The sequence below is a fragment of the Actinospineispora eucalypti genome, from assembly GCF_039543365.1.
In the GTDB taxonomy this organism is placed as follows: Bacteria; Actinomycetota; Actinomycetes; order Mycobacteriales; family Pseudonocardiaceae; genus Pseudonocardia; species Pseudonocardia eucalypti.
Genome location: NZ_BAABJP010000005.1, coordinates 1 through 57094 on the forward strand (window position 1 = coordinate 1; position 57094 = coordinate 57094).

The window sequence follows — 57094 nt, forward strand, 5'->3', positions numbered from 1 at the left end:
CAACGAAACTACTCCCGAGAGGGTGACGGGCATGTGGCGCCCATCATGGCTCGAATCCTCGTTCGCCGCCTGGCCATCGGCAGAAACACCAAGGTTATCCAACTTTGCTGTGACGCGTGGTACTGATGCGGCCTGTTTGGAGGATGTGTTTTCTGGTCGAAATGAATTATTCGCCCACAGATGCCGCTCGTCCGACCCACGCGCGTCTCACACCGTCCAGCACGACACGTTCGACGCCCTCGAGGGACGCATGCACGGGTCAGCAAGAAACCCGCCCGTTGAGTGAACCGCCTGCTCGGCGCCACCAATCCCGAGTCCGGCGAGCAGGCCACCGCCTAGGGCTACGCCGTCTACCTGCTGGATTTCCTCACCGACATCAACGAAGACCTCGCGCTCGGCGCGCCTCTATCTCCCGCCCGCTGGGCGAGCTGGACCAGCACTAGGTCACCCGAACAGACCTGGCCCGAGCCGCCAACAACGGCGGATGCCCGAGCCGATCCGAGGTCGACGGCTGGTCCGCGTCCTCACCCCTTCAGCGGGGCGGTGGCAGGGTGTCCGTGCTCAAGGGGGAAGCTCAGGACGGGTGCGGGAGGTGCCGACCGGTCCCGCATGCCGGCCGAGTTGTGGTGGCCGTCCGCTCCGCGCCGTGGGTCTTGCGTCGCGGGCACTGTGGCCTTGGAACCTGACTTTTGTCAAGTTGTTGATCGTGAATTGTGGTGGTGGGTTTGACCTGCGAGTTCGCGGTCGGGGTCGGTGGAATGTATGCGACTAAGTCGATCTTTTAGCCTTGTCTCGGGCTGGTGTGGATCGCCGCGACGAGCCCATTGGGCGGGTCGAGGTGGTCGGCTGGCGGGCTGATGGGAGGTCGACCTGGTGCGTGGCCTACTGATACTTCGTGCGGCGAGGTGCCTGGGGGTCGGTTACCAGTTGCCTGGGTGTGTGGGCTGGTCGAAGCTGTGCTGCACGGCTGCACGGCTGCACGGCTGCACGGCTGCACGGCTGCACGGCTGCACGGCTGCACGGCTGAGGGGGGAACGTGAAGCGGCGTGGTTGGTTGCTGGCTCTGCTGGTGGTTGGGGTGGTGGCGCTCGGCTGGTGGCTGTGGGTGTTGTATCGGGCGCCGAACCGGGCGGATTTGGCCGGGTACTGGCAGCTGGTAGTGGCGATCCCGTCGTTGGCGGTCGCTGTGGGCGCGCTGGTCCGGGACCGGGCGGGGCGCGGCAGCGGTGATCGGGAGCGCGACGCCGCGGCGGAGTTGCGCTGGCTGGCCGATCGGCTGGCCGAGGCGCTCGAGCAGCAGTGGACTCAGGCGGCGGTGGCTCGTCGGCTGGTGGTGCCGGAGCCGATCGCGGTGCGCTGGGCGCGGCCGGCCCGCGCGGTGGCCGGGTCGGCGGCGGCGGCGACCTTGGCCGGCCGGTTCGCTCCGCTGCCTGGGCTGTCGGCCATCCGGGTGGAGCGGTTCGGGGGCGGTGGGGTCCGGGAGCTGCACGGCATTTACGGAGGGCTGGGTTCGGGCCGGCTGGTGATCGTCGGGGCACCTGGGGCGGGCAAGAGCGGCGCCGCGATCCTGCTGGTGCTCGACGCGCTGCGACATCGTGGCCAGGTGGCCGAAGCGGAGCGCGACCGGGTACCGGTGCCGGTACTGGTCACGCTGCAGCAGTGGAGCCCGCGCACCCAGTCGCTGCGGGCATGGCTGGCCGGTCAGCTGTGCGGCGCCTATCCGGGGCTGCTGTCCGGTCGTGGCGGCGAGCGGGACGCGGCGGCGTTGATCGAGTCCGGCCGGATCGCGGTAATCGCCGACGGTCTGGACGAGATCGCCGAGCAGCTGCGGCCGCTGGTGCTGCGCGCGCTCAGTTCGCAGGCCACGTTCCGGCTGGTCCTGCTGGCCAGGAGCGAGGAGATGCTGGGGGCGGCCGAGCAGGCCGTGCTGGACGGGGCGGTCGCGGTCGAGTTGCGGGACGTCGGCCCGGCGGAGGCCGTTGACTACCTGGCCCGCGTCCAGCGCGACCCGCCGCCGCCGAGGTGGCGGGAGCTGCTGGAACGGGTCAGCTCGGAGCCAGACGGTGCGCTGGCCCGCGCGCTGAGCACCCCGCTGATCCTCAGCCTGGTCCGCGACACCTGCCGTGACGACGCGGCCGTGGGTGCGTTGCTGGACTTGCGCGCCGCCCGAGGTGCGGCCCTGACCCGCGTAGATGTTGAGAATCACTTGCTGGGGCTGGTGCTGCCAGAGGCGTATGCCGAACGGCCCGGCGAGCCGGCGCCGCCGTATCCGCTGCCGTTGGCCCGCCGCACGTTAGGCTGGCTGGCCGCTCGGATGAACCGCGCGGGCACCCGTGACCTCGCCTGGTGGCGGATACCCGCCTGGACCTCCCCGCTGCCCGGCGTGGTGCTCGTCGGGGTGGCGGCCGCGGTGAGCGTCGGGCTGGGGCTGCTGTGGCTGCCGGCGGAACAGTCGCCGGTGGGGTGGCTGGCGAAGGCCATCCTGGGCGCCGTCGCAGTCGGCGGCGCGTTCGGGGCCTGGCTAGCTCGCCGCCGGATGGGACGGGCGTCGGTGGTGGCGTCCCCGGCCCGGGGCTCGGCGCTGTCCGAGCCTGCCGCGCAGTTCGTGCTCGGCCTGGTCCTGGGCCTGCTGGTCGTCCGGGGACAGTGGGCGCTCGGGCACGCCAGCGCCACACCGGGCCGGGGGCTGCTCGCCGATCTGCTGCTGGCGCTGCTCTACGCCGGGGTGTGCTACCTCGCGCAAAGCTTCTTCATGCGCCGGGGGCTGCGTCGACACCAGCACAAACACGGCGTCGCGCTACCTATCCCGTGGCGCCGGCTGCGCCGGATGAACCTGTTTAGCGCCATGCCGGGGTTCTGCGGCGCGATCGGCACAGAGCTCCCGCCCGCCTGGGCGCTGGTGCTGGTGCTGCTGTTCGCGGCGCTTACCAGCCGGGGAGTCATCCGGGGCTTGGCGCGCGCCATACCCCGCAGCGCGGCCGCCCTGACCCCGCTCGGTCAGTGGCGCTACTTCCGGATCCATTCACTCCTCAGCTGGCCGATGATCGGGATCTTTGTGGGCGGCTTCGGCCTGCCGAGGCTCGAGTTCGGCATCCTGGGCCTGTTCGGTGACGACCTGTCCGCGCTGCCCCCGGTACTGGTCGCCGGGCTCGCACTGGGCCTGGCCCTGGCGGCCGGCGTGTTCCAAGGCTGGGCGACACCACCGAGTTGGCTGACCGCGGTGGCCGCCGTGCAGCTGACGCTGCGCCACCGCACGCCACCGGACCTCATGCACTTCCTCGACGACGCCCACCAGCGGGGCGTGCTCCGCGCGGTCGGCCTGATCTACCAGTTCCGACACGCCCGGCTGCAGGACCGGCTGGCCACCCACGATCATTGACCCGGGAAGCCCGGGCGTTCGCCTGCCCCCGGCCCGCGTCGAGTTGCCCACAGGTCGGAACCCGACGGGGCCGATCTACCACCACAAACGCAAGCCCATCAACACGCACCCGAGCACCACGTTCGCCGCCCTCGCGGTTCGTCGCCACCTCGAGAACCGCACAGGGTGGGTGCGCACTTCGTGCCCACCCACCCGCCCGCTCACCACCCCCGGGGGCGCGCATTAGAGGGCTCGGCTAGCTGGCGGCCTGTTGTTCCCCGGCAGGCAGGCGCGGATCGGCCGAGGTGGCGCGGCGGCGGTGCAGCACCCGGAGCAGGTCCCGGCGGGAGATGACCCCGACCAGCCGACCGTGGCTGATCACCGGCATCACCCGCACACCAGCGGTGATCATCTGATGCTCGACCAGATCCAGCGGGGTGTCGTCGTAGACGAACCGGACATCGGTGCTCATCACCCCGCCGACCGTGCGCGGCCGGCTGAGAGGGCGCCCGGCCAGCGGGTCGGTCAACAGGTCCGAGTCGCTGACGATCCCGACCAGTCGCTGATGATCATCGATCACCGGCATCGCGGTGTAGCCGTACTTGGCCAGCAAACGGCCGGCGTCTTCGATACGCCAGCTTTCCTCGGCCACCAAAACGGGGTGGCTCATCACATCACGCGCGCGCATCATCGCGCTCCCTCACCCAGACCCCGCATATCGCCACACGATCGGCGTATCACCAGGTATACACCCGCAACCGAGCGCACGTGACCGGCTGATCACCGATCAGCCAGCCCTGTCAGCGGGCGCGCGGCCCGCGTCCCCGGGCGCCATGTCCTGGATCATCGATCGCGGCGGGATCGCGGTGTACTGCGCCCACGAACAGGTGCTCGTGGCCGCCGCCGTCCCCACGGACAGGCTGGTCGCCCTGGCCCAGCGTCTCCCGATGGAATAGCCCCGAGTGCGGGCGCAATCACCGGCGCGCTCGCGGCGTCTTCACTACCGACACCCCCCGGCCCGGACACCGGGTACGCGGCGAGAGTGTCCCGGGAAGCAAAGGAGCCGATCTACCACCACCGCCCACTGCGGCGCGACCAGCACCCGCATCATCAACGGAGCGATCGCCGGACTCGTCGGCGGCGTGGTGTTCGGCATCGTCATGGTCATGACCATGGCCATGACCGGCATGCTGCCCATGGTCGGAATGCTCATCGGCATGGACAACGCGGCGGTCGGACTCGCCGTGCACCTGGTCAACTCCGCAGTCATCGGCGCCCTGTTCGCCCTGCTCACCACCCGCCCGACCAGCCAGATCGGACCACTGCTCGGCACGGGCCTCGGCTACGGCTTCGCCTGGTGGGTTCTTGGCGCACTGCTGATCATGCCCCTGTGGTTGAGCGTGACCGCCGAACCCGCGATGCGAGACATGATCTTCCAAGTTGGCCCCGCACAGTGGTGGAGCCTCGCCGGGCATCTGCTCTACGACCTACTCACCGCCGATGTCCTCTACGGCCTCAGCCGCCGCGCCACCTCCTGAGCCGCCCACCGGTGACCGCCCGCCCCGATCGGGCCGGCCAACCCCGTGTCGGCGGAACCCCGGGTGTTCCCATACCACATCCCCGACAGGCGTCGTCACCTGAACGTGCGGTTGCGGCGTCGCACGGCGATTGAGACCCAGCAAACGACTATCCCGCTGCCTTAGATGAGCATCACCCGGTAGGGAGTCGCGGGGCTCAAGGAGGTCGTCGCCCAGGGGGTCGGGGGACATATGCCTTGGGCGACGACCCTCCCTCGAACGCCGCATCGAGCGGCGACACGACACAATACACTCCACTCGACGGTCGATGTGATTGTGGAACTGATCGCGTCGCGGGCACGCGTCGAGCCACCAGCCCAGCGCATGAGTCGGCGGCCGCCCGCCAGCCCGCGGGGCCTATTTGGCGGTAACGGTGATCGCTAAATCGGCCTAGCGTTGGGGTTCGCCCACGACGTCGCGTGCCGCCGTGACGAGGGCGGCGGCGGGCGTGGGCGGGACCTGACATCTGTGCGCTCCCCAGGAGCGGAAGGGGTGGTGTCGATGAACATCACCGAACCGGGGACGATGTCGGCTCCGCGCATTCGTGCCCACGCCATGGTGCGGGTGTGCGGCCGGCCGGATAAGTGTGGCGTCGCGCGGTTGCGTACCGAGTTGGCCGGCTGGCGCGCGGCCGGCGCGATCGATGTGACCTGCACTTGTCCGGCGTGAGCGGGTATGACTCGGACTTGGCCCGCATGCTGGCGTGGGCGCAACGCCAGCCGCACGGCAACGGGGGTGACCTGCTGATCACCGGCGCTGACCGGCGGCTGTGCGCCGAGCTGCACGACGCGGTGACCGAGCTGCGGACCATGCCCGGCTGGCACGATGACTGGCCGGGCCAGCTGACCTACCGGTCAGAAACGGCGGACCAGCCCTAACCGGCGGCGCGGCCCGGGTGGCCCGCGCTGGACACCGTAGGCGCGATGGGAACCCCCCCGTCGGCGTGATCAGGGCCGCCCGGCCCACGGTAGCGCCTGAGTGGAACGGAGCTGTCGGACATGCGGGACTCGATGATGATGGGCATGTGGCTGTGGGGCGCGTTGGGGCTGCTCGTGCTTCTGGCTGTCCTCGGCCTGCTCGTGTTAGCGGGTGTGTGGCTGCTGCGCCAACTGCGCGCGGATCGATCACCAGCGGCCCCGAACCCAGCCACCAACGCGGTCGCGGAGCGCGATCCGGCGTTGGACGCGTTGCGCCGCCGCTACGCCCTCGGCGAGATCGACGCCGAGGAATACCAACAACGCCGCAACGTCCTCAACCAGCGATAACCAGCGCCTCCGCTCACCAGCGACCCGCGGTCCGTGCTGTCATTCGTCAGTGTCCAGGTTGTTTCCCTGCTCCTGCTCAGCAGGAGCGCCGGAATTAAGCGACTCTTGAACGTCGGTCTCGATCTCGTCGTCTGGCATGTCGGCCCAGCGGTTGAGGCCGCCGAACCTGAGCTCGCGCCGCGGTTGCTGGCCGTCAGCCACAGCGTGAGCCACCTCGTTGTCTGAAGACGACCACCCAGGGGGGTCACGCGTCGCGGTAAGGACACCCGCGAACAGGGGGTTTGCGAGCGAAGCGGGCGCCGTAGTGAGCGACAGCCGAAGAACCAGCGCAATGATCTTGATACGTGTGCGCCAACCGCGTCTTCCGAGGTTTGATCACCGAGCGATCCACGGGTGTGAGGTCGGCCAAACACCGCCGCGACACCGGCTCAGCGCCACCCTCGCGGGGCTACCGGTGGGCCGCCTCGGTGTGACCGGGGCGGCCCGACGGTGAGCGAGCCGGCCAGCGGGAGCCAACGGAGCGTTAGCCGCCGGAGCGCCGGGGGCGTGCGCCGGCCAGCCGGCCGGATCCGGTGCCGAGCATGGCCAGCCCACACAGCAGCGCCACGGCGCCGGCGACGACGTTACTCAACGCCGTGCCGAGGGTCACCGGCCCGATCACGAACACCGACACGATCATCCAGGCGCCCAGTACGGGGCAGACCCACGCGGCGCGGTGCGTGGCGCCATAAGCGCTGGCGAAGCTGAACCCCAACACCGCGATCGCCAAACCGACGACCATGTTGTTGGTGCTCAGTGACTCACCGAAGGCGAACATCGCCGGCGCGATCGCCAGGTACAGGCCGGCCAGGATGATCAGTCCGTCGGTCAGTTGCCCCATCGGTGTTTCGGCGGCGTCCTCGTAGCGCTGCCGCAGTTGATCGTGCGCGTGTTGGACCTCGGCCAGATCGGGGTGCTCGGCCATGGGCGGGGTCGTGGGCGGGTTTTCTGATGTCATCGCCACTCACCTCCAGTGCGAGGATCTTCTCGACCAAAGTGGGCGTGTCCCGGCGTGCGTGGCTCGCCCAGCCACGTCCACATCCAGGGTCCACCCGCGCATCCCCGGGCGCAATGACCTGGCCACACCCACCACGAATGATCATGCATGATCATTGCCGTAGATCAGTTGATCTCCTGTTGATCTTTTCTTGATCTCCGCGCCGGTCCGATGATCTTTCGTGATCGACACGGAACGTCGCTCCTGATGACGTGGGTGACCTGGTCGAAGCGCTCCCGGTCCGGGCGCCGCGGACGCGCTTGACGGAAGAGCGACCCCTCCTGGTTCGTGGCCACTCGTTTCTCCTGGCGACAGCGCGGCCGGGGGTGCGTGGCGTGCCAGGGTGACGGTGCTTGAGTGACGGTTGTTGTCGGTGGGGCGCGACCAACTCCACCGCCGGCTCGACGCGTTGCTGCCCGGCCTTGTCGAGCTGAACGGGCACCCCACCCAACGGCTCCCCGGCACGCTCAACATCAGCATCACCGGCACCCCCGGCCCGCGCACTGCTGACCGGCCCGCCCGAGATCGCCGCCGCCACCGGGTCGGCCTGCCACGAAGGCAACGACACACCCTCACCCGTGCTCACCGCCATGGGCCTGAGCACCGACCAAGCCACCAGCGCGCTACAGCTGAGCCTCGGCCGCTGGACCCACCGGGCACGGCGTCGAACACGCCGCCCAACTGATCACCGCCCGTGCTCGGTCACGTCACACCGATGCCCACACCTGAACCCGGCCGCGCCACCGCGCCCACCGCGCCCGCCGCGGTGTATGGCGCCAGTGCGGATGCCTACCGCCGATACTGGGCACCCGTCCTGGACCCACACACCCAGGCACTGCTCGCCGCCCTCCCGGCCGGGCAGGACCGCACCGTGCTCGACATCGGCGCGGGCGCCGGCACCCTCGCGCCCGCGCCGCGGGCCGCCGGTGGCGCGCCTCGCCAAGCAGTGTCTCGAGTAGCGCCGGGCCGCTGACGCGGCCCCGCCGGTGCGGCTCACCTAGAACGGCCAGTGACCGCCGAAGCGGGTGGCCAGCCGGGAATCCAGGCCGGCGACCCGACCGGCCGGGACAAGGGCCAACAGCAGCAGCGGGAGCAGGTCCTCGGCCGGGTACTCCCACAGGTAGAGGTTGGTGTGCCAGAGCATCACCCAGATCGGCCCGATCAGCAGCAACCCGCCCAACGCCGCGAGTCGGGAGAACAGCCCGAAGATGAGTCCGAGACCCACGGCCAGCTCGGCGGCGGTCAGGAATGGCCCGAACGCTCCCCAGTGGGGTAACACCACCTCACGGTAGAACGCCCCTAGCGGCGTGATCTGGGTCTTGCTGGAGGCGCCGGTGGCGATTCCCCGCGCCGCGCCCAAGGTGATCAGGTTGCCATCGAAGAACCCCAGGTCGATATGGCCGACATCGAACAGCTTGGCCAAGCCGTTGGACAGCCAGACGACGCCGGTGAAAATCCGCAACACGGCGAACCCGCTGGCATAGATCGAGGTCGACCTGCCGGCCGAGGCCACTGTGCTCGTAGTGTCGGTCATGACGGTGGCCCTTGGCGCGAGGGGACTACCTGGTTGCGGCGGGAGTGCCCCGACCGGGCACGGATGGTCACGCTCATCTGATGTTGAGTGTCGAGTCGTCCCCGGTGGGGCGACCGCGCACCAGTCGCAGCAGCGTCTGTGCCGGTAGGGACAGCGGGCGGGTGGTTCGGGTGATCAGCAGGTCGGTGTCCAGCAGACCCTGGTGCACGGTCGGGCCGAACGGGCTCCAGAACGCACCGTCCACGGTGATGGTCAGCTCCGCGGGGAGGTCCGACTGGGCGGCGATGACTCCCAGGTGGTGATCGATCGCCCGACCACGGGCCACCACCGGGCGGATGATGTGGTCCTCATCCGGCACTCCGAGGCGGCGGTGTAATGCGCACAGCCGGTCCAACTCGGTGTCGGCGATCGATTCGACCGTGGTGGCGATCCGTACCCGGACGCCCCGCTCGACCAGCGCCGGGATCGCGGCGATCACCTTGGCGAAGTTTTCGGGCGCCCGCATGGCGTCATTCGCGTGCGGGTCCGGGCGGTCCAGCGAGATCTGCAGCGCCACCGGCTGTCCGGCCAGAGCTTCGACTTCGCCGAGCAGCCGGCGCCCGAACAGGGTGGCGTTGGTCAGCGCCACCACAGGCAGCCGCTGCGACATCTCCACCAGCAGCCCGGGCATCTCGCGGCGCAGAAAGATCTCCCCGCCGGTCACCCCGAGGTCGGTGAACCCCAGCTGCGCGGCTTGATCGGCCACCTCCAGCATCGCCGAGGTCGACAGTTCCCGACGCGCCGCCCTCGGCCCCGACTCGGTCAGGCAATACGCGCACTCGATATTGCAGTGGTAGTTGGCGTACATCCACACCCGGCCGGGCAGCGCGCCCTCGGCCACCGCATTGGCGATCGCACCCGAGGGCACGCTCACAGCAGACCCTCGGCGGTCAACCGGGCCAGGGTGTCCGGGCTGGTGGGCAACGCTAACGCGGTGGCGAACCGGTTGAGCATCAACGTCGTCCCGATCACCACCGTCACCTCCACTACCTCGTGATCCGCCCACCACCTACGCAGCTCGCCCTGGTGGCGGTCGGTGACCGGCCCGCCGCCGGCCACCGTGTCGACCCAGCCGAGCAATGCCCGCTCCCTCGGCTCGGCGAACTCCGCCTGGGCTGGTGCGTCGGGCGTGGTCAGGGCGCGCACCTCACGGCGGGACAGCCCGGCGTCCAGCGCGACCACAGTGTGCGACCGCACGCAATATCGGCACCCGGCCAGGGCCGAGGTACGCACGATCACGATCTCCTTGCTGCGCCAATCCACCGCCGATGGCCCGAGCGCCGCGCCGATAAACGGCAGCGCCACCTCCATCAGCTCCGGCACCTGCGCGAGCGCTGCCACAATCGGCCCCGGATCCCCGTCGGCGTAATACGGCCGGGCCAGCAGCGGAGCCTGCGCAGGCTCGACGCACAGCGACCTAGAGCTCACCAGTGGTGCACCGCTCACACCATCACCCTAAAACGACCGAGCGCCGGTAGATATCACCAAAGCCTTACAGTCCGCACCGTGAACGATCGGCTCGGCGCGATCGGAGAGAACCGGACGCTGGGCTATGCCGCGCACGGCGCCGCCGGGATGGTGATCGGTATGCGGATGCCGATCCTGGTGTTCTTCTACATCGGTCTCGAGCACTCGGTGGTCGTGAACATGTTCCTGTTCCCGTCCGGCCTGATGCTGCACGGCAAGTTTCGATCGCGGACTCCTTCATCTGGAACGAGATCCCCACCGTGCTCGGCAACCTGGTCGGTGGTCTGACGTTCGTCGGGCTCACCTTGTACGCGACGCATGCCGGACCAAAGCGGCTCGTACCCCAGGGTCGGGCGGGGACGGTGGTGCCCGCCGACGGGTGCACGTGGGGACGGACACCGCACCCGGCTGTGGACGTGGGTACAACGCCAGCCCGGCATTGAGCCGTCGGGCACACGGATGCTCCACAAGCCTGTCCCCGATACAGGCCACACACTCCCTTCAGGGTCCTTGACGGTGCTGAACCATGACCTGTTCGCCCTTGCCAGAATCACGGAAGAACCTGGCCAGAGGGTGCTCAGTCATGAAATCGGCGAGATAGCGCCGGGGCGCCCGGCGCGCATCGTCGCCGCCGGCCAGCAGCCGCGGCCCGGCGGATCGCGCTATGTGGACGAATTCTTGGCCAAGACCCTACGGAGGACATGCCAGGACAGATCGGAATAGGTGGCAAATTTCCGCCGGTCATGCTCTATTTCATGGACGTACTCAAACACGTCTCGGGTGCCGAGCTCGGCCGGGACGTAGGTATCCGGCACCGTCTCTTCTTCGTTGAGGTATACGTGGAAGGTGGCCGCGTAGTCGGAGGTCTCGTTCAATAGGTTCCACGGGCCGACCGGTTTGCTCCCGCCATCCATCGGACAGTAGACCTTGTGCACGCCGAACTTGTCGGCGGCCAGCCACGCGCATTGCCCCGGCGTGAGGGTCAGCAGTCCCAACTCGGTCGCGCCCCACCGGAGTTCCTCGTATGCCATCACATCGATTTGCCCAGTCAGACAATAGATGATTCCGGTCGTCCCTCCGTGTGAGTGCATGGGTGAGTAGTGTTGCGCGGGCCAGATTTCCAGCACCGCCGGAGAGCCCGCGTCTGCGTGATCACCATCCGGCAGCAGACCGTAATGCTTCCTGGCCATGCTGTCGTACTTTCCTTTCCCGGTGCACGCCACGCGGATGTACGGCGGATGAGAGTCATCGTCATTGATCTTTTCTTCCAGTATTTTCCGCAACAGCCCTTTCCTGGGTTTGAGTTCGAGTTCCATCCTTATGGCCTCGATCTCCCACGCCGAGAAGCGTATGTCGGAGGCCTTGTTGGCCAGGTCCATGACCGACGCGGGGACCATGAGCTGGCGTACGTACTCATCGAATGACGTTGGCTGAGAGATGATCAAAGCAGGACTTAGGTGGGCTGATTGGATGCGGAGTTCCCGCTGCTTCTCCTTGCTGGCATAGAAAGGTGGAAGCGATTCAGGCGAGGCTGTCCGCTCAGCGGCCTTCCCCGAAGAAGTACGTCTCGTGCTCGTGACAGTCATGAGCTTTCCCCTTTCGGTAGGTATCCGAAGCGTGCGATATCTCGTTGACCGTTGCAGCGCGGCAGCCGGCGCCCGTGCTTCAACTGTCGGATCGTCAAGGAATACCGACCTGTCGAGATCGCCATTCGTGGATGCCGCGGACTGATGCCGTGGGCCGATGCGGACGTCTTTCCCGGAAATCCTCGCCGTCAGAATTGAACAAGTCGCGAGCACCCCAAGAAAAGCTACTACAGGACAAGATGGCCGGCAATTGTTTCAGTTCTCGCTCGGCCGTCGCGCTCCATCGTGCGGCCGGGTGACGCCATCTTAGATTTTCTGCCACAAGTGACTAATCACGGATTAAGTTTCGCATCGAGTGAACTTTGGCTGCTCCATTGGTTGAAACGGCAGTCCAGCTCTCACACGAAAGGGGAGATCCGGAAGCCAGTCCTACTGGGTGGTAGTCACCCGGTAGCGCCGGCGGCGAGCGGCACCCTTGGTCAGGTGTCAGCCTGGGGCAAGGCGGGCGTAGACGATGAGGTTGTCGCGGTAGGACTTGCCGCGGTGGTCGAAGGTTCCACCGCAGGTGATCAGGCGTAGGGAGGGTTCGGTGGTGGTGTAGACGGTGGTGGTCGGGAAGCGCTGTTTGGGGTGCTGCTCGATCCGCTCGACGAGGAATGTGAGGGTGGCGCCACCGGTGGTGCGGATGATGATCGGTTGCCCGGGTTGTAGTTCATGCAGGCGGAAGAACGCGGCGGGGCCGTCCTTGCTGTCGATGTGACCGGCGATCACAGCGGCTCCCGGCTCGCCGGGTTCGGGGCCGTCGGCGTACCAGCCGACGCGGGAGTAGTCGTCTGGCACGGTGAGTGCGCCATCGGGGCGGCGCCCGAGCGGGACCAGACCATCGATCAGGACCCCGATCGCGGGAATCTGGAGGGTGCGTGGGCGGTCGGTGTCGGGCAGTGCGTCCGCGGCAACCGGCGCCGAGTCGGGCGAGTACGCATCGGACCGGGTTGTGGGCGGTGCGGTGGCAGTGCGCTGGGCAGGGTCTTGATCGGATGGGATCGGCGCGGTCGCGAGAACCACGAGGGCGGCCCCGAGCGCGATGAGCCCGATGCCGGCGAGTTGGTCCGGCGAGCACGCCGCCGACGCCGCGGAAGCAATGTCGGTGGTCGGGTCGGCCGCGTTCACTGGCGCCGGTAACGCGACATCAGCAGACCGATGCCGGTGAGCGCGACCAACACACCCCCACCCAGCAGATACGGGTTCAGGTTGGTGGCGGTGCCGCCGGCGCCACCGGGCACCCCGCCGGTCGGCGGGGTGCCCGAGTCCTGGTCACCCTCGCCTCGGTTGTCCGTGACCGGGTGGGTGCGCAACAGTGCGACTCCACGTTCTATGTCGGGGGTGAAGACCCGGTCCTGGTCGACGAATGGCACGACCTTGCGGTACTCGTCATGCAGGTGTTTCGTCGAGCTACCCAGAGTGAACCCTGGGCGCAGGTCGACCGCCTGGGTCGCGTGCAAGAGTTGGAAGGAGGAGATCCGGTACAGGTTGTCCAGTAGTCGGCCGAGGTTGCGCACGGCGAGTTGGCTCTGCGTGGCGCGATCTTCGATATTCCCCGCGACCGGGACGCTGCCCAGCGACACCGGCATGGCCAGCGTCCGGTTCTCGGTGTTGAGCGCCACGAAGGTCTTCTGCACGGCGCCGAACGAGTGTCCGGTGTTGCCCGGCGCGGCCAAAAACCGGCTTAGGTGTGTGACCTCGGGTTCGACCAGCCGCAACGTGTTCATGGTGAACGACTCGGAGAGCGTGCCGAGCGCCAGGGACAGCCGCTCCACCGCGGCCACCACGGGCAGGGGCTCGAAGTTCGCGGTCGGGTAGATCGCACCCGGTGTGTCGCCACCGACCTGGTAGCGCCGAATCTGGCTGCTACCGGGGCGCTCGCCGCCGGTGGGGCCGATGACCACCATCGGATTGTCCTCGGTGTGGTTGATGTGAATGTCAATCATCTGTTCCGCCCCGCGCAGCGCGTCCAGCGTGTTACCCAGGCTGTAGGCCATGTCGCGGTAGGACAGCGGATCTTGCAGCGCGCGTTTGTCCTCCGCCGTCCACAGGCTGCTCCCGTCCAGCGCCTCGCGCACCATCCCGGCCGCCTCGACCAGCCCGGGGAACGGGCGAGGCCGCGTGGTCGCCTCCAGGAACGGCGCGACGTTGCCGTTGAGCCCTTCCAAACTCAGCGCGAACACCGTCGCTGCCCGGCGCAGGTACTGCCGGACGTCGTGCGCGTGCAGCGCGGCCTCCCCGACAACCAGCCCGTTGTTACTAATGATGCACAAGAAGTCCTTGCCAACCGGGCGCAGCGGCTCGATCCCGGAAGCCTTGAGGGCATCAGCCCCGCTCATCCGCCGCCCCTGGTAAAACGCCTCCCACTCGCCAACCATCACCAGACCGATGTGCGAGGCCAGGGTGATGTCTGACTCGCCCACCGTCCCCGAAGCCGGGACGACCGGCACCACTCCCTTGTTCAAGAACTCGGCATACCCGCGGGCGACGTCGGGCTGGGCACCACAGGACCCGCTGAGCAGGTTGTTCAACCGGATCACCATCGCCGCGCGCACCACCTCGGCCGGTAGCGGGTCGCCCACACCGGCGGCGTGCGCACGCAGCGAGCTCCGGTTGAACTGGCGGGAGACCTCCAATACCTCATCGGAGAGGACCCGCTGGCCGTTGACCTCCTTGAAGATCGGCCGGTCCTTGTTCTGCCCCACACCCACGGTCAGGCCATACACCGGAATGTTCTGCAACGCGGCCTTGAGCACCAACCCAAAACCGGCGTCGACCCTGGCCATCGCCTCGGCGGGCACGCTGACCCGCGCATCGGCCCGCGCAACCGACACCACCTGCGCGACAGCGAGCTGCCCGCCGCCCACACTGACCGCCGCACCCGCGCCGTACGCGGGCGGCGCGCCGAGCACCACACACACCACAGCCATCACGAACGCAAAACCCGACCTGGCAACACGGCTCCGCACAACGACCACCGTCGACCTTCCGCTGATCCGACGACCCCGATCGAGCCACCCCAGTGAGCGACGTCAACCGACCCTGTCGTCACAATGGCCTCAACCACAACACCAACAACACGATGAGGCCCTGATCACGAGCGGACGCTTCCACAGCCGCAACCCAACACCTACGATCTCGCACCAACTCCACAGCCGATGACGAGCAGCCGCCACCAGTCCGGCAGGCAAGCTGGAGCTCAACGTGCTTGGCCCACATGCACGCGCAACACACGGGATTATTTACCCGTATTTCTTGACGTGTAATGGTGGGCGAGCCACCTGTCCATCCAAGCGCGGGTCTCATGACTATCCGCGATCACAGGGCGAGATGGACACGGCGCGTCCCGCCGCGCCCATCTCGACGACCGCCCTATCCGCCATCGGCATCCTGCGCCAGGCCATCACCCGGGACCTGGTCGACGGGGACACCGGCGCCGCCATGTGGCTCATCGTCGCCGTCGGGGCGCTGCTGGTCGCGGTCGCCGCGGTGCTGCTCGGCTACGTCATCCGCCTGGCCATCCTCGCCGTGCTGTTCGTCGCCGGCCCGCTGGTGCTCGCCTGCTACGCCCTGCCCGGCGCCGAACGGGCCGCCGCCTGGTGGTGGCGCGCCCTGGCGGCGGTGCTGGTCGGGCAGGTCGGCCAAGCCCTGTGCCTCGCGATCGCGCTGAGGATCTTCTTCAGCGCCGGCGGCATCCCCGACCCCGCATCCCCGATCAACGACCCGAGCATGTTCGTGTTCGCCGCGCTCGGCGTGATCTGGCTGATGGGCTGGCTACCGTTCTGGATGCTGCGCCAAGGCAAACCCGGCGGCGGCAACGGACTGCTCGGCTGGTTCATCGCCTCCAAAACCCTGGGCGCGCTCGGCGGACGCGCCTCGAACGATCCGCGCGGGTGGCCGTTCAGACCTTCATTGTGATCATGGCGCTAGTATCGCCGCGCCCGGCGGGTGTGCGTGTTCGGGTCGAACGCCGCTCGCCGGGTTCCCGCTGGGGGTTGTGTTGTCCTGTCTGCCTGGCGGCGGTGGGCTCAGAGGGGTCCGTCCACGTCCGGACCAGGCGGCCAGAACCGCGCCTCGAACCACACGCAGTCCCGGTGAACACGCCCTTGGTGAACGGTTGTGCCTTTCACCACCGCAACGTCGTAATCCACGCCGAGGACATCAAGATCCGTCGTTGGGTCGTAGGCGCCGGGTTGCGGATCGAACCGAAGAATTGCTCGGCCATCCGCCAGGTGTCGCGAGGACACGCACGCCTCCAGAATTCGTGTTCGTGCCTGTAGTGACTTGTCATCAGCACTCATACACGGCCCCGTCCCTCAGCTCCATCCTGGCCCTTCAGAAATCAGGTCAAGGAATTCGGGAGGTAAACCGATCCGCTACACCGAATCTGTGCCAATAACGGCGTCACAAATAGAGTAGAGTAGGTGGTTCATCGCCGACCGGTTTGGGCATGACCGTGCCGTGCCCCCTGCTTGGATGACGCGGGTGCGCCAACTCGGCGGCGCATTCTGAGGAACGGAGCCTGCTTCAAGGAACACGCATGATCGGGCGGTCTCAGTGGCCGCGGGGGGTCAGCCACCGAGACCGCACGTGTCGTGGAAACGCCTGGCGGGACTCGACCGGCCGCCGCGCCGCTGTGGCCGGTCGGGTCCCTTGCCGCTCCCGACGCACACGAGCGTGACACAGCGGCTACTCGCGCCGTGGTGTAACGAGGAAATCGGTCCCAGCTACGTCCGCGTCACCGCTCTGTCGGAAACGCTCGTGAGTGTGGCGGGAGTGTGGCAGGCCGGCGAAAGTCGTTACCGGTCCTCGTCAACCAAGACCTGTGCGTCGTTCTCGATTTCGTTTTCGGACATGTCGGCCCACCGCTTGAGGGTGTCGGCTTCAAGCTCGCGGTCTGTTCGCCGATCATTGGCCATTGGGTGCTCACCTCGCTGCCTCGACAACATGGGTGACGTCCCCGAGCGTCACGCTCCGCTGAAAGGGATGACCCCCCAATAGGGGGTTTCCGAGCGTCGCGGGCGTTGAAGCTAGCGGCACGCTACGAATCAGGCAATGATCTTGGGGCGCAAGTGACAACTGTGACAGTTGGGTTTCAGCCCCTCGGAGTTCACGGGGAACGGGACCGCGAAACGTCGCCGATCAAGTTTGGGCGATGTACGCGGTGCCCCCGTGGATGCTGGCCGTCGTCTGGTAGGGGAGTCCCGGGCGGCCAGTCACGAGACCGTGGGTCTCACGCGTGCGGCCGTGACCGCGGAGCGTCGCCTGACAACCCGCCATCGCTGGTGCCGGCCGGGCCGCCCTGGGCGCGGGAAGCTCAGCCGCGCGTTGCGTCTCCGCGTCGCGGTAGATGACACCGCCGTCCGGGAGCCGAATGTGGTTGACCCACCGCGTGATGCCCACATCCTCGGTTTCGAGGGCCTCGCGCCACTCGCGCACGATTTCCTCTTGGCCCCGGGCGACCCACAACCGTCCCCCATGGGTGAAGATCAGCCCACACGCGATCATGGTGCCCGCCAAGATCAGCTTCTGGAATCCGGGCACCACGTGGAAGTACGCCAGGGTGACCAGCACGCCCGCGCTCAGCGCGGCGAGCGTGCTCGACAACCGTTCCCGGCGCACGTCACGGCGCACACCCGCTTCGACCGTGGCAAGCCGGGCGCGCGCGTGCCAGTACAACCATCTGTCCATCCACGCGCGGGTCTGAGGACCATCCGCGATCACGGGGCGAGATGGGCGCGGCGCGTCCCGCCGCGCCCATCTCGAAGACCGCCCCATCCCCGCCCCTTCTTGTTGATCGCGCCGCGTCTGGATGCGCGACGCGGCGTTGGTCGGGTAGACGCTACTCGCCGGGCGACACCACCGCGGGCGGTTTGACCTTGAAAGCTCCGCCCTCGCGCGACGCGCTGTCGGGGATGGCGCCTCGACGATGACACCGGGTCCGGCGACCTTGCCGTTGTCCTCGTCGCGGTCCGGGTAGAACGCCTCCGGTCGGTTTGTACGCAGAGTGCTGTTTCCCGCCACCGGCTCGTGGCGGCCTACTCCTCGTCGTCCGGCGCACCGCCGGGCGCTGGGTCGAAGGTGCCGTAGAAGGCGGCATCGTCGACGACGGCCCACACGCTCACCGGGACGTTCTCGATCTGACCGCGGTACTCGACGGCGCCCGCGACCGCGTTGGGGTCGGGGTGGAGATCGAATGTCTCGGCCCAGCGGCGCACGGCCGCGATTCGTTCGGCTCGGTCGTGGTCGACCGTGTTGGGCGCACCGTCGAGTCCTCCAGTGCCCGAGCGAACCACCCAGCTCAGCGGGGACCGGGTGACGTGGCGGCGCAACGACCAGTCGGTCGGCGCCGCGGCCGCGGTCGCCTGACCCTGAGGCGGCGGCAGCCTCGAACGCGTACGTACTCAAGAATGCCGCGCGCCGCGCTGTCAGCGACAGAACTACCACGGCCATAGCCAACGATCTGACTGGAGTACCAGCATCCGCGGGCACCATGATGATCGACTGTGGTCGAGGTGAGTGCCGGCGAAATGCCCGCTTTTCCGGGGACTTTGGTCCCTTGATCCGCGGGTGCGTCTCGATGAGGATCACCACCGCACCCGGTTGGGAGCTTTTCGCAGTTCGGTGCGTTCGGCACATTTTTCGCTGTTGTCGTGGCGCGGCGTCGGGGCTGGTGGGAGGGTCACTCAGAGTGGTGGATCGGGCGGTCCTGAATGGTGTCGCGGTGTATGCCTCGGGGTCGGTGCCGGCGGGCGAGCGGGAGCAGGCACAGGCACACCTCGGGTGGTTTCTGGGCGGGCTGGGTGAGGGGTGGTCCTCGGTACGGGTTCGGTTGACCGGCGTTGAGGGGGAGGGGCTGCCGTGGGCGGCGCTGGCCCAGGCCAATGTGGAGTACCGGGGCCAGCCGATCCGGGCGCAGGTGGCCGCCCCGTTCTTCGCCGAGGCCAGCCTTCTGTTGGTTGACCGGCTCGTGGAGCAGTTCGATCGGCTGGCCAACCCCACCCGACCGCGCCCCTGGCCACCGATCGTGCCGCGGCCGGAGTCGGTGCACCGGCCGGCCGCGTATCGGCGGGTGGTGCGCACCAAACGCTACGGGTTGACCCGGTGTGACCCGCGGCGGGCGGCGCTGCTGATGGACCTCGGCGACTACGACTTCTACCTGTTCACCGACACCACCCCCCGCTCCACCGCCGGGGGTGACGGTAATGGTGGGGCGGGGGTGACCGCGGTGGTGTATCGGGTTGGCCCAACCGGTTACCGGCTGGCCCACCTCGACGGGCTTGTGCCGCCCCCACCGGGCACGGCGTTCCCGATCAGCACCAGCGTGTACCCCGTCCCCCGCTGCACCCTCGCGCGGGCGGTCGCCCAACTCGCCGCCACCGACTCGCGGTTCCTGTTCTTCCGCCACACCGAGAACGGCACCGGTCAGGGCGCGGTGCTCTACCGCCGCTACGACGGCCACTACGCCCTGCTCACCGCCATAAACAGCCACGATCACGCGATCGACGCGCAGATCCGACGCTGGAGCAGACGTGGCGGCGAGTGAGCACCACCCCCACACCACCCGCCAGCCCACCGGTTCGGGCCAGCCGGCGGGCGATCAGACGCGGCGGATGTGGCGGCTGGAGCGGGCCGAATCACTGCGGCTGCTCGGCGGCGTCGGGTTGGGGCGGGTGGTGTTCACCGAGAAAGCGATGCCGGCGATCCGCCCGGTCAACCACCTCCTCGACGACGGTGGCGTGATCATCCGCACCCACCTCGGCGCGGCCGTGCTCTCCCGCCTGGGTGAGGTGGTCGCCTACCAGGCCGACCACATTGATCCCGACACCCACACTGGGTGGAGCGTCGTGGTCACCGGTGTGGCCCGCCCGGTCACCGACCCCGAGCTGATCAGCCGCTACGAACATCTGCTCCAGCCGTGGATCAGTGGCCACCAGATGGACCAGGTCATCCGGATCGAACCCCAGATCGTCACCGGATACGCCCTGACCGGCCCAACCACCCATCCCGACGCCACCGGTACGGGTAGCCCGGCCGGCGCGCGCCCCACCCCGAACGCATCCCACGACGCCGGCGGTGAGACCAACGGCGGCGGGCCGGGACAATGATGAGCGGGACCGGTGATCAGTGGCTCGCCCCGCTGCTGTGCGCCACCCTCGCCGGGATCGCCCTGAGCAGCGTCATCCGCGAACCAGCCCGCTGGCGGCGATCATGATCACGCCAGCACCATGACGACCCGCACGACGACGAGACCGACCACTCACGTCCGAGCGCCGAGCCGCCGCCCGAGACTCCCCAAGACCGGGCGGCGGCGTCGATCAGGACACGGCAACCGTATATCGATGAGCGGGCCGGCACCATTACACCCGTGTAAAGCGCCACAGGGCTTGCCGAGGGTTCGGCGGTAGCGGCGGTGGCCGTGCCGGACAGGCCGCACGGCGTGCCCGGACACGCGGTGTCCGCGGCCGGACATCGCCGCTGGCGATCATGTGGCCACGCGACTCGTAGCGGCCACGCCCCCATCCCGCCGAGTCCGGCCCGCTGCGCTGGACGTGTGTCGCTGACCCGCTCCAGGAATGCGGGTGACCCCTTTCCGCTGACTGTTGCGGGGGGCAGCTTCCGGTCGGGTGAGAGGGGCTCCCGGTCGGGTGGCGCAAGATCGCACGGTTTGAGTCACGTACGAACCACTTGTACCAACGATGACGTAGATCACGTCCAGCCGCGCAACGGGGGGTACCCGCAATGTCCATACACGCAATGTCCGACCTGTTCCGCACCATCGCCGGCCTGCTCGCCTGCGCCCTCGCCACCGCCCTCGTCCTCGCGCCCCTCCTGCTACTCAGCGGTGGCACCGCCTACGCACAAGGGCCGGGCGGAGGAGGAGGTCTTGTGGCCGGACTCGGATCCGGATCCGGACCGGGGGCCTGGTAGGTGGGCTACCAGGGGTAGGAGGGTAGATCTCTTAGGAGGCAAGCTGGTGGGCGGTACACCCCCAGCGACGACCACCGAAGACGGCTCAGGAGTCGCGCGACATCCCCCGCGGAATCCAGCGGGGGATGTCCCCTGTCCAAGGGCCTGGCTCGCGTCACGATCAACAGGCGTGCCGGAACTCGCGCTGATGACCGTGACCGGCCCGCCGGTCGCGGAGATCGCCGAGGCGATGGGGTCCCGGTTCGGGATGCGGGCTGCGGGTGGCGTGGCGGCGTGCGTTGGGCTGGTCGCGGTGGCGGTTGGCGCGGGAGTGCAACCAGCGCTACCCCGACGCGGGGATGACCCAGCCGGGCGATCTGGTCGAGTAGTTCGGGCGAGGGCGGCGGCGCGCTCTCGATCAGGCGACGAACACCCCGTCGGTGCTGCGCGGGCTGGTGGGGCCGGGTGGGTCCGCGCGGTGGGAGGACGCCCCGGCCAGCGCCCGGCACCGGTTGCTGGCGCTGATCCTCGCCCCGGAGTGGCTCGGGGAGCTTCAGTTGCTCCGTTCGCCCAACAGCGGCGGTCGCGACGGCTGCCCCGCGAAGGACCCGGTTACTTGGCGGCGCAACGACCGGCCAGTCGACTCCCCGGCCGCGGTCGCCTGACCGGGGACCGGGCGTCGCTGTCCGGTGACAGGTATCTTGGCCCGGCTAGTGCGTCTGACCTGCGCGGGCCGTTTAGCATGGCACAACAGTGATCGACGGCGTGGCATCGAAGTTTGCCCGCCGGGTGCGTGGGGCAGGGTTGTGCCAGTCGTTTTGGCCCGGCATGTCACATTGACACGGCGGAACACGGTCCCGTCCCGGGAGTTCGCCCGCCGTCGCCGGTCGCCGGTGGCGATGGTGTGCCGTTCCTAGATGGCCTGCAGCGGCGGGGCGCACGGCATCCGCGGCGGCGGCCCGGGCTTACTTGTGCCGGGTGTGCCGGGGGAGGGCGCTGGACACCCCGGGTCGACCGGACCGTGTGGGGGGCCTGCCGCTGTGCGGCCCGTACCACGAGCGCCAGCAGGGGCGCGGATATCGTTCACGGGCTGTTCTCAATGTACTTCGAGGTGGATCGGGCGTTCGGAGGGTAGGGGGGCGGCCCGGGGGATCTGGTCGGTGGTTTGGTCGAGCGGTGTGGCGCGGCCGAGGTCGACCCGGATCGGCAGTCGGCCGTCGTGGTTGGCGCGCACCGACCGCTGGGAGCTTGTCCCGTCGGTCGAGGTGGCTATCACGTGGTAGGTCTGGTCGGGGTGGAAGTTGTCCGGGGTGAGCATCTGGACCACCCCGGAACCGTGCAGGGTGAGTGCCCGCCCGTCGGCGCGGGCGCTGGTGACCTCGAGGAACTCCGGGTGCGCGCGGTGCACTTCGAAGTTGTAGCCCCATACCGAGAAGTCCGTGATCACCGTGCGGTAGTTGAACCGCTCCGGTGTCTTGACACCGCGGTCGAACGCCGTGTTGGCCAGCGGCACGATGTCCTGCGCGTATACCCGGTGGTTGTTGCCGCCGTGCACGCCGGGGTACTGCACCCGGGTTTCGGCGATGCCCCGGTCGCGCAGTGTGCGGGCGTGTTTGTCGTACTGGTAGGCGATCAGCCGTTCGCCGCCGCCGGCGCCGGGGTTGGTGGCGGCGGGATAGCGGCGGCAGTCCGGGGCGAGTAGCGAGGTCGGTGGCAGGCAGCCGTCACCGGAGCTAGACAGCACCGGCAGGTCGATGCCCACCAGGTTGGACACCAGGTCTCTCGGGTTGCGCCCGTGCCAGTCGGGCGAGTTGGTGGCGCCGGTGCCGTAGCCCTGGTCGCGCCAGTAGCCGATGCCTTCCCAGGCGGGCCGCAGCACCGGGTCGTCGGTGACGTCGAGTAGCCCGCTCACCGAGGCGGCCAGCGCGTACCGGTCCGGGTGCAGCATGCCCTGCAGGTAGGCGGCGACCCCGCCCATGGAAAACCCGGCCACGGCCCGCCCGGCCCGGTCGGCACGGGCGTGAAACAGCGCCTCGACCAGCGGGTAGAGCTCCTTGTGCAGGTAGCTGTCCATGGGCAGCTCCCGCGCGGTCAGCGGGTGCGCGCCGGGCAGACCGTTGGGGCGGCCGTCGATCCAGGCGCAGGTCTGGCAGATCGACTCGCCGGGGTCGGTGTCCGGCGAGACCACCAGGAAGTGCGCCCGGTCGGCCTGCGAGCCGAACTCGAAGATGTCGGTCTGCACCGCCCCGCCGCCGGGGCCGATCTCCTTCGCCAGCAGGTCGTTGTTCAGCACCGGCCGCAGCGCCGGGTTGTCCAACGCCGGGACCACCGTGCCGTGCAGGTAGTACAGCACCGGCCAGCGTTTGCCGTCGGTGGCGTAACCGGCGGGCAGGTTGACCCGGTTGGTGATCCGCCGGTGCAGCAGCGGGCTGTTGAACACCAGGTCGAGCACCTTCGGGTCATCCCCGTGCCGGGCGAGTCGGACGCCCCAGTCCCGAAACGGCCCGGGCAGTGCCGACACGTCCGGCCGGGAAGGTTCGCCGGCCGCGGCGAACGAGACCAGCCCCGTGGTCAGGACAGCCGCAACGACACCAACGATGATCGCGATCCTCGATATGCCCCGCACGCGCCAAGCCCTCCCCGACCGACAACCTGAACGCTGTAGCTGCCAGATCAACCGGGCTTGCCGCCGTCAGGTTACGCCAAATGGTCTACTTATTTCATCTATCAGCCGGGCGTGGAACGGCACGAAGCCGAACAGCGCGGCGTTGAGGGCGACTGCCCCGGTTGTCCGGCCCGGTCACCCGCTGGGGAAGATCTTGATCTTAAATTTGGACGCCGGGCCGTCACAGAGATCAGAAACGGGCTAACTGGCACCGGGCTGTCTTACGTGTCGCGGGACAGTCGCGCCCGGGCCGCGGCGGTTGCGTTCCCCCGCTGGTCGAGTCGTGTCTCAGTCCAAGATCGCGGAACCGCGGCCTGTCGGAGTATGGCGACCACCTCACGCGGGCGGACGAGACACCCGGCCGTGTTCTTAGTAGATCGTTAACATTGCGCGATGGACGGACCAGATGGTACATCGCCCCGTCGGCAGCGCGGAGGGTTTCCCCGGCGCGTGCAGGTGCCGATCGAACTGGCCCCGAGTGAGCATCGGCGGCTCGCGGCGTGGTGTCGCGGTCTGGCGACCGACCTGGAGGTCCGGGCGGTTTCCGTGGGCGAGGTGGTCGAAACGATGATCGACCTGGTTCTGACCGATCCGCGCACAGCCGGTGCCGTCCGCCAGCGACTCACGAGCCCGGAGCCGCCCGGCAAGTTGTGAGTTCGACCATCTCCGGCCATGCCACTCGGGTCGGCACGCTGTGCCAATCTGACGTTCAGAAATGGGTGGTGGCCTCGGCGTGCACGTTGCCGTGCAGAGACGGCGCCCCGCGGATGGCCCCAACAGCAAGATCGACGCTTAGCGGGGGGTGTCCAGGGCGGCGGCGAGCAGATCCAGTGACGCGAGTAGCTCGTCGCGGTTCACCACGGGCAGATAGCCGATCATGTCGAGGTGGGTGAACGCCGACCAGTCGTAGGTCTGGCTGACCTCGGTGCGACCGTGGGCGAGCGGCGTGAGCCGGTAGACGTAGGTGTGCCCGGCCGGTTCGGCGCCGGGCTCCGAGGGAGCCCAGCCGAGCGCGCGGTCCGGCTCGTACACCACCACGTGGTTCTCCACCTGGTGGTCACCCATGATCGGGTTGTACATGTTCATCACGAACACCGCGCCCACCCGGTCCAGCCTGGCGTGGTCGGCGGAGCCTCGGACCATGCCGCTGGTGTCCAGCGCCTGATGGTTCTCGGCGTTGGCCAGGAACGCGAAGACCCGCTTGGCCGGCGCGTCGATCGCCCGGCTCACCCGGATCAGGCGAGAGTCATCGGACACCACTCTGCTCCCCTCGTGCGGGCATGGGCACACCCGAGTAATCGGACCCGGCGGCCGCCCGAAAATCATCGTGGCCGTCACATATCAGTCCCGGCTCATCAGGTTCGGACCCCACGGGTAGCCCGAAGACCACCGACAGAGGGGGACGGCATAGACGGCGTCAACCTGAGTCAAGATCATCCGGCCGTTTCGCGCAAAGCATGCCAGAGCCAGAACTCGCGCTTGTCATCACTCAGGACTTGCTCGACGACGACCGGTAGCTCCTCCCCGGAAGGTGGTATTGCGATCTCTCACAGGCTCCGAGCTTGCACAGGCTCGGGTTAGTCGGCGTAGGTGGTGAACGCGAGTGGTGAGCAGGCTCGCAGGTCCCAGCGATTTTCGGCGAACAGCGCGGCCGCCACGGCCTGCTCGGTGCCGGTGGCGCGCGAACCGAGCAGGGCCGGCGCCACGTCCAACGAGGTCAACAACCGCCGTGTCCGCCGCCGCGGGGGCGTGTGGCCTGAGCGGGGCAGGATCTCACCGATCCGCCCGACCATGCTCGCCAACACGCGCGGTTGCCCCGCCTCGATGGTGGGTTGGTAGCCCAGCGGCACGGCTTCGGTGATGGTGACGTGCGCCTCCTCAAGCACCAGCCGCCGCAAACTCGCCGCGAGATCGTGATCGCGGTGTTGCGGCGGGCCGCCGGGTAGTCGATACACCCCGTCACCGTCGTCGTGCAGCAGCACCCGACCCGCGTAGTCGAGCAGCCACCCGGACACCCATGCCACCGTGATGTCGGCTGGTACCGGCCCCGGACGCCAGCGAGCACCGTCCCCATCGTCCCCCGCGATCACGAGCGCGACGATAGCCCGCCCTGGCCGCGGTGCATGCCGATCAGCCGGGCGCCGCGCCGCCCCATCCGGGTGTTTCCTCGGCCGCACGCGGCACGAACTTCGCCGGGTCAAAAGCGAAGTCTTGAACGCGACCGCCCCGCACACGGGGGCAGCCGGGATCGGTGTCCCCGCGCGCGCTCTCAGCGGCACCATGTACGTCCCCGCTACGGGCGGCTGGTCGCCAAGACGGCCAGGTTCCTGGCGGGCCGGGGCACACGTCCGTCCGCATCGTTCCCGGACCGGGTGCCAGCGGCGCCCCCACGGCGGCCAACAGCGGTGAAGGTGCGTCGGGTGCCGCTCCGTGCGCTGGCAGGTGTCGCGTGTAGCCTGCCCTCCGCTGCGCGACGCACAGCGACCGGACGGGGTCGTCGCCTAGGAACTGTCCCCCGACTCCCCAGGCGGCGACCCCTTCCCATGCACCCCTCGCGGCGCCCCGCAGGGTGTGATGATCTAAGCAGCAGCGCACCGAAAATTCGATTCCTAGCGGTACTGAGCGCCGGGAAAGGCACGTTCAGGTGACACCGCGGCCAGGGTCGCTGATCGACGAGAAAACGCGCTCGCCCAGCTTCGTGCTCGCGTTTCGCCGGAACCGACACGACGCCGTCGTCTGGGCACACGCATCTTGCCCAGACGACGGCCTACCCCGTTCGCGGGGTCACGCCCCCCACCGGCGCGCGCTTTGCGGAACCCCGAGCCTGTGAGTGCCGAGAACCCTGTCACGTCATGCGACTTGCAGGTATTCGTGGATGAGGCCGCCGAGCCGGTCTCGTCGCAGCGGCCGGATTGCCGCAGTGGAGCGAGGGGAGTGCGGTCGGTGGGTGGGTGCTGAGCGAGGGCTCGATGGGGACGATGGGTGTTGTAGTGCTCGCTGTATTCGCGTAGGACCTGCGCGAGGTGGTTGGGTCCGGTGATCAGGATGTGGTCGAGGCACTCGCGTCGCAGTGTGCCGATCCAGCGTTCCGCGATCGCGTTCGCGCGCGGTGCTCGGACTGGCGTGCGGATGATGCGAACGTCTGCGCCGGCGAACACCGCATCGAAGGCAGTGGTGAACTTGCTGTCGCGGTCGCGGATCAAGAACCGAAACTGGGCGGCGCGCTCGCCGAGGTTCATGAGCAAGTTGCGTGCCTGCTGGGTGACCCACGCTCCCGTCGGGCGGGCGCTGATCCCCGCGATGTGCACCCGGCGGGTTGCGTGCTCGATCATCACGAGGATGTAGAGGCGGCGTGGGAACAACGGTATCGACATGGGCGAAGTCCACGGCGAGGATCGCGTGGGCTTGGGCGGTGAGGAACTGTCTCCAGGTTGGTCCGGACCGCTGCGAGGCGGGGTCTATCCCGGCTGCCTTGAGGATCTTCCATACCGTCGAGGCTGCGAGCTGGTGGCCGAGTCCGATGAGCTCGCCCTGGATGCGTCGGTATCCCCAGGTCACGTTCTCTCTCGCCATCCGCGGGACCAAGGCACGCACGGTTTGGGGGATGGGTGGACGTCCTTGCCTTCGCGGATGGGTCCAGTGGCGGGCAACGAGGTGGGCATGCCAGCGCGGAGGCGTTCTCGGTGAGACCAGTCGCAGCCGGCGTAGCTGGGTGGGCGGCAGCCTGCTCAGGGAGCTGAGGAGGGCGCGGTCGACCCAGGTCAGCGTCGGGCGTGGGTTCTGTCGGCGCAGGACCGCGACCTCATGACGTAGTACGAGGATCTCCGCGTCTTTGGTCGCGCCGGACCGGGCGAGCAGTACGAGCCAGCTCAGCACTCGGGCGAGCATGAGATAGGCGAGTCGGATTGTCACAGCGAGCGATCATGCTGATCGCCAGCGGTCGGAGGTCACGGCGGCTACGTGGCCGCGAAGGCCCTGATCAGGACATGTGACACAGTTCTCGGCATCCACACCGTCGGCCACCGGGTGGATCAACGGGCAGGCTGAAGTACACGCTTAGATCTCGATGACCACTGGAGTGCTGGCTTCAATCGCCGCGTACAGGTCAATGTCTTCGGATCCGAAGTCGACACTGACCACCACCGCAAAGGGGATTGCGAGGTCCTTGGTTGTGTCGCGGTCTTCCCACCAGCCCAGGATCGGATAGATGGCTAGTAGCCGGTCGCCGGCGAGCTCACTGGCGGTCAGCTCCACGTAGTCATGTTGCAGCGTGCCGCGTCCTCGTAGCTGTTGCCCGACTGTCCACCCATATCCGCTGCTCCGGTCGTTGTCACTCGTCGAACCGGCGGCTAGCGCGTTGATCCGCCGACGTAGTTGCTCCTCGGTTTCCGCTGGACCCTGAACCTCCCATTTGAGGCGGCCACCGGCGTAGCGTCGGCCGAGCAGGATGTCAGTGGGCTCGACGAAGTACGTCAGCGTGATCGCAAGTTGTACCCGGGTTTCAGGGTGGTCGTTCAAGACCTGGTCCGGCAGTGGGATCCGTAACATCTGAGCCTGGCGAGCGCCTGGTGCGAGCCGTCCTTCGTAGATGAACACTGGTCGGTTGCTGTCCGCGCTGCTCGCGGTCTGAAGATTCGGTACGCCGTAGCCCACGGCCCGCAGCCGGTCCTTACGGTCGCAGAACTGCTCCATCATCGCCGGCGTCCATCGTGCGCTGTGGACATACAGAGCACGCAAGGCCGATGGGCCGAGCGAGGGGTGTCGCTGGGCGAGGATCGCGAGATCCGCTGCAGCGGCTGCCGCCGCGGGACTGGTAGCCCAGGTTGGGGTGCTCAGCTCGCCGCGCACATGTCGATGGCTGGTCGTCCACAGAGACAGGTGTTCGGCGCCGACGTTGGGCAGGCCGTCGTCGGGGGCGGTGTTGCCTGCTTCTTTGACGATCTCGGGCTTGATCGGTCGCCCCGCTCCGCCGACATCCGTGCTGGCATACGGGCTGATCCCGCCGGCCGGCGCGAGCGCAGGGGGATAGGTCCCCGTCCCCTCGGCGGCTGGTCCGGTCAGCGCTGTGAAGCCGCCGACGGTCAGCGCGTTCCATGCCTGCGCTGGCTGGCAGATTGGTTCGCCCAGATTCGCCACTGGATAGTCCTCGGCGTGGGTGGCTAACCGGTGATCAGGCATGTTTCCCGCGGCTACGACGATCACCCGCCCATTGCTGTCGTTCCAGGCGAGCTGGTCTACGCCGATCGACCACGCCGTACGCAGTCCGCGCTCATTAGGAGCCCCGACGCTCAGGCTGTGCACCACCGTGGTGTCTCGGGCGAGTTCCTCGGCCACGACCACGGAGTTCTCGGTCCGGGCAGCCCACAACTCCGGGTCGTCGTCTGCTGGACCGTGTCGAGGTGTCGGGATCAACCGCACGCTGACAAGCCGGTTCTGCGCACGCAGAGTGCCTTCGGCGATCCCCTGGAGGTAGTCGGGGTAAACCGCGATCCCGGCCATTTTGGTCCCGTGCCCGTGTCGGTCCGCCACATCCGGTTCGCCAGGTACGACACTCCCGGTCCCCTGTAGCACAGGCCGCAGATACGGGTGCTGCGAGCTTGTACCGGTGTCGTGCACCGCCACCACGGCTGCGTTCGGTGGCGGTTCCTCCACCTCGGCCTGTGGGTCTGCGGCGGCTTCGCCCCGCAGGAGCGCCTCGACGAGACGCACTCGCGGCGCGAGATGTACTTCGTACACCTCGGGAACCAAGCCTGGCAGTGCCCCGAGCACGTCGCCGGTCAAGCGCGCCAGGTAGATGTCGCGTTCCACGCCCTCGAACCGGCTGGGTACACCCTGATGGCCGCCGAGCGCCGCCAGCCAGCGCATCTCCTCCCGCACCCGTGCACGGGTCTGGCTGGTGTCAAGTCTCCCGCCGCGGGTCCATAACTCAACCCAGTACGACTCGCCGGGCGCAATGTCGTCCTCGGTGAACTCCCTCAGGCTCAAATCAGCCAGGGTCGGGATCCTCAGGTCTTCGATGCGCGTCACCAGCGGCTCGTTCGCCGGAGCGCCACGCCGGGTGTCGACATCCCGGTACCGCTCGATCTTATGACGCAAAGCCCGCGCATCAGTGCGTACGTGCACCAACGCCTGCCCCTGTTCTACCGCGACCAGAACGGCACTCGACCTCTTGTCTGCCAGGCTGCCGGCGACATCGGCGAGATCATCAGACCCGGCCGCCGCGATCAGTTGGCCCTCGCTGCCCGACGCCCGCTCAGCCGGTGCTCGCCTGGCCTGCTCGATCTGGTCAAGCTCGCGCAACAACCTGGCCGCATGCTGTTCACGTGTCCGAGCCGGCGGCGGCCGCCGGCGGCTGCTCCCATGCGCGCGGAATGGCTCTTCGATGGCGCGACTTACCCGGATCAGGGCAACCCTGTCCGAATCATGCACGCCCCGTGAACACGCTGCTCCCACGCACACGCGCGCTCAACTCTGCGGCGATGTCATCCAGCGCAGGTGCTTCACGATCGACGAGAATCGCGGCCTTCCGCGCGTTGTCTACCGCCGCTCGTACCTCGGCGAACGACAATCCCTCGCCCTGTGTGGCCAAGCGACGCGCTGTGTGGTCGTCGAGCGGCAACGACCGCAGCAGGCGGCGCAGCAGGGTCTCTCTGGCCTTCAGGGTCGGGGCTGGAAATTCAAGCACGTCGTCAAAGCGGCGCAGCAGAGCTGGATCCAGCGCGCCGCCCATATTGGTTGCCGCCACGATCAGACCGTCGCTGTCGCTGGCATCTAGCAACTGGAGGAAGGTGCCGACCACGCGCTTCGCCTCGCCCACATCGAACTCGTCACCGCGATGCTTGCCCAATGCGTCAAACTCATCGAACAGATACACCGCCCGCGCCCGGTCGATGTGCTCGAAGATGTCCGTCAACGTTGCCGCGGTCTCTCCGAGATATCGGTTGAACAGAACCTCCAGCCGTACCCGCGCCAACGGCAACTTCAATTCACCCGCCAGCGCGTGGGCGGCCATCGTTTTGCCGCACCCGGGCGGGCCGTGCATCAACAGCCGCCGTCGAGGTACCAGGCCATGTTCCGCCAGCCGGCCGGCCACCCGTTGCTCATCCAAAACGCGCTGCACACTGGCCCGCAATGAGGTGGGTAACACCAGTTCGCTCAGCCGCGCATCGCTGTATCGGACATCGAGCACATCCGCTAGGTCGCGAGGCGCGCGCGCTAACTGCGCCGGGTGACCTGTTGTCCTTGACGAGTCCCGCTCCGACTTGAGGGCCTTCGCCTCCGCCAGCAGCTCCCGCAAACGAGTGGCTTGCCGCGTATGACCAGCGCGAGACTCGGCGGCGATCAGCTGAGCCAGCAGGTTCCGCCACCGACGCTCGTCGCCTAGCGTGTGCGCACGAACCATCTCTGTAATCAGCTCAGCGGTCGCCACGTCCCGCACCTCCTCTCAAGTTCGAGAGAAACGATATCGGAGATGTCGTCGCTTCCCCAGGAACAGCGCGGCCGCCACACTGGGAGTGCCGATGACCAAGACCAGGTCGAAGGGCGCCGTAGGGCATGGCGCGAGTTCTGGTCGGGACTGGGGCCGGACAATGCGGTGCTACTCGGCACACTCCCCTTGCCGACAGCGGCACCGGAAGCGGGAAGGTCGGGGTGACTCACCCACGAATAAAGAGCAGAGCATTCTCCACCGGGCATCCGTCACAGCGTGAGTACATTTCCGATGTCCGCCGGTGCAGCGCCGGCCACGACGCTTCGCCAGACCTCGAGGGCGGCTTCGGCGCCGCTCGCGCGCCGTATCCGGATCCAGCCGGTGGCGTGCTCGAGGAAGTCCGTCCAGGACGCGTCCATCCTTTGCCGCAGCTCGCGCCCGCCCCATTCGCGTGAGCGGGCGGCGATCCGGTCCACCGCCGAGAAGACGACCGAGTCCGTGTCGGAGGCTTCCATGGCGGCGGCGTCACCGTGGGTCATGCCCACCAGCACCGATCTGGGGAAGCGCGGCCGCAGGTGTGGGGCTCCCGCGATGTCGACAAGCACCTCGTCCGACCCGGTTGCCGTGATCTCGTCATAGGCGGCGGTGCGATCGAACAGGCCCGACCCGGCAACGAAGTCCACCTTGGCCGGGGAGGTGACCCCGACCGTCGGCACGCCGTGAGCGCGGAGCAGGTAGGCCAGGGCGAGAGCGGTCTTGCTCGACGCGCTGGTTATGACCACCCGGCCGCCGTTCGGTTCGGTGCTCACCAGGTCGTCGGCCAGTAGCCAGGCGAGGGTGAACAGCGGGCGCAGCAGCAGGGTGACGTCCTCCTCGCGCTCGGATCGCTCATCGACGACCTGGTACGCGTTGTAGGCCGGGGGCAGGCCGAGCCGGTGTGGGCTGACGTCGCGCAGGTAGTCGCCGCGCACCGGCCCGGGAGTCAGGTGCAGGTGGCTGGACATCGGCACGTAGCCGTAGAGGCGGTCACCGACGGCCAGCCCGTCGACCCCGTTGCCGGCCACCACGCGGGCGTAGCCCCAGGCCGGAATGCGACCCCAGCCGTCCTCGCTCGCGGGAAAGAAGTCCCAGTACCGCAGGGTCTCGCCCAGCAGCGCGTAGGTCACGTTGTTCGCGCTGACGCCGAACCGCTCAACGTGCACCAGAACCTCCCCCTCATCGGGCGGCTCCAGCGGCCGCTCGATGACGCGCGCACGACCTGGCTCGGTGCGTTTGACCTCGAGATCGACCCGTGACGGCACAAGCGTGACAATACCAGAGAAGCTCTCTAGAGTATCTCTCTATGACGGATGGGCGGACCGGGACGGCGGACCGGATCGCGGAGGTGGCCCTGCGGCTGTTCACCCCGCACGGGTACGCCGGGGTGTCGATGGAACAGGTCCGCCGGCAGGCCGGAGTGTCCAACGGCAGCCTGTACCACCACTTCCGGTCGCGGGCCGAACTGGTCGCCCACCTGTTCCTGGGCGGCATCACCGAGGCCCAGGAGCTGACGCTGCGCACGTTGAGCCAGGCCCCGGACGCCGAGGCCGGGGTCCGGGGTGTCGTCGCGGCACAGCTGAACTGGGTGGAGCAGCACCCCGAGCTGGCCCGGCTGGTCTACAGCGACCCGCACGACGAGGTCCTGCTCGCCGCCGAACCCGCCTTCGGCGCACACAACCGCCGCTATGTCGAGATCGTCAGCGGTTGGCTGGACACCCACATGCGCCGGGACACGCTGACCCGGCGGCCGTTCGCCGTTGCGCACGCGCTGTGGGCAGGGCCCACCCAGGAGTTCTGCCGGCACTGGCTGCACGGGCGTAGCCCGCTTGCGCCGCACGAGGCGGCCGGTGACCTCGGTGAGGGTGCCTGGGCCGCCCTCACCGCACCCGGAACCAAGCGCGGAATGGAGTAACCGTGGACCCGACCGTGCTCGACACCGAAGCCTTCGCGGCGCTGCCCCGCGAGATGTGGCGCCCGCGCGCCGAACACAGCCGGCCCGGCGTGCGGATCCTGGACACGCCCGGTGCGCTGGTCCGGGTGCGCGACAGCCACACCGGCCAGGCGCGCACGCCCGCGCCACACACGGCGGTGCTGTTCACCGACGCGCCGCACACCGTGGAGTGCTACGACGAGCTGCTCGCCCACCTGGCTCCCCGGGTGCGGGTGGTCGTGGTCGAACCACCCGGGTTCGGTTTCTCCTGGGTAACCGACCCGGCCGCGTTCACCCTCACCGGCGCCACCACCGCGCTGGTCAGCGCGCTGCACCAGCTCGAAATCGGCAACGCGGTACTCGGCGGGGCCTGCGTGTACGGGTTCCTCGCCCTGACCGCCGCCCACGCCGACCCGGGGTTGGCCAGGGCAATTCTGCTTGCGCAGACCCCGTCCTGGGCGGCGGCGCGGCGGTGGGGCCGCGACGTGCTCGACCCACACGGGCAGCTGTCGGTGCCGTGGGAGGGCCAGGCCCGGTGGCGGTGCAACCGGCAGACGATGGCCGAGGGCTGGTACCGCTTCGCCGCCGGCCCCGGGGCGCCACTCGACACGTGGGAGAAGAACGCCGACCAAGTCCTGCGCGCGGGAGCCTCCTACGCACTGGCCTCGCAGGCTCAGCGCTGGTGGGCCGACGACACCGGCGGCCCGGACCCGCTCGACCTACCCGCCACCGTCCTGTGGGGCGAGGCCGACCGCTCCCACCGGAAGGCCGGCACCGACCCCGACGCGGTACTCGACCTGCTCCCCGACGGCCGGGTCGTTCGGCTGCCCGCCGTGGGCCACTTCGCCGACACCGAGGACGTCACGGCCACCGCCGGCGCACTGCACGACCTGCTCCGGTCCTGACTCCGTCAGGGGTGGGTTACGGGGGGCTCATCACGGTGAGCGTGCGGGCGAGCTTCCACGGCCGAGGACCCCAGGCAGCGAGCTTGCCTTCGAGAATCGGTTTCCATATCCCTTGCCGGCCGATGAAACCAGCACGAAAGCCGTGGGGTCGGCCCAGATGTGGGCGTCGACGTCACCTGCCCCCCGTGTCGAGCGTCAGTGAACCGCCGTCGAGGATCATCAGCGTGCGTCCGCCGCCACGCAGGCGCAGTTCGATGCGAGCCCGGAAGGTCCCGGCCTTCTCCTGGTTCACGAAAGCGGTGGGCGGCAGCGCCGCGATCAGCGGAACCAGGAAGGCCTCGACCGCGAGCAGGGCGTGGTCGCGTCCTATCGGCCACGGACGACCGGTTGCCGTGGCGATGTCGTGGCCGTGGACAAGGCATTCCTCGAGCAGGTGACATGCCGCCGCCGGGGGGCAGGCCACGCTGTCGTTCCTCTCGGGCGCGCTTCTGGCGCGTCGAGTGCTCTTCGTACGTTGTGTCACTCGGAGAACGATTGGGTGCTCCGGGCGCTCTTGGCGTCTCGGGCCAGCGATCAAAGAACTCCTCGACATCGGCACCGAGTTCGACACCCGGGGCACGTCATGGTCGGTGCAATGGCTGCGGAGGTGATCAATTCGCGGGGGCCACGCGCAGCTCTTCGATAGCGTTCATCAGCAGCCCGGGGGTGGTGCGTACGGCTTCGTCCGGCACGTCGAGGCGCAGGTTTGGGAAGCGCTCCAGGGGCTTGGTCAGCGCGATTCGTCCCTCCAACCGGGATAGCGGTGCGCCGACGCAGAAGTGGATGCCGTGGCCGAATGCGAGGTGCGGCGCAGGCCGCCGAACGGGCGTCCCGACGGCGGGTCCAGGACCGGGCGCGGATCGCGCACGCGCTACTGGTGCTGGCTGCCAACCCCGCCGCGCTGGCCCGCACCGCACGCGCGCTACGTCACACTGGGCGGCCCCCGGGACGCCGAGCTGGTTGAGTTCCAGCTGCTGCTCGGCGAGCCGCTGGCCAGGCTGGTGCTGGCCGATTCGGTGACCGCCGACGGGGTCCGAGTGCTGCCGGCGGGGTTGGGGCGGTTTGCCGGCTGGGCGGATCCGCTGCGCAAGCAGATCACCGCGCTTCACGAGGCGGACCGTGATCACCTGTCCGGGCCGAGGACCCGGCTGTTGCGGGCAATCGTGGCCGAGGTGTGGTCATGGCGGCCTCCGTCGTGGTCGAGCTGGTGGGTGGTCCGGTGCGGACCGTTTGTTTGGAGGCGATCAGCAGTGCGGCGGCGTCGGAGATCTGGCTGGAAACGGCGGCGGTGAGCCGGCCAGCCGGCGTGAGCGTCTTGAGCTCCGCCATCTTGTCGAGCGTGGTGTCCGCGCGCGGTCCCTCGTCCTGTTCGATGGCCTCGAACGGCGTGATCTCCCGGTCGAAGCGGCCGTCCTCGCGTGCGTGCAGGGCACGCTGGTGGCTGCGGAGCGCGAACTCCTCCATGTCCAGGCGCTCGAAACCCAGTCTTCGGCGATTTGTTCGGCGGACAGGAACTGGGAGACCTCGCGGTCGCCGTAGCGGGCTTTCCAACCTTTGTTGCCGCTCCAGGGGTCGGTTGCTCCGAACGGCCCTCATCACCGCTTGCGCGGCGAAATGCACGGCCTGCTTGTTGCCCGTTCTCCCGGGGCGTGCAGTCTGTCGTGTGATGTGGCCTGATCTGGGTGATTGAGGCCGGTGGGGTGGTGGTTCTCCCTGGGGGTGGTGCTCGTGGCTGGTAATCGTTCACGGTTCCTGCCACGAGATCGGAGTGGGGAGAGTGCTGGCGTGCCTGGTGAGGTTGCCGTCCGGGGTGAGGTACTGGACGGTACTCGATGAGGCCCTGGCCGTCATCGGCGAGGCAGATGCGTTCCTGCGGCACGTTCGATTCGGTCGCGATTGCTCGGAGTTGACCACGAAGTCCTATGCCGGCGGGATCGCGCTGTTTCTGCGCTGGTGTGACAGGACTGGGCGGCACTGGCACACCGGAGCGGAGCATCTGGGGCTGTTCATCACCTGGCTGCTGCACGCCGACGCGCGGACCAGCGGAGTTGATGTTGCTGCGGGCGGCGAGGGGCTGCACGGGCTGAACCTGGTGTCCGACCCGGTTCTCCGCGGATCAGGGGATCAGTCGGTTGGCGAGTGCGCGAAGCCCTGGCATCGGCCCCTGGCCTGCGGTGGGCAGGACCTGGATGGCGACGTGGTCGGCGCCGGCCGCGAGGTGTGCGTCTACTCCGGCCGCGATTGTGTCGGCGTTGCCGTGTAGGACCAGGTCGTCGATCAGCCGATCGCTGCCGTCATCGACAACGTCGGTCTCGTCATAGCCGTGCCGTAGCAGGTTGTTGACGTAGTTGGACAATCGTAGGTAGGGATCGCTCAGGAAGGCGCGGCCCCGCGCACGGGCACTGGCTCGGTCCGTGTCGAGGACGACCGTCTGCTCGGGGGCGAGCAGCGCCCCCGGACCAAGCAGGCGACGGGCCGTTCGGGTGTGAGCGGGCACGGCCAGGTAAGGGTGGGATCCGGCGGCGCGGTCGGCGGCCAGGCGCAGCGCTCGTGGGCCGAGGGCGGCCAGGACGCGCCGGTCGCTCGGAACTCCCCCAGCGTCGAGGGCCTCCAGGAAGGACTCCATGCGCCGATACGGCGAACTGTATCCGGTGATCGACTCCGGGTGGCCGACGCCGGTGCCGAGCAAGAACCGGTCGGGATGGCGATCCTGCAACCGGCAGTACGACGTGGCCAGTGCTACCGGGTCGTTGGTCCACATATTGATGATTGCGGTCGCTACGACCACATGGCTGGTCGCGTCCAGCACCCGCTCGACCACCCGCAAGTCACTCTCGTCGCGCAGACCGAGACCGAGCCACACGGTGCCGTAGCCCAAGAACTCGGCCTCAACGGCATACTCGGTGCGCGCCACGTCGTCGTCCACCGGATTGAGCCAGGCTCCATATTTGCCAAGCGTCAGCATCGTGAGTCAGCGTCCTTCAGGGCTCGATGACGGGTTCGGCGACGTGACCGCCCCGCGGCGTGAACTGGAAGGGCGGGTCGACGACGTCGCCGGGGAAATCACCGTCAGGGTGGTGCACTCCACGTAGTGCTCGCTGGCAAGCGGCTGGGTGGGCGACAAGCTCGGTGGTGTCGGTGTCCTTAGCGCGGCGCGCGAGGGGCGTAGCCAAGTCGCGAGCGTGGCGAGTGAGCGGATAGCCAGTCATCACGGTGGGCAGCTCGCGGGTGTGTATCGGTTCGTTCATGTCGATCACGGTGGGGTCTCCCGCAGGGAGAGGGTCAAGCCCGTCATGCCAGTAGGTGCGCAGAGTGGAGCGCTGTGCCGTGCTGGTGGGCAGGTTGCCCGCCTCCGCGCCTGGCCTGCGGGTGGTGGCCACCAGTCGGCACGTGCTGGGCGTCGACGGCCAGCGGGTCGTGCCTGTGCCGCCATTGCCGGTGGCTGAGCAGGCCGGGTCGGCGGCCCCAGCGCCGCGGTGACATCACCGGCCAAGGGTTCGGGTAGGGCGAGCCGCGACAACAGCTGCCGCCCGAGCTGCCGCCCGGTGGTGCCGAACAGACCCGCGACCGGGCGCGGATGCCCGAGCGCGATCAACGTGGCGTAGGCACGGCATTTCATCGCGGTCCGATCCGTACCAAGTGCAACCGCCACTGAGTTCGTTCCCGCTCGGCACGTACCGCTGGATAACGCGCCGTTAGGGATTCGGGCTAGCAGTCAGCTCAGCCAGATAGACGCAGGCCGAACGGGTTGTGACCGCTACTCGAGCAGCCACCTCCCACTCCACTTGGCGGCTTACAAACCGCCCTCACAATGTGTCTAGCCGAACTCGGCCGTCGTTCACCCAGCGTGTTGGCCTCCAGGCGGCTCGTCGGCGCAGGTGCGCCGAAGTGCTGGTGCCGCGCGCGCAGCGCCAGACCGATGCCGAATCCGCGACGGCCCAGGGACGTCCCAGAACATAGAAGCAGGGCGCTGACCTGTGGAGCCCACTATATTCGGCTTACGGACCAAATGCTCCCGTCTGAGCTTCCGCCGGCGGTTTGTCTGAGCGCGGCGACCGCCGGCGAATTCAACGTAGTCATCCAAACACGCGGGCGTTGTGCTCGTAGTGCAGCGGCCATCTCGCACCAGCACCCAATCGGTTTACCGATCCGCTGGTCGGGACACTCGGCGCGAACGTTCTAGTGATCGCTGGATGCTAGAGGCTCAACTCGCTGTCGGGTGTTTGCTCGCAGCATTGTGACGGTAATGGCGACGAGCCATACGAAGAACACCAGCAGCGGGACGTAGAATGCCATTATTCCGTTCCAGGCGAATGGGCCGACTTTGAAGAACGCCATCAGGCCACCCGGCGCGAGCAGCATGGCGTTCCAGAGACTCAGGTAGCCGGCCCATCGGGGAAATGTCGGGGTCTCGCCGTCGTCGGCAAGGATCGCGATGGCTACCAGGAGGCTCCATAGGCTGAATGGTGGCCATGCGAACAACAGCATGAACCAACCGAAGTCGTTAAACGCCCGGGTCACGCCTTCGGAGAGGTCTGCGGGTCGGAAAGCCGCTAAAGCCCAGGTCGTTGGGATTATCTCGATCAGCGTGGTGGAGGTCGCGGCGCAGGCGATCTGCCCGTGGCGCAGCAGTCCGCTTGACCGACCGGTCAGCGCCGCGAGGGCGATCGCCCACGGAATCAGCAGGACCAGGCCAACGATCATGACGAAGCAGCCGATCTTGATGGCTGACCCGTGTTCGATGTATAGGCGCGCAATCGTCGCACCGTCGGCTGTTGGTGCGGGTGGCGGGAAGAATTGAGCCAACCCGACGAAGCCAATGCCGAATATTCCCGCAAGAGCCGGTCCGGACCAGGTGAAAGGCCACAACAGGCGTGCATCGAGTTCGGTCATCGTCCCACTTCTCTGTAAAATTAAGCTACCATTGGTCGCTAGAGTAGGATGACCGTGTTCAGCGGTCAAGCGCACGGGGAGGTAGGGGTGGTTCGTTCGGACATCGCGTGGAGCAGCGCGGACCGGATAGTGGTGCGCGGGTTGGACCTGCCGAGTGAGGTGCTCGGCCATATGGACCTGGCCGCGTTCTCCTTCCTGCAGCTGACCGGTCGGTGCCCCACCGAGGAGCAGGCGCGGGTGTACAACGCGCTGCTGATCACCCTGGTCGAGCACGGCATCACCCCCAGCGCGCTGGCCGCCCGGCTGACCTACGCGGGCGCGCCCGAGTCGCCGCAGGCGGCGGTGGCCGCCGGGCTGTGTGGCCTGGGCAGCGTGTTCGTGGGCAGCACCGAGGGGGTGGCGGTGATGCTGGCGGGCGAGCTGGACGGGGCGGCGGATGACCTGGACCTGGGCGCGGCGGCCGGCCGGATCGTGGCGGCGCACTGGGCCGCCGGCACACCGGTTCCGGGCGTCGGCCACCCGTTCCACAAGCCAATCGACCCGCGTACGCCTCGGCTGTTCGAGATCGCGCGGGAGTGCGGGTTGCACGGGCGGTACGTGGCGCTGATGGAGCTGGTGGGTGCCGAGGCGGAGCGGGTGTCCGGGCGGCGGCTGCCGGTGAACGCCACCGGCGCGATCGGTGCGTTGTCCGGCGAGTTGGGCCTGCCGGTCAAGGCGGTGCGTGGGCTGGGCGTGATGGCCAGGGCGATCGGGTTGGTCGGCCACATCCTGGAGGAGAGCGAGCGGCCGATGGCCGGCGGGATCTGGCGGCGCGCCGACCTGGAGGCATCGGCGCACCTGGCGGAACAAGAACAAGACCGGGAGAAGCGGTGAGCGGAGCACAGCGGGTGGCGGTCCTGGAGGTCCTGGACGAGGGCGCGGTCAAGATCGTTCGCATGTCCCGGCCGCAGGCGCGGAACGCGGTGAACACCGAGCTGCACACCGAGCTCACCGAGGTCTGGGGGCGGTTGGCCGCCGACTCGGCGACCCGGGCGGTGCTGCTGTGCGGGGCGGGCGGGGTGTTCTCCGCCGGCGGCGACGCCGAGTGGCTGCACCGGGTGGCCACCGACCAGGTCGAGCGCGCCCGGTCGCTGGACGAGGCGCGGCGCCTGGCCGGGGAGATGCTGCGCTTCCCGCTGCCGGTGGTCGCGGCGGTTCAGGGGCCGGCGGTCGGGCTGGGGGCCAGCCTGGCGTCGCTGTGCGACCTGGTGATCATGGGGGAGAGCGCGTTCTTCGCCGACCCGCACGTGGCGCTGGGTGTGGTCGCCGGGGACGGCGCGGTGGCCACCTGGCCGTTCCTGATGAGCATGATGCGCGCCAAGGAGTTCATCTACACCGGCGCGAGGATCGACGCGGCCACCGCGGTCTCGCTGGGCCTGGCCTGCCGCGCGGTGCCCGACGACCAGGTGATGGCCGAGGCCACCGCGCTGGCCCACCGGCTGGCCGAGCTGCCGGCCACCGCGCTGCGCGCCACCAAACGGGCGCTCAACATTCGGTTGGAGCGGGCCGCCATCGGGGTGCTGGATTACGCCTGCGCCGCCGAGGCGGAGACGTTCACCCTGCCAGAGATCCAGGCCAAGGTGGCCGCGATCCGTGCGCGGTCGGTCGGCTGACCCGGCGGGCTAGTTGACGCGGCGAGCCTTGCCGGCCCAGTAGGGTTCGCGCAGCTCGTGCTTGAGCAGCTTGCCCGAGGGGTTGCGGGGCAGCGTCTTGACGGTGTCCACCGAGGTGGGGCACTTGAAGCCGGCCAGGTGCCGCCGGCAGAACTCGAGCAGCTCCGCGGGGTCAATCGCGGCCCCCGGGCGGGGCACCACCAGCGCCTTCGGCGTCTCGCCCCAGCGCTCGTGCGGTACCCCGATGACCGCGACGTCCGCCACGTCCGGATGACCGGCGATGACGTTCTCGATCTCGGCGGGGTACACGTTCTCGGCGCCCGAGACGATCATGTCCTTGATCCGGTCGTGCAGGTAGAGGAATCCGTCCCGATCGAAGTAGCCGGCGTCGCCGGTGCGGAAGTAGCCGTCGGCGGTGAACGCCTCGGCGGTGGCCGCGTCCTGTCGCCAGTACCCGAGCATGTTCTGCGGTGAGCGCACCAGGATCTCACCGACCCGACCGGCGGCGACCGGCTCGCTGGTGTCCGGGTCGGCCACCAGCACCTCGTTCCACGGCAGCGGACGTCCGCAGGAGCGCAGCAGGTCGGGCCGGTTCTCCGGGTCGTGATAGCGGGGCTCGAGTTGGCTCACCGAGCCGCCGCACTCGGTGATGCCGTACAGGTGGACGAAGTCGCACCCGAACCGGTCCATCGCCCGCCGCAGTACCGTGTCGGAGATCGGTGAGGCGCCGTACAGGATCACTCGCAGCGAGGACCAGTCACCCGCCCCCGGCGTGTCCAGCAGGGACTGGATCACCGTCGGCACCAGGAACACGTTGGTCACCCGCTGCTCGGTGATGGTCCGGGCGATGCGCACCGGGTCCACCTCGGGCAGCAGCACCGTGGTCGCCCCGGGCAGCAGGCTGAGCAGGGCCGCCCCGGTGCCGCCGATGTGGAACAGCGGCATGGCCACCAGGTTCACGCTGTCCGCGTCGTAGTGCCAGAACCGACACAGCTCGCCCATCCGGCCGAGCAGGCCGGCGTTGGTCAGCTGTACGCCCTTGGGGCGCCCGGTGGTGCCCGAGGTGTACATCTGCACGACCACGTCGTCCGGATGCGGCTGGTGGCCGGGGTCGGTGGCCGGCTGGCCGGCCAGCCAGTCCTCGTACGAGGGGTAGCGACCCGCTGTACCCAGGCCGAGGACGGTGCGAACCCGGGGCAGACCGGGTGCGATGTCGGCGATGGTGTCGGTGAACTCGGGGCCGACCACCAGCACCCGCGCCTCGGCGTGGTCGACGATGTAGGCGATCTCCGGGCCGGCCAGCCGCCAGTTCACCGGCAGCGTCACCGCGCCCAGCTTGGCCGCGCCGAGCAGCACCTCGAGCACCGAGGGGTGGTTCCTGCTGAGCACGGCGACCCGGTCGCCGGGGCGCACCCGGGCCTCGGCCAGGCCGGCCGCCACCCGGTCGGTGCGCTCGCCCAGCCGCGCGTAGCTGAGCGTGCCGCCGTCGTACCACACGGCCGGATGGTCCGCGCGGTCTTTCGCGTGCCGGCGGATCACACCGGCGAGAGTCGGTCCGGTCATGACCTCGAATACTAGCTACTACTGGTCTCTTAAGCTAGAAGATCCCCCTCATCCTCAGTCGAAAAATATGGTCTAATGTGACCGCTAGTCGCTTGATGGCGAAGAGGCTTCGCGGGAGGGAACGCAGCGGGTGACCGACAACGAGACGCGGCGCGGCATCTACGAACGGATGTACCGCATCCTCACGGTGGACAGCACGATGCGCGGTCTGATGATGAAGGGCGCGATATCGATCATCTACTACTCGCCGAGGGGGCAGGAGGCGATCCCGGCGGCGGTGTCCGCCGCGCTCACCCCGGCCGACTACATCACCACCACCTACCGGGGACTGCACGACACCCTGGCCAAGGGGGCGCCGGTGCGCGAGGTGATCGCCGAGATCATCGGACGCTCCGGCGGCACCTGCAAGGGCAAGGGCGGGATCATGCACCTGTCCGACCCGCGCCGGGGCGTCATGGCCACCTCGGGGATCGTCGGCGGCGCCATCCCCATTGCCAACGGGCTCGCGCTGCGCTGCCAGATGACCGGCAACGACTCGGTCACCGTGGCCTACTTCGGGGACGGCGCGACGAACATCGGCGCGTTCCACGAGTCGCTGAACATGGCGGCGCTCTGGCGGCTGCCCGTGGTGTTCGTCTGCCAGAACAACGAGTACGGCGAGTTCACCCCGCGCATGGAGTCGATGACCGTCCAGCGGATCGCTACGCGCGCCGCCGGCTACGCCATCCCCGGGGTCACCGTGGACGGCAACGACCCGGACGAGACGTACGCGGCCGCGCACACCGCTGTCGCCCGGGCACGAGCGGGGGAGGGGCCGACCCTGATCGAGGCAAACACCTACCGCTTCATGGGACACATCTTCGGGGTGGACCAGATGGAGTACATGCCGAAACAGGAACGGGAGGCCGCGCTGGCCAACGACCCGGTGCCGGCGTACCGGCGCCGGCTGCTGGAGCGGGGCGTGGCGACCGAGGACGAACTGGCCGAGTTGGAAGCTGAGGTGAACTCGGAGGTCGAAGCGGCCGTCGAGTTCGCCATGCAGAGCCCGCCACCGGACCCGGAGGAGACCTTCACCGACGTCTACGCCGAGGCGGTGCCGGCATGACCGAGCAACGGATCACGATGGTGCAGGCCCTTTCCCAGACCCTGGACCGGGCGTTGGCCACCGACCCGGACGTCTTCCTGATGGGCGAAGACATCATCGACCCCATCGGTGGGGCGTTCGGCATCACCAAGGGCCTGTCCACCAGGTACGGCCGGGACCGGGTCCGGGAGACGCCGATCTCCGAACAGGCGATCATCGGGGCCGGCATCGGCTCGGCGATGCTCGGCGGCAAACCGATCTGCGAGATCATGATCGCCGACTTCTACGCGGTGTGCCTGGACCAGGTGGCCAACCACGCCGCCAAGCTGCGCTACATGTCCGGCGGGCGCACCACGGTGCCGCTGGTGATCCGGGGCATGCTCTCCGGCGGTCTCAACTTCGCCGCCCAGCACTCCCAGTCGGTAGAGGCCTGGATGATCCACACTCCGGGGCTGAAGGTGGCCATGCCGGCCAGCCCGGCCGATGCGAAAGGCATCCTGACCTCGGCAATCGAGGACCCGGACCCCGTCGTGATCTTCGAACCGGTCGGACTGTACGGGGCGAGCGGGCCGTGCCCGGATGGTGAGCACCGGGTCGCGCCGGGAAGTGCCTCGGTGGTGCGCCCGGGCGCCGACGTCACCGTGGTCACCTACGGCGCCCAGGTCCCCAACGCGCTCACCGCCGCCGAGCAACTGGCCGGCGAGGACATTTCCGTGGAAGTGGTGGACCTGCGCTGGCTGATGCCGTGGGACGAGGCGACGGTTCTTGACTCGGTGCGCAGGACCACACGCGCCGTGGTCGCGCACCAGGCTGTACGTCGAGGCGGGTTCGGTGCGGAGATCGCCTCGGTACTGCAGGAGAAGCTGTGGGGCACCCTGCGCGCCCCGGTGCTCCGGGTCGCCGGCGCGAACACCCCGGTGCCGTTCGCCACTGAACTGGAGCGCACGCATTTTCCCAGCCCGGACGCCATCGCCGCCGCCATCCGCCAAACGCACAAAACCTAGTAGCGGCCGGGGTCAGTCGCGGGGGCCGAAAAGGATCAAAAGATCCACGATCAGGCACGGGGCCACTGTGACGACCACGAGGACCGCGTCGGCGGTGGTGAGCCGTTCGTCGCCGAGTGCCACCACCGCCACCACGCTCGCCAGCACAATCAGGCTCACTCGGCGGTGGCGGCCACCTCGGACAGGAGGGTGCGGGTGGCGATGAACTCGTCGCGTGTGGTGCCGAACTCGGTGGCCGCGAAGTCGGTCGCGCCGGCCGCGGCCAGGTCGGTGAGCGCGGTACGGACGGTCGCCGCGTCGCCGACCACGGCGACGTCTCCCGGGCCGCGCGCACCTTCGGCGTCCAGCACCGACCGGTAGGAGGGCAGCCGCGCGTAGTGGCGCAGGGCCTGGTCGATCGTCGCACGTACCCGGTCCGGTCGGTCGGTGACGCACACCGGCAGCCCGGCGACCACTCTCGGCGCGGGACGGCCGGCCGCCGACGCGGCGGCGCGCAGCGCGGGCGCGATGGTGTCGGCGATGGTGCGTGGCCCGGAGAGCCACAGGATGGTGCCGTCGGTCAGTGCCCCGGCCAGTGACAGCATCCGCGGTCCCATCGCGGCCAGCAGCACCGGCGGCGCCTGTGCCGAGCGCGCGGCGGTGGACAGGTCCTCCTCGCCGGACCAGATGCTCCCGGTCACCGCGACCTTGCGTTCAGCCAGCGCCGGCGCGAGCACCGCCAGGTACTCGGCCATGTGCCTGGCCGGTGCGCGGAACGGCACCTTGATCGCTTGTTCCACCAGCGGTCGGTGGGCCAGCCCGATGCCGAGGGTGAGCCGGTTGCCGCAGGCCTCCTGGGTGGTCAGTGCCTGCCCGGCAAGCATCAGGGGGTGGCGCATCCAGGTGGGTACCACGGCCGTGCCCAGCTCGATGCGTGACGTGGCGGCGCCGGCGACGGCGTACACGGTGAGCACGTCGGGCACCGCCATCTGGCCCAGCCAGTAGGACGCGAAGCCGTCCCGCTCGGCCGCCGCCGCGTGCTCCACCAGCTGGGTCAGCGATGCGCCGGTGGCGACCAGGCCGGATCCGTTGATCCCGATCCGCATGGCTACGCGGAGACCTGGCTGAACATCTCCACGCCCACCCCGGCGATCGCGCCGCCGTCCACCACGATGTCCGTGCCGGTGACGTAGGAGCTTTCGTCGGAGGCGAGGAACAGCACCGCGTCGGCGATCTCCGGGGCCTCGCCGATCCGGCCCAGCGGGGCCATCCGCGCGGACAGTCCCTCGATGTCGATGCCGGCCATGTCCGGGCAGTCCATCATACGGGTGCGGGTGGCGCCCGGGCAGACCGTGTTCACCCGGATGCCCACCGAGGCCAGCTCCAGCGCGGCCACCCTGGTCATGCCGCGCACCGCGTACTTGGCCGCCACGTAGGCGACCAGCGTCGGCGTGCCCTGGTGGCCGTCGATGGAGGAGATGTTCACGATCGAGCCGCCGCCGGCCGCCGCCATCGCGCCCGCCACGGCCTTCATCCCGAGGAACACGCCGACCTGGTTGATGTCGACGACCTGGCGATAGATCTGCTCGGTCATGTTCGGGATCGGTACCGCGCGCAGGATACCGGCGTTGTTCACCAGCACGTCCACCCGGCCGAAGCGCCGCCGCGCGTGCGCGACGACCTCCGCCCAGTTCGCTTCGTCGGTCACGTCCAGCCGGGCGAACGCGGCCGAGGCGCCCAGCTCCTTGGCGAGCAGTTCGCCCTCCTCCTCGAGCACATCGGTGACCAGCACGCGTGCGCCCTGGTCCACGAACCGGCGGCAGGTGGCCGCGCCCATGCCCCGGGCGGCCCCGGTGACCACGGCCACCTTGCCGTTCAGCCGATCGCCCATGGTGTCTACCTCTTCCTGATCAGCGGGATCTGGGTGAACGCGCGGGTGAACGCGCTGCGGTCCAGCCGCAACGCGCCCTCGTCGAGGGTGAACTCGGTCAACAGGGGAGCCAGCGCGGCCAGCGTCTTTCGGCCCTCGATGCGGCCGAGGTGGGCGCCGAGGCACACGTGCACCCCGTGCCCGAAGGCCAGGTGGTGGCCCTTGCGGGTCAGGTCGAAGCGGTGCGGGTCGGGGTACTGCCTCGGGTCACGGCTGGCGGCGGCGATCATGCACACCAGCGGCGCACCGGCTGGGACCGGCACCCCGTGGAGCACCACGTCCTCGGTGGGCTCTCGGTACACGAACTGCACCGGGCAGGACAGCCGCAGCGACTCCTCGCAGGCGCCGTCCACCAGCGAAGGATCGTCCAGCACCCGGGCCAGCTGCTCGGGGTGGCGCATGAGGTACACGGCGGTGTTGCCGATCAGGCTGGTGGTGGTCTCGTTCGCGGCGGCCATCAGGATGATCAGGAACAGCACCGCCTCCACCGCAGTGAGCGTGTCCACCTCCTCGGCCCGCACCATGTCGCTGATCAGGTCGTCGCCCGGGTTCCGCCGGCGCTCTTCGATCATCGGCAGGAACACCCCGCCGAACTCCATGAGCATCTCGACCAGCCGCACGGCCGCCCCGGCGGTGCCCCGCTCCGCGCCGTGCACGCAGCGCGAGAGCACGTCCGACCAGCGCTTGAGGTCCGCGTGCCGCTCACGGGGCAACCCCAGGATGTCCCCGATCACCCGGATCGGCACCGGAACCGCCAGCCGCTCGACCAGGTCCACGGAGTCGCCGGTGGAGATCTCCCGGAGACACTCGGCGACGATGTCGTCGATGCTGCCCTCCAACGCGCGGATGCGCCGGGGCACGAAACCGCGGGCCACAATGCCGCGCACCTTGGTGTGCACCGGCGGGTCCACACCGACGATCACGTTCGCCGAGGCGAACTCGCTCACGTCGAACGGGATCGCGGCCACCAGCTCGGTCAGCCGGCGCAGCATCTCCGCGTCCTGCTCACCCTCCAGCCGGGGCGGGAAACCGATCAGCTCGCCCTGGTTGGGACGCGCCGAGTACCGGTCGTGGTTGCTCAGGATCTCCCGGACGTCGGCGTAGCGGGAGATCACGTACTTTCCGTCCGGCAGCCGGTACACCGGATGGTCCTCGACCAGCGCGTCGATCGTCTGTTCCGTGCGCCCGTCGCGCCACGTCACGTCCCATGGATTGAAGACGAAGGTGTCGGTCCGCACTGTCATGCCAGATCACTCCATCCCGGGCCGTGAACCTGGGGAGAGTCAAGCAACCGGCGACACCCTGAGTCAAGCGACAACTGGTCGCAAAATGGCGGCCGAATCGGTCAGCTTTCGGTTTCTCCGTCCTCGAGCTCGCCGTTGTGCAGGCGGATGCCGTACAGCGCCATCGCGGTGAGGTGGTCCACGACCTGGTTCTTCGAGGGCCGGGCGCGGCCCGCCGGCAGCAGTAGCGAGTCCATGGTGGACATCGAGGCCACCATGCCGACGATCATGCGGATGGACAGCTCCAGGTCCTGCTCGGAGAACCAGCCCCGGCGCCGCGCTTCCTGTTTGCCGATCTCGGTGACGTCGGCGAACACCTGGTCAAGCACCTCGCGGGCCTCCTTGGCGGCCTCCTGGTCCAGCGCCTCGAGGGAGGTGGCCAGGCCCAGCACGCCGTGCCGGTGTGCGCGGAAGCTGTCGTACATGTGCTCGACCATGGTGCGCATCAGCCGTTCGGCGGTCCACACCTCGGCCTGTTGCGCCTGCCAGCTGTCCCGGAAGCCCTCCATGAGCTCGATGAACGGCTGCAGCTGGGCGGCGCGGAACAGGTCGGACTTGCTGCCGAAGTGCCGGAAGATGAGCGTCCGGGCGACGCCGGCCTCGGCGGCGATGTCGTCGGTGGTGGTGGCCGCGTAGCCCTTGCGGGCGAACACGCTGGCCGCGGCGTCCAGCAGGAGCGCGCGCACCTCCGACGTACGGCGTCGGGTGCGGACCGGCTTTGTCATGGGCAAAAGGTACCCGTTCCACCCCTCTTCCATTAAGGCACCAACAGTCGCTAAAGTCTCGAGCGGCGCACCTGTTTATTGGAGGTTCAGCGATGACGGTGACCCACCAACCCGGCACGGCGGAGGCGCAGATCGCCGAGGGGCGGCTGCCCACGACCCGGCCGGCACCACCGGCGGACCTGCTGGCGAAGGACCGCTACCTGTCCCGGGAGTTCCTGCTCGCCGAGCTGACCCGGATGTGGTCGCGGGTGTGGCAGATCGCCTGCATGGACGCGGACATCCCGAACGTCGGTGACTACCACGAGTACCGGATCGGCCGGGAGTCCGTGCTGGTGGTCCGGGTCGCGGAGGACCAGGTCAAGGCGTACCACAACGCCTGCCAGCACCGGGGCCGCCCGCTCAAGCAGGGCAGTGGGAGCGCCGGTCAGCTGCGCTGCCCCTACCACGGGTGGACCTGGCGGCTGGACGGCTCGCTGGCCGCCGTGCCCGAACGCCAGGAGTTCTGCCCGTTCGCCGACCGGGACGTGGCCCTGTCCGAGGTCAGGGTGGACCGCTGGGAGCAGTTCATCTTCGTCAACCTGGACCCGCACGCCGGCCCGCTGGCCGACTACCTCGGTGACCTCCCCCGCCGGCTGGCCCCGTACCGGCTGTCCCGGCAGTACCGGTGGTGGTCGCGCTCCACCGTCGTGCCGGTGAACTGGAAGATCGCGCTGGACGCCTTCCAGGAGGACTACCACGCGCGCTACATCCACCCGGAGACCGTCAGCTTCGCCGACTACACGCAGAACCCGATCGAGCTGATCGGCGACCACTCCATGCTGGCCGCCCGGTTCGGCATGCCGGACCGGCTGCTGGAGCAGGCCCCGGACATGGAGGAGACGCTGGACGCGATGCAGTGGACCTTCGACGCGTTCGGCGAGGACACCGCGCTGATCACCGCGCTGCGTCAGATGGACCTGCCGGACGGCACCCCACTGCGCGAGGTGCTCGTCCCGCTGATCAAGGCGGGCATGGCTCAGGCCGGCATCGACGTGACCGGGCTGTCCGACACCCAGCTGGTGGACGACTACGAGTGGTTCATCTTCCCGAACATCCAGATCCACACCCTGTCCTTTGGCTCGTGGATGTTCCGGATGCGCCCGAACGGCCTCGACCCGGAGTCGATGATCTTCGACATGTGGTACCTGCACAGGGTCCCCGAGGATGTCGAGCCGCCGCCGCACGCACAGAACGTGCACGTGGAGCCGGGCGGTTCCTGCGGCGCGGTGATGGACCAGGACTTCGACAACATCGTGGTGCAGCAGCAGGGCCTGCACTCGACGGGCTTCCGGGGTTTCCGGCTGAGCGCGATGGAGGCACGGATCGTGCACATGAACGAGACTCTCGACCGCTATCTGGCGGGCTGAACGATGACCCTGAACGGACTACCGATGGCGGTGATCGGCAGCGGCCCAGCCGGACTGGGTGCCGCCTGGCGGCTCCGCGAGGCCGGCCACCCGGTGACGGTGTTCGAGCGAAACGGGCAGCTCGGCGGGCGCATGCGCACCGTGCGGCGAGACGGCTTCCAGGTGGAGGACGGTCCCAGCCAGATCGCCGGCAGCTACACCCGGTTCGTCCAGATCATGCGCGAGTCCGGGCTCGGTGACCAGCTCATCCCCGCGTCCACCGTGCTGGCCATGCTGGACTCCGGCGGCACCCAGCACAACTTCGCGGTGCAGCGCATCCACCTGGACATGCTCAAGACCCGGCTGATCGGCCTGCGCGACAAGCTGGACCTGGCCAAGATCACCGTCGACGTGCTCCGGTACCGCAATCGGCTGGACGTGGAGGACCTGTCCAAGCTGCCCGAGCTGGACGGGATGTCCGCCGAGCAGTACGGCCGGCGGCGCTTCGGCGACGGTGTCTACGACAACTTCGTCGACCCGGTGATTCGCGGTTTCGTCGGCACCGCGCCGAGCACCGTGGCCGCCGCCGACCTGGTGTGGGTGTTCGCCACGTTCATGAAGCTGCAGCGCTACCACGCCATCCGCGACGGCATGCAGGCCTACGCCGAGCAGCTGGGCCGCTTCTTCGACACCCGGTGCAACGCCGAGGTCACCGCGGTGGACGAGCGGGCCGACGAGGTGGAGGTGAGCTGGCGCGACGCCGAAGGTGGCCAACACAGCCAGTCCTTCGCGGGTGTCGTGGTGGCGACCCTGCCCAAGGGCGCCGCCAAGATCCACAACGGGCTGGACGCCTGGCGCCGCGACTTCCTGGCCACCAAGGTCGACAACGCCACCATCGTGCAGGCGCACGTCGCACTGGACTCGCCGCCCGCGTCGTCGGCCTCGATGGTCTACTCCACCGAGGTCTCCAACCAGACCAAGGTTCTCGCGGTCAACCTCGAGCACAACAAGGCGCCCGGCCGGGTCCCCGAGGGCAAGGCGATCGCCACCATCTTCGGCTCCAACGACTGGAGCAAGCGCGTGCTCGAGGAGGAGGACGACGACCTGCTGGTCAAGGAGCTGATCGACGCCGCCGAGCCCATGGTGCCCGGCATCGGCGACGGCGTGCGGTTCACCCAGCTCACCCGGTGGCCCTATTCATGGGCGAAGAGCTATCCGGGCTACTGGTCCGGTATGCGGGAGTTCAACCGCCTCAGCGCCCAGAACGACCGGCTGGTCCGGCTGGCCGGCGATTACTTCTGCGTGACCAGCCTGAACGTGGCCACCGCCTCCGGTGAACGGGCGGCCCGCCAGCTGATCGACGTCCGCGAACGCTGAGACGGGAGGGTCAACGTGGCGGAACTGGTGGTACCCCGGCTCGGGGTGAGCGTGACCACCGTGACCATCGTCGAGTGGTTGGCCGAGGACGGCGCGTCCGTCCTGGCCGGCGATCCGGTGCTCACCGTGGCCACCGACAAGACCGAGGTCGAGATCGAGGCGGTCGCCGACGGCGTGCTGCGCCACGGTGCGGAGCCGGAGTCCGACCACCCGGTGGGCGCGGTGATCGGCGCTATCGATTAGCGCCCGCCGCACGTAGACGCCGAAGTGGCCCCGGCCCGCTTCGGCGTTTTCATGATCCGAAGTATCGCACCTCTCGCCGGACTTTCCGAAGATCCCATTCCGGGTGAGCGGGAAATATTTTCCCACAGCTCGTAACTTAAGCGACTGCTGGTCGTTAACTGATCGAACAGGGCGAATTGACTCGTCTTTACCGAGTGGCCTGAAAAGATTTACATTCGGGGGAGGTTCAATGATGAACACGCAATATGCCCCGGCCCGGGTGGTGCGCCGCCGGAATCAGGGGCCGGCGCTTGTCGCGGCCGTTCCGCCGCCGGTTCTGCACCCGATCGCCGAGGCCGGAGCGATGGCGCAACTGGGCTGCGCGGTGATCTGGAGCGCGGTGCGCCGGCCGGTCGGCTACTGGCGCGCGGTGCTCGACGAGGTCTACTGGGTGCTCAAACTGTGCTGGTTTCCGCTGGTGCTGGCGGTGTCCTCGTTCGGCATGATGGTGGCGATCCTGGGGCTCAACTTCACCACCCTGCTCGGCGCCAACAACCGCTACGGGCAGTACTTCTTCATCGTCAACATCCGCGAGTTCTCCCCGTGGATCAACTCCATGGTGGTCGCCGGCATCGTGGGTGCCGCGCTCACCGCCGACCTCGGCGCCCGCAAGGTGCGCGAGGAGTTGGACGCGCTGGAGATCCTCGGCGTCGACTCGCTGCGCGAGCTGGTGCTACCCAGGGTGCTCGCCGCGATCGTGATGACCTGCCTGTTCGGTGTGGTGTCCATCCTGATCGGCATCGTCACCGGCCTGACCGGGTCGGTGCTGATCGGCAAGGTGCCCGCCGGGGAGTACCTGGCCACCCTGTTCGCCAACCTGACCACCGTCGAGCTGTGGACCTCGCTGCTGAAGAGCGCACTGTTCGGCCTGATCATCGGGGTGGTCTGCTCCTACAAGGGGATCAGCTGCAGCGGCGGCTCCACCGGTGTGGGGCGCGCGGTGAACCAGGCGGTGGTGATCTCCTTCGCGCTGATCTTCATTGTGGACTTCTTCTTCGTGTCGATCATGCTCGGGCTGGCTCCCGAGCTGCAGACGGTGCGCTGAGGCCGGCGGATGGCTACCGGACACGCTGAGACCACCCGGTCGGGCCGGCTGGCCGACCGCCCGCTGGCGGCACTGGCCAACGCCGCCGACGTGGCCAGATTCGGCGGGGAGGCGCTGCGTTCGCTGGGCGGCGCGCGACGTTACGGCTCCGAAGTGCTGCGGCAGACCGGGATCGTCATCCTGTCCAGCGGCCTGGTGATCTGGCTGATGGAGTTCGTCATCGGCGCGGTCTTCGCGGTGCAGGGCAACTACATCTCCAGCCAGTTCGGTGCCAAGGGTTACGTCGGTGTCTTCCCGGCACTGGGTGGGCTGCGCGCCACGGCACCGGAGATGTGGGGCTGGATCCTGTCCGCGAAGGTCGGGTGCGGCCTGGTGGCGGAGATCGGCTCGATGCGCATCAGCGAGGAGATCGACGCCCTCGAGGTCATGGGTATCCCTCCGAAACCGTACCTGGTGGGCACCCGAATTCTCGCCGCGTGGATTTCCATGCCGTTCCTGTACCTGGTCGGTCTGGCGCTTTCCCACGTCGGTTCATATCTCGTGATCATTCACATGCTGGAGACGGTTTCGGTGGGCGGTTTCTTCCAGGTTTTCTGGGCGTTCCAGAGCCCGATCGACCTGGTCTACTCCATGTTCTGGATGATGATTCTGGGCACCCTGATCGTGCTGGTTGCCTGCTACTTCGGGTACACCGCGAGCGGCGGTCCGGTCGAGGTCGGACAGAACACCGCCAAGTCAATGGTGGTGAACATGGTGCTGGTCAGCGTGATCGGCATGTTCTGCCAGCAGCTGTTCTGGGGCGGTTTCCCCAACGCGCCGATCGGGAACTGACGATGCCGCGCAAACTCCTCAACTCGGCGACCGTCCTGCTGGTGGCCATGGTGGTCGCGGTCTGGCTGGTGGTGTTCGTCGGTGGCCGGGGCGGATACACGGTTCGCGTGGTGCTGCCCGAGGCCATCGGGCTCTACCCCGGCAGCCCGATGCAGATCAATGGAATGCCCGCCGGTGCCATCGAATCGCTGGTCACCCGGGGGGACAACGCCATCGCCACCGTGGCGGTGGACGCGGCCCACGCGCCGCTTCACGCCGGGACCATCACCACGGTGGACTACCGGTCGGTGCTGGGCGAGCGCTACATCAAGATCCAGCCCGGTCCGGCGGGCAACCCGGCGCTCCCCAGCGGCAGCCTGATCGAGGCCGGCGCCGCGCAGGTGACCGTGGAGGACCTGCTCGAAGCGTTCGACCCGGCCACCCGGGCCACCGTCCGCTCGCTGCTGCCCGAGCTGGCCCAGACGCTGGAGGGCAAGGAGCACGACGTCAATGCCACGGTCCAGCAGGCCGGGCGCACCACCGAGTTGCTCGGCCAGGTGATGGGCGCGGTCGGCCAGGACGGCCCGGCCATCCGCGAGGTCGTGACCAGCCTGCGCAGGATGGCCGACATACTCGCCGCGCGGCGCGGCGAGCTGTCCGGCTCGCTGGCCAACCTGAGCGCGGTCACCACCTCGGTGGCGACCAAGCAGCGCCAACTGTCCGGCGCGGTCAGCCAACTGCCGTCCACCCTCCGGGAAGCCAGCCACACCCTCGGCCAGTTCGGACCGACCGCGGACGCCGTCGTGCCGCTGCTGGACCAGCTGCGACCCGGGGTGGCCCGGCTGCCTTCGGTCGCGGCGAACCTGCGGCCGGTGCTGCACGACCTGCGCCCCGCGGTGGCCGACCTGCGACCGCTGCTGGTGGATGGCCGCGAGCTGTTCGGCGCCACACCGGCGTTCTTCGACGCCGGGACCGGGGACGGCGGCGCGGTGCGGCAACTGGTCACCACGGTGGACCGGTTGGACACGCCGATCGCGTTCCTGCGGCCCTACACCCCGGAGCTGACCGGCTTCTTCACCACTTGGCGGACGGTGTTCAGCAACTACGACTCGCAGGGCCACTTCGTCCCCGCCTACCTGCGCAACAGCGCCAACTCGGTGCACGGCCCGCCCGCGCCGGTGCCGGGCAGCGCCAACAACGTGATGCCGCTGCCCGGCTCGATCGTGCACGAGCCGTGGACCGACGCGCACGGGGACGGGATGAACTGATGCCGACCTTTCGAAGCACCCTTCGCCGGGCCGTGTTCGTCGGCCTGGTGCTCGCGCTGCTCGCCGGCATCGCGGTGGTGGTCTCGCGGGACCGGCCGCCCCGACCCGCCGTGGTGGCGATGTTCGCGGACGCCAGCCCGCTGCGGGTGGGCAACACCGTGCGCTCGCACGGCGTCAAGATCGGCCAGATCGGTGAGATCGGCCTGGACCGGGGCCGTGCTCGGGTCGTGCTCCAACTGGACGAGACGGTCCCGGTGCACACCGACGCGCGGGCCACCATCCGCCCGGTGTCCCTGCTGGGCGAGCGCTACGTCGACCTGGAGCCGGGCAGCGCCACCGCACCGCTGATGGCCGATGCGGGGGCCATCCCGCTGGAGCACACCGCGTCCTCGGTGGACCTGGACCAGGTGCTCGACTCGCTGGACGATCCCACGTCCACCGCGCTGGCCGCCATGGTCACCACCCTGGGCACCGGACTGACCGACAACGGGCAGCGGCTGCGCGACACGCTGGCCGCCCTCACCCCCGCGCTGCGCGAGACCGACCAGCTGGTGGACGTCCTCAACCAGCAGAACGCCGCGCTGAACCAGCTGATCGACCTGTCCAGCCCGGTCGCGGCGGCGGTGGCCGGCAGCGACGGCGCCGACCTCGATCGGATGGTGGGGGAGACGCGGCGGACGCTGGGCGCGGTGGCGGACCGGCGCGAACAGCTGACCGCGAGCCTGGACCAGCTGCCGGCCAGCCTGGACAAGGCCCGGCGCACCTTCTATACCCTCGGTGGGCTCGCCGGGCAGCTCACCCCGACCCTGCGCTCTCTGCGTCCGGTCACCGGCGACCTGCGCGACATCGCCGGTGAGTTGCACGGTTTCGCTGATGCCGCCGACCCCGCGGTGTCCTCGCTGCGGCCGGTGCTGACCAAGGCCAGGTCCATGCTGGACGCCGTCCGCCCGGTCGCGGCCGACCTGCGGGCCGGCAGCGGCGACCTGCGGCGGGCCAGCTCCGGGCTACGCGCGGCCGGCGGCGCCCTGGCCGACCAGATGGGCAACGTGCTGTCCTTCCTGACCGGCTGGGCGCTGTGTACCAACGGCTACGACGCGACGGGCCACTACTTCCGTGCCTACCTGACCATCGACCGCGACACCGCCGGCAAGGTGCTTCCCGACCTGCTGCCCGGTTCCGCCGAGGCCGTGCGACGGCTCGCGCCCCTGGACCGGCCGCCGGGCACCGGATCGAACAAGATCGGTAAGCCGCCGAAGTCCGGCCCGGGTTCGGGTGGGGAAGGGGACGCCACCGGGCTCACACCCGCTCAGGAGGGCGACATGTTCAACCAACTGCTCGGGGGTGGCCGGTGAGACCGTTGACCACCCGCACCATCCACCGCAACCGCGCCCGCTCGTTCTACGCGGGGCTGGGCGTGATCGCGGTGACCTCGCTCATCAGCTATATCGCGCTGACCGCGCAGCAGGGCCCGCCGCTGGCGCCACACACTTACCTGGACGTCGCCTTCGACAACGTCGGCCAGTTGGACACCCAGGCGGACGTGCGGCACAGCAGCGTGCGCATCGGCCAGGTACGGGCCATCCGCTACGAGCCGGGTCGAGCGGTGGTCACCCTGGCCCTGGACGGGGACCGGCCGGTCTACCGGGACGCACGGGCCGCAATGTGGGACCAGTCCGCGCTCGGCCAGAAGTTCGTGGAACTGGACCCCGGCCACCCGTGGGCGGGGCCGCTCGGACAGGGCGAGGAACTGCCGGCTGAGCGGACCGAGTCGGCCACCGACGTCGACGCCCTGCTCGACACGTTCGACGCGCCGACCAGGGCGGGCCTCACCGGCAGCGTCCGCGCGCTGGGCCTCGGTGCGGCCGGCCACGGCCCCGGGCTGCGCGAGTTCATCACCAACGGCCCGGACCTTTTGGCAGACACCGGCCGGGTCAGCGCGGCACTGGCCGACCCGCGCACCGACCTCGGCGGGCTGTTCCGCGCCGGCCAGCGGCTGGCTGCCCAGTTCACCGGTCGGGAGCGCGAGCTCGGCACGCTGGTCCGGCAGACCAGCGCCACGCTGGCCGCCGTCAACACCGACGACACCCGCCCGCTCGGCGACACGCTCGAGCGTGTACCTGGCGCGCTGACCGACTTCCAAACCATCCTCGACTCACTGCAGAGCCCGGTGGCGAACGCCGCCGACGTGGTGCGCGTGGTGCGCCCCGGCGCCGGCGACCTGGGCCGCGCCACGCCCGACGTGCGCGCGCTGCTGCGGGACGCGCCCGCGCCGCTGCGCCGGGTGCCCGGTGTCTCCGAGGACGCCGAACCCGCGCTGGAAGGCCTGGATTCGGCGTTCCACGACGCCCGCCCGCTGGCTCCCCGGCTGTCCGAGGGCTTCGCGGGACTGCGCGGGTTCCTGGACGGACTCGCCCCGTACACCCCGGACATCAACCGGTTCTTCACCGACGGACCGGACATCTTCCGGGACGGGGAGGACCCGGCGACGCACTACCTGGCGGTGTCCGCCGGCCCGGTCAACTCCTCGTTCGTCGGCGACGCCACCCCGTGCGCGATCAACAACTACCCGACGCCGGGTGGCGGCGCGTGGCGGGACCACGCCCTGCCCGGGGTCGGCCTGCTGTGCACCACCGGCCAGCACAGTGGTCCGTCCCCGGGCAAGGGGCCGGCCTACGGCGCCCTGCCACTGCCGCTCGGCCCGACCGGGCACTCGGACAACGACGAGGGGAGGCAGGGCCGGTGATGGACCCGAGCACCACGCGGCGGCGCCAGTTATTGACTGGCGCGACGTTCCTGCTTGTCGTGCTGGCGCTGCTGGTCGGCGTGTTCTACAAGCAGGCGCTCCTGGCCATGGTCCGCCCCGGCGAGACCATCCAGGCCGAGTTCGCCCGCGCGTACAAGTTGGACCCGGCGGAGAGCGCGGTCAAGATCGCCGGCAGCCCGGTCGGTGTGGTGCGCTCGGTCGAGCCGACCGAGCGGGGCACCTCGCTGGT

At 68.9% G+C, this 57094-nt stretch carries 58 protein-coding genes (1 of these 58 cut by a window edge); 28 read left to right on the forward strand and 30 right to left on the reverse strand.

The features are described from left to right. The first annotated feature begins 1036 nt into the window (after positions 1–1036). Entirely contained in the window at positions 1037–3379 is a 2343-nt protein-coding gene (locus ABEB12_RS07075; protein WP_185061420.1) for an NACHT domain-containing protein, read from the forward strand. A gap of 235 nt (positions 3380–3614) precedes the next feature. On the opposite strand, the gene ABEB12_RS07080 is transcribed toward ABEB12_RS07075, so the two are convergent. Next, positions 3615–4028 carry a CBS domain-containing protein gene (locus tag ABEB12_RS07080; RefSeq protein ID WP_185060949.1) on the reverse strand — a complete coding sequence of 138 codons (414 nt, stop codon included), beginning with the start codon at positions 4026–4028 and terminating at the stop codon, positions 3615–3617. Positions 4029–4191: 163 nt separating this feature from the next. Here ABEB12_RS07080 and ABEB12_RS07085 point away from each other — a divergent pair, with 163 nt between their 5' ends. The 5 genes from ABEB12_RS07085 to ABEB12_RS07105 all read left to right on the forward strand — a co-directional run bounded on the left by ABEB12_RS07085 (position 4192) and on the right by ABEB12_RS07105 (position 6200). Then, positions 4192–4314: a hypothetical protein gene (locus ABEB12_RS07085; protein WP_345702627.1), complete on the forward strand. Its 123-nt coding sequence runs from the start codon at positions 4192–4194 to the stop codon at positions 4312–4314. Between the two features lie 210 nt (positions 4315–4524). Continuing rightward, positions 4525–4896 (forward strand): hypothetical protein, encoded by a 372-nt coding sequence (locus ABEB12_RS07090; protein WP_221497706.1) that lies wholly within the window; start codon positions 4525–4527, stop codon positions 4894–4896. 540 nt (positions 4897–5436) lie between these two features. Next, positions 5437–5604 carry a hypothetical protein gene (locus ABEB12_RS07095; protein WP_185060950.1) on the forward strand — a complete coding sequence of 56 codons (168 nt, stop codon included), beginning with the start codon at positions 5437–5439 and terminating at the stop codon, positions 5602–5604. Continuing rightward, a complete protein-coding gene (locus ABEB12_RS07100) occupies positions 5601–5813 on the forward strand; it encodes a hypothetical protein (RefSeq protein ID WP_185060951.1) in 213 nt (70 codons plus the stop codon). Before ABEB12_RS07095 ends, ABEB12_RS07100 begins: the two co-directional genes overlap by 4 nt. Before the next feature lie 120 nt (positions 5814–5933). After that, a complete protein-coding gene (locus ABEB12_RS07105; RefSeq protein ID WP_221497707.1) occupies positions 5934–6200 on the forward strand; it encodes an SHOCT domain-containing protein in 267 nt (88 codons plus the stop codon). Between the two features lie 39 nt (positions 6201–6239). On the opposite strand, the gene ABEB12_RS07110 is transcribed toward ABEB12_RS07105, so the two are convergent. Further along, the gene (locus ABEB12_RS07110) at positions 6240–6401 is read right to left on the reverse strand and encodes a hypothetical protein (RefSeq protein ID WP_185060952.1); all 162 of its coding nucleotides are present in this window, start codon (positions 6399–6401) and stop codon (positions 6240–6242) included. A 322-nt stretch (positions 6402–6723) separates the two neighbouring features. Further along, the gene (locus ABEB12_RS07115) at positions 6724–7197 is read right to left on the reverse strand and encodes an SPW repeat domain-containing protein (protein ID WP_185060953.1); all 474 of its coding nucleotides are present in this window, start codon (positions 7195–7197) and stop codon (positions 6724–6726) included. 754 nt (positions 7198–7951) lie between these two features. Here ABEB12_RS07115 and ABEB12_RS07120 point away from each other — a divergent pair. Beyond that, on the forward strand, positions 7952–8209 hold the full coding sequence (locus ABEB12_RS07120) for a methyltransferase (protein WP_185060954.1): 258 nt from the start codon (positions 7952–7954) through the stop codon (positions 8207–8209). Between the two features lie 24 nt (positions 8210–8233). Here the strand turns inward: ABEB12_RS07120 and ABEB12_RS07125 are convergent, their stop codons facing one another. From ABEB12_RS07125 to ABEB12_RS07135, 3 genes are all read right to left on the reverse strand, one after another. After that, complete coding sequence (locus ABEB12_RS07125) at positions 8234–8770, reverse strand: DoxX family membrane protein (RefSeq protein WP_185060955.1); 537 nt, start codon at positions 8768–8770, stop codon at positions 8234–8236. Between the two features lie 73 nt (positions 8771–8843). Then, positions 8844–9677, reverse strand: a complete 834-nt coding sequence (locus ABEB12_RS07130) for a radical SAM protein (protein ID WP_185060956.1) — start codon at positions 9675–9677, stop codon at positions 8844–8846. A gap of 2 nt (positions 9678–9679) precedes the next feature. Further along, on the reverse strand, positions 9680–10237 hold the full coding sequence (locus ABEB12_RS07135) for a carboxymuconolactone decarboxylase family protein (RefSeq protein WP_185060957.1): 558 nt from the start codon (positions 10235–10237) through the stop codon (positions 9680–9682). Positions 10238–10315: 78 nt separating this feature from the next. Here ABEB12_RS07135 and ABEB12_RS07140 point away from each other — a divergent pair, with 78 nt between their 5' ends. Continuing rightward, positions 10316–10564: a hypothetical protein gene (locus ABEB12_RS07140; protein ID WP_345702628.1), complete on the forward strand. Its 249-nt coding sequence runs from the start codon at positions 10316–10318 to the stop codon at positions 10562–10564. A gap of 374 nt (positions 10565–10938) precedes the next feature. Here ABEB12_RS07140 and ABEB12_RS07145 read toward each other — a convergent pair whose 3' ends face one another. From ABEB12_RS07145 to ABEB12_RS07155, 3 genes are all read right to left on the reverse strand, one after another. Further along, positions 10939–11862 carry a cupin domain-containing protein gene (locus tag ABEB12_RS07145; RefSeq protein WP_185060958.1) on the reverse strand — a complete coding sequence of 308 codons (924 nt, stop codon included), beginning with the start codon at positions 11860–11862 and terminating at the stop codon, positions 10939–10941. A 486-nt stretch (positions 11863–12348) separates the two neighbouring features. Continuing rightward, positions 12349–13032, reverse strand: a complete 684-nt coding sequence (locus ABEB12_RS07150; RefSeq protein ID WP_185060959.1) for a sortase domain-containing protein — start codon at positions 13030–13032, stop codon at positions 12349–12351. After that, positions 13029–14834 carry an aromatic amino acid lyase gene (locus ABEB12_RS07155; RefSeq protein ID WP_221497708.1) on the reverse strand — a complete coding sequence of 602 codons (1806 nt, stop codon included), beginning with the start codon at positions 14832–14834 and terminating at the stop codon, positions 13029–13031. The genes ABEB12_RS07150 and ABEB12_RS07155 overlap by 4 nt, the downstream gene beginning before the upstream one ends. Positions 14835–15234: 400 nt before the next feature. Here ABEB12_RS07155 and ABEB12_RS07160 point away from each other — a divergent pair, with 400 nt between their 5' ends. Next, complete coding sequence (locus ABEB12_RS07160) at positions 15235–15822, forward strand: hypothetical protein (protein WP_185060960.1); 588 nt, start codon at positions 15235–15237, stop codon at positions 15820–15822. A gap of 1224 nt (positions 15823–17046) precedes the next feature. On the opposite strand, the gene ABEB12_RS07165 is transcribed toward ABEB12_RS07160, so the two are convergent. Both ABEB12_RS07165 and ABEB12_RS07170 read right to left on the reverse strand, forming a co-directional pair. Further along, positions 17047–17583 carry a hypothetical protein gene (locus tag ABEB12_RS07165; protein ID WP_185060961.1) on the reverse strand — a complete coding sequence of 179 codons (537 nt, stop codon included), beginning with the start codon at positions 17581–17583 and terminating at the stop codon, positions 17047–17049. A gap of 359 nt (positions 17584–17942) precedes the next feature. Next, complete coding sequence (locus tag ABEB12_RS07170) at positions 17943–18122, reverse strand: hypothetical protein (RefSeq protein ID WP_345702629.1); 180 nt, start codon at positions 18120–18122, stop codon at positions 17943–17945. Between the two features lie 506 nt (positions 18123–18628). Between ABEB12_RS07170 and ABEB12_RS07175 the strand changes: the two genes are divergently transcribed. From ABEB12_RS07175 to ABEB12_RS07185, 3 genes are all read left to right on the forward strand, one after another. Next, the gene (locus ABEB12_RS07175) at positions 18629–19450 is read left to right on the forward strand and encodes a sigma 54 modulation/S30EA ribosomal C-terminal domain-containing protein (RefSeq protein WP_185060963.1); all 822 of its coding nucleotides are present in this window, start codon (positions 18629–18631) and stop codon (positions 19448–19450) included. Beyond that, entirely contained in the window at positions 19437–20012 is a 576-nt protein-coding gene (locus tag ABEB12_RS07180) for a pyridoxamine 5'-phosphate oxidase family protein (RefSeq protein WP_345702630.1), read from the forward strand. Before ABEB12_RS07175 ends, ABEB12_RS07180 begins: the two co-directional genes overlap by 14 nt. A 1242-nt stretch (positions 20013–21254) precedes the next feature. After that, positions 21255–21479, forward strand: coding sequence for a hypothetical protein (locus ABEB12_RS07185; RefSeq protein WP_185060964.1), 225 nt, complete (start codon positions 21255–21257; stop codon positions 21477–21479). Positions 21480–21910: 431 nt separating this feature from the next. Here the strand turns inward: ABEB12_RS07185 and ABEB12_RS07190 are convergent, their stop codons facing one another. Continuing rightward, positions 21911–23440, reverse strand: a complete 1530-nt coding sequence (locus ABEB12_RS07190) for an alpha/beta hydrolase-fold protein (RefSeq protein ID WP_185060965.1) — start codon at positions 23438–23440, stop codon at positions 21911–21913. 489 nt (positions 23441–23929) lie between these two features. On the opposite strand from ABEB12_RS07190, the gene ABEB12_RS07195 reads away from it, so the two are divergent. Further along, the gene (locus ABEB12_RS07195; RefSeq protein WP_185060966.1) at positions 23930–24133 is read left to right on the forward strand and encodes a hypothetical protein; all 204 of its coding nucleotides are present in this window, start codon (positions 23930–23932) and stop codon (positions 24131–24133) included. A 138-nt stretch (positions 24134–24271) separates the two neighbouring features. Here ABEB12_RS07195 and ABEB12_RS07200 read toward each other — a convergent pair whose 3' ends face one another. From ABEB12_RS07200 to ABEB12_RS07225, 6 genes are all read right to left on the reverse strand, one after another. Next, positions 24272–24736 (reverse strand): SRPBCC family protein, encoded by a 465-nt coding sequence (locus tag ABEB12_RS07200; RefSeq protein ID WP_345702631.1) that lies wholly within the window; start codon positions 24734–24736, stop codon positions 24272–24274. Positions 24737–25056: 320 nt separating this feature from the next. Beyond that, positions 25057–25494 carry an NUDIX hydrolase gene (locus ABEB12_RS07205; RefSeq protein WP_185060968.1) on the reverse strand — a complete coding sequence of 146 codons (438 nt, stop codon included), beginning with the start codon at positions 25492–25494 and terminating at the stop codon, positions 25057–25059. Between the two features lie 594 nt (positions 25495–26088). Beyond that, positions 26089–26853: an integrase core domain-containing protein gene (locus ABEB12_RS07210; protein ID WP_345702632.1), complete on the reverse strand. Its 765-nt coding sequence runs from the start codon at positions 26851–26853 to the stop codon at positions 26089–26091. A 682-nt stretch (positions 26854–27535) separates the two neighbouring features. After that, positions 27536–29782 (reverse strand): S8 family serine peptidase, encoded by a 2247-nt coding sequence (locus ABEB12_RS07215; RefSeq protein WP_185060969.1) that lies wholly within the window; start codon positions 29780–29782, stop codon positions 27536–27538. Between the two features lie 118 nt (positions 29783–29900). After that, positions 29901–30908 (reverse strand): AAA family ATPase, encoded by a 1008-nt coding sequence (locus tag ABEB12_RS07220; protein ID WP_185060970.1) that lies wholly within the window; start codon positions 30906–30908, stop codon positions 29901–29903. A gap of 269 nt (positions 30909–31177) precedes the next feature. Beyond that, positions 31178–32209, reverse strand: coding sequence for a DUF2855 family protein (locus tag ABEB12_RS07225; RefSeq protein WP_185060971.1), 1032 nt, complete (start codon positions 32207–32209; stop codon positions 31178–31180). 41 nt (positions 32210–32250) lie between these two features. Between ABEB12_RS07225 and ABEB12_RS07230 the strand changes: the two genes are divergently transcribed. Together ABEB12_RS07230 and ABEB12_RS07235 are read left to right on the forward strand one after the other, a co-directional pair. Then, entirely contained in the window at positions 32251–32859 is a 609-nt protein-coding gene (locus ABEB12_RS07230) for a TetR family transcriptional regulator (RefSeq protein WP_185060972.1), read from the forward strand. A gap of 2 nt (positions 32860–32861) precedes the next feature. Beyond that, positions 32862–33782, forward strand: coding sequence for an alpha/beta fold hydrolase (locus ABEB12_RS07235; protein ID WP_185060973.1), 921 nt, complete (start codon positions 32862–32864; stop codon positions 33780–33782). 172 nt (positions 33783–33954) lie between these two features. Here the strand turns inward: ABEB12_RS07235 and ABEB12_RS07240 are convergent, their stop codons facing one another. From ABEB12_RS07240 to ABEB12_RS07265, 6 genes are all read right to left on the reverse strand, one after another. Beyond that, positions 33955–34245 carry a hypothetical protein gene (locus ABEB12_RS07240; RefSeq protein ID WP_185060974.1) on the reverse strand — a complete coding sequence of 97 codons (291 nt, stop codon included), beginning with the start codon at positions 34243–34245 and terminating at the stop codon, positions 33955–33957. A 187-nt stretch (positions 34246–34432) separates the two neighbouring features. Further along, positions 34433–34573 (reverse strand): cytochrome P450, encoded by a 141-nt coding sequence (locus ABEB12_RS07245; RefSeq protein ID WP_221498136.1) that lies wholly within the window; start codon positions 34571–34573, stop codon positions 34433–34435. A gap of 343 nt (positions 34574–34916) precedes the next feature. After that, the gene (locus tag ABEB12_RS07250; protein ID WP_345702633.1) at positions 34917–35285 is read right to left on the reverse strand and encodes a thiolase family protein; all 369 of its coding nucleotides are present in this window, start codon (positions 35283–35285) and stop codon (positions 34917–34919) included. A 652-nt stretch (positions 35286–35937) separates the two neighbouring features. Further along, complete coding sequence (locus ABEB12_RS07255) at positions 35938–36786, reverse strand: TIGR03620 family F420-dependent LLM class oxidoreductase (protein WP_185060975.1); 849 nt, start codon at positions 36784–36786, stop codon at positions 35938–35940. Between the two features lie 16 nt (positions 36787–36802). Beyond that, entirely contained in the window at positions 36803–37078 is a 276-nt protein-coding gene (locus ABEB12_RS07260) for a hypothetical protein (protein ID WP_185060976.1), read from the reverse strand. 922 nt (positions 37079–38000) lie between these two features. After that, entirely contained in the window at positions 38001–38714 is a 714-nt protein-coding gene (locus tag ABEB12_RS07265; RefSeq protein WP_185060977.1) for a hypothetical protein, read from the reverse strand. An 87-nt stretch (positions 38715–38801) separates the two neighbouring features. On the opposite strand from ABEB12_RS07265, the gene ABEB12_RS07270 reads away from it, so the two are divergent. Continuing rightward, the gene (locus tag ABEB12_RS07270) at positions 38802–39587 is read left to right on the forward strand and encodes a citryl-CoA lyase (RefSeq protein ID WP_221497709.1); all 786 of its coding nucleotides are present in this window, start codon (positions 38802–38804) and stop codon (positions 39585–39587) included. Next, on the forward strand, positions 39584–40366 hold the full coding sequence (locus ABEB12_RS07275; protein ID WP_221497710.1) for an enoyl-CoA hydratase-related protein: 783 nt from the start codon (positions 39584–39586) through the stop codon (positions 40364–40366). The genes ABEB12_RS07270 and ABEB12_RS07275 overlap by 4 nt, the downstream gene beginning before the upstream one ends. Before the next feature lie 9 nt (positions 40367–40375). On the opposite strand, the gene ABEB12_RS07280 is transcribed toward ABEB12_RS07275, so the two are convergent. Then, a complete protein-coding gene (locus tag ABEB12_RS07280) occupies positions 40376–41929 on the reverse strand; it encodes a long-chain-fatty-acid--CoA ligase (protein ID WP_185060979.1) in 1554 nt (517 codons plus the stop codon). 130 nt (positions 41930–42059) lie between these two features. Between ABEB12_RS07280 and ABEB12_RS07285 the strand changes: the two genes are divergently transcribed. Both ABEB12_RS07285 and ABEB12_RS07290 read left to right on the forward strand, forming a co-directional pair. Further along, entirely contained in the window at positions 42060–43034 is a 975-nt protein-coding gene (locus ABEB12_RS07285; RefSeq protein WP_221497711.1) for a thiamine pyrophosphate-dependent enzyme, read from the forward strand. Next, entirely contained in the window at positions 43031–44017 is a 987-nt protein-coding gene (locus ABEB12_RS07290; protein WP_185060980.1) for a transketolase C-terminal domain-containing protein, read from the forward strand. Before ABEB12_RS07285 ends, ABEB12_RS07290 begins: the two co-directional genes overlap by 4 nt. Before the next feature lie 12 nt (positions 44018–44029). Here the strand turns inward: ABEB12_RS07290 and ABEB12_RS07295 are convergent, their stop codons facing one another. The 5 genes from ABEB12_RS07295 to ABEB12_RS07315 all read right to left on the reverse strand — a co-directional run bounded on the left by ABEB12_RS07295 (position 44030) and on the right by ABEB12_RS07315 (position 47934). Then, positions 44030–44176: a hypothetical protein gene (locus tag ABEB12_RS07295; RefSeq protein ID WP_185060981.1), complete on the reverse strand. Its 147-nt coding sequence runs from the start codon at positions 44174–44176 to the stop codon at positions 44030–44032. After that, positions 44173–45102, reverse strand: coding sequence for a TIGR03564 family F420-dependent LLM class oxidoreductase (locus tag ABEB12_RS07300; RefSeq protein ID WP_185060982.1), 930 nt, complete (start codon positions 45100–45102; stop codon positions 44173–44175). Before ABEB12_RS07300 ends, ABEB12_RS07295 begins: the two co-directional genes overlap by 4 nt. A gap of 2 nt (positions 45103–45104) precedes the next feature. Beyond that, the gene (locus tag ABEB12_RS07305; protein ID WP_185060983.1) at positions 45105–45887 is read right to left on the reverse strand and encodes a glucose 1-dehydrogenase; all 783 of its coding nucleotides are present in this window, start codon (positions 45885–45887) and stop codon (positions 45105–45107) included. 5 nt (positions 45888–45892) lie between these two features. Continuing rightward, positions 45893–47170 (reverse strand): cytochrome P450, encoded by a 1278-nt coding sequence (locus tag ABEB12_RS07310; protein ID WP_185060984.1) that lies wholly within the window; start codon positions 47168–47170, stop codon positions 45893–45895. Positions 47171–47271: 101 nt separating this feature from the next. Beyond that, the gene (locus ABEB12_RS07315; RefSeq protein WP_185060985.1) at positions 47272–47934 is read right to left on the reverse strand and encodes a TetR family transcriptional regulator; all 663 of its coding nucleotides are present in this window, start codon (positions 47932–47934) and stop codon (positions 47272–47274) included. Positions 47935–48026: 92 nt separating this feature from the next. On the opposite strand from ABEB12_RS07315, the gene ABEB12_RS07320 reads away from it, so the two are divergent. The 9 genes from ABEB12_RS07320 to ABEB12_RS07360 all read left to right on the forward strand — a co-directional run. Then, the gene (locus ABEB12_RS07320; protein ID WP_185060986.1) at positions 48027–49340 is read left to right on the forward strand and encodes an SRPBCC family protein; all 1314 of its coding nucleotides are present in this window, start codon (positions 48027–48029) and stop codon (positions 49338–49340) included. A gap of 3 nt (positions 49341–49343) precedes the next feature. Next, positions 49344–50696 carry an FAD-dependent oxidoreductase gene (locus tag ABEB12_RS07325; protein WP_185060987.1) on the forward strand — a complete coding sequence of 451 codons (1353 nt, stop codon included), beginning with the start codon at positions 49344–49346 and terminating at the stop codon, positions 50694–50696. Positions 50697–50711: 15 nt separating this feature from the next. Further along, entirely contained in the window at positions 50712–50939 is a 228-nt protein-coding gene (locus ABEB12_RS07330) for a biotin/lipoyl-containing protein (protein WP_185060988.1), read from the forward strand. Between the two features lie 232 nt (positions 50940–51171). Continuing rightward, positions 51172–52023, forward strand: coding sequence for an MlaE family ABC transporter permease (locus ABEB12_RS07335; protein WP_345702634.1), 852 nt, complete (start codon positions 51172–51174; stop codon positions 52021–52023). A 9-nt stretch (positions 52024–52032) separates the two neighbouring features. Further along, positions 52033–52854, forward strand: coding sequence for an ABC transporter permease (locus tag ABEB12_RS07340; RefSeq protein ID WP_185060989.1), 822 nt, complete (start codon positions 52033–52035; stop codon positions 52852–52854). A 2-nt stretch (positions 52855–52856) separates the two neighbouring features. Further along, the gene (locus ABEB12_RS07345; protein ID WP_185060990.1) at positions 52857–54101 is read left to right on the forward strand and encodes an MlaD family protein; all 1245 of its coding nucleotides are present in this window, start codon (positions 52857–52859) and stop codon (positions 54099–54101) included. Next, complete coding sequence (locus ABEB12_RS07350; protein ID WP_185060991.1) at positions 54101–55453, forward strand: MlaD family protein; 1353 nt, start codon at positions 54101–54103, stop codon at positions 55451–55453. Before ABEB12_RS07345 ends, ABEB12_RS07350 begins: the two co-directional genes overlap by 1 nt. After that, entirely contained in the window at positions 55450–56844 is a 1395-nt protein-coding gene (locus ABEB12_RS07355) for an MlaD family protein (protein WP_185060992.1), read from the forward strand. The genes ABEB12_RS07350 and ABEB12_RS07355 overlap by 4 nt, the downstream gene beginning before the upstream one ends. Continuing rightward, on the forward strand, positions 56844–57094 hold the start of the coding sequence (locus ABEB12_RS07360) for an MlaD family protein (protein WP_345702635.1). 1054 nt of this gene lie beyond the right edge of the window; only the first 251 of its 1305 coding nucleotides appear in the window; its start codon is at positions 56844–56846; its stop codon lies off the right edge, out of view. Before ABEB12_RS07355 ends, ABEB12_RS07360 begins: the two co-directional genes overlap by 1 nt.

Excerpts from the sequence above, each read along its gene's own strand:
- ABEB12_RS07080 (WP_185060949.1), bottom strand. The coding sequence starts at position 4,028 with ATGAGCCACCCCGTTTTGGTGGCCGAGGAAAGCTGGCGTATCGAAGAC.
- ABEB12_RS07085 (WP_345702627.1), top strand. The coding sequence starts at position 4,192 with ATGTCCTGGATCATCGATCGCGGCGGGATCGCGGTGTACTGCGCCCAC.
- ABEB12_RS07090 (WP_221497706.1), top strand. The coding sequence starts at position 4,525 with ATGACCATGGCCATGACCGGCATGCTGCCCATGGTCGGAATGCTCATC.
- ABEB12_RS07095 (WP_185060950.1), top strand. The coding sequence starts at position 5,437 with ATGAACATCACCGAACCGGGGACGATGTCGGCTCCGCGCATTCGTGCC.
- ABEB12_RS07105 (WP_221497707.1), top strand. The coding sequence starts at position 5,934 with ATGCGGGACTCGATGATGATGGGCATGTGGCTGTGGGGCGCGTTGGGG.
- ABEB12_RS07115 (WP_185060953.1), bottom strand. The coding sequence starts at position 7,197 with ATGACATCAGAAAACCCGCCCACGACCCCGCCCATGGCCGAGCACCCC.
- ABEB12_RS07120 (WP_185060954.1), top strand. The coding sequence starts at position 7,952 with ATGCCCACACCTGAACCCGGCCGCGCCACCGCGCCCACCGCGCCCGCC.
- ABEB12_RS07125 (WP_185060955.1), bottom strand. The coding sequence starts at position 8,770 with ATGACCGACACTACGAGCACAGTGGCCTCGGCCGGCAGGTCGACCTCG.
- ABEB12_RS07145 (WP_185060958.1), bottom strand. The coding sequence starts at position 11,862 with ATGACTGTCACGAGCACGAGACGTACTTCTTCGGGGAAGGCCGCTGAG.
- ABEB12_RS07155 (WP_221497708.1), bottom strand. The coding sequence starts at position 14,834 with ATGGCTGTGGTGTGTGTGGTGCTCGGCGCGCCGCCCGCGTACGGCGCG.
- ABEB12_RS07160 (WP_185060960.1), top strand. The coding sequence starts at position 15,235 with ATGGACACGGCGCGTCCCGCCGCGCCCATCTCGACGACCGCCCTATCC.
- ABEB12_RS07210 (WP_345702632.1), bottom strand. The coding sequence starts at position 26,853 with ATGTCGATACCGTTGTTCCCACGCCGCCTCTACATCCTCGTGATGATC.
- ABEB12_RS07230 (WP_185060972.1), top strand. The coding sequence starts at position 32,251 with ATGACGGATGGGCGGACCGGGACGGCGGACCGGATCGCGGAGGTGGCC.
- ABEB12_RS07250 (WP_345702633.1), bottom strand. The coding sequence starts at position 35,285 with ATGGAGGAGTTCGCGCTCCGCAGCCACCAGCGTGCCCTGCACGCACGC.
- ABEB12_RS07255 (WP_185060975.1), bottom strand. The coding sequence starts at position 36,786 with ATGCTGACGCTTGGCAAATATGGAGCCTGGCTCAATCCGGTGGACGAC.
- ABEB12_RS07265 (WP_185060977.1), bottom strand. The coding sequence starts at position 38,714 with ATGACCGAACTCGATGCACGCCTGTTGTGGCCTTTCACCTGGTCCGGA.
- ABEB12_RS07280 (WP_185060979.1), bottom strand. The coding sequence starts at position 41,929 with ATGACCGGACCGACTCTCGCCGGTGTGATCCGCCGGCACGCGAAAGAC.
- ABEB12_RS07290 (WP_185060980.1), top strand. The coding sequence starts at position 43,031 with ATGACCGAGCAACGGATCACGATGGTGCAGGCCCTTTCCCAGACCCTG.
- ABEB12_RS07300 (WP_185060982.1), bottom strand. The coding sequence starts at position 45,102 with ATGCGGATCGGGATCAACGGATCCGGCCTGGTCGCCACCGGCGCATCG.
- ABEB12_RS07305 (WP_185060983.1), bottom strand. The coding sequence starts at position 45,887 with ATGGGCGATCGGCTGAACGGCAAGGTGGCCGTGGTCACCGGGGCCGCC.
- ABEB12_RS07310 (WP_185060984.1), bottom strand. The coding sequence starts at position 47,170 with ATGACAGTGCGGACCGACACCTTCGTCTTCAATCCATGGGACGTGACG.
- ABEB12_RS07315 (WP_185060985.1), bottom strand. The coding sequence starts at position 47,934 with ATGACAAAGCCGGTCCGCACCCGACGCCGTACGTCGGAGGTGCGCGCG.
- ABEB12_RS07320 (WP_185060986.1), top strand. The coding sequence starts at position 48,027 with ATGACGGTGACCCACCAACCCGGCACGGCGGAGGCGCAGATCGCCGAG.
- ABEB12_RS07325 (WP_185060987.1), top strand. The coding sequence starts at position 49,344 with ATGACCCTGAACGGACTACCGATGGCGGTGATCGGCAGCGGCCCAGCC.
- ABEB12_RS07335 (WP_345702634.1), top strand. The coding sequence starts at position 51,172 with ATGAACACGCAATATGCCCCGGCCCGGGTGGTGCGCCGCCGGAATCAG.
- ABEB12_RS07340 (WP_185060989.1), top strand. The coding sequence starts at position 52,033 with ATGGCTACCGGACACGCTGAGACCACCCGGTCGGGCCGGCTGGCCGAC.
- ABEB12_RS07345 (WP_185060990.1), top strand. The coding sequence starts at position 52,857 with ATGCCGCGCAAACTCCTCAACTCGGCGACCGTCCTGCTGGTGGCCATG.
- ABEB12_RS07350 (WP_185060991.1), top strand. The coding sequence starts at position 54,101 with ATGCCGACCTTTCGAAGCACCCTTCGCCGGGCCGTGTTCGTCGGCCTG.